The sequence below is a fragment of the Planctomycetota bacterium genome, assembly GCA_016207825.1.
GTDB lineage: Bacteria > Planctomycetota > MHYJ01 > JACQXL01 > JACQZI01 > JACQZI01.
Window position 1 is genome coordinate 257,494 of sequence record JACQZI010000008.1, and the last position, 57,671, is coordinate 315,164.

Sequence of the window (57,671 nt, forward strand, 5' to 3'; positions counted from 1 at the left end):
GAGGGTGAGGAAATAAAACAGCCCTCCGGCAAGTCGTTCGGCAAATATATCATAGAAAAGAAGCTGGGGCAGGGCGGGATGGGCGCGGTGTATTTAGCCCATGACCCGGCGCTCAACCGTAAAGTAGCACTCAAAGTAATGCTTCTGAAAGGAGAGCTGGCAACTGAACGTTTTAACAGGGAAGCCAAAGCCTCTGCCAAGCTTAAACATCCGAATATTATCTCCATTTACGAAGTAGGCGCAGTTGGCAAATACCACTATTTTACCATGGAATATATAGAAGGCAATTCGCTGGACAAGCTGATAGCCGATAAGAAATTAACACCCAAACGAACCGCAGAAATCATAAGAGATATGGCAAACGCCTTGCATTACGCCCATAGCCAGGATATCATCCACCGCGATATCAAGCCTGCTAATATCCTGATAGATAAACAAGGCAAGGTTTACTTAACCGATTTCGGCCTGGCAAAGGAATTAAGCGGGACCGAGCATTCCCTGACCATGACAGGGACGATTATGGGGACAGCCGATTATATGTCGCCTGAGCAGGCACAAGGCGATAAAAACAAGATAGACGCCAGAAGCGATATATTCTCTTTAGGAGCGACTCTTTACCACGCACTCACCGGGCATACGCCGTTTAAAGGGAAGGAACTCTACCAGATACTGGAAAGTGTGGTGCGTAAAGACCCGATTCCGCCCAGCCGTTATATAAAGAATCTATCCAAAGATATAGAAACCATTTGCCTGAAAGCACTGGAAAAAGAGCAAAAGACGCGTTACCTGACAGCCAAGGAATTAGCCGATGATTTAATCCGCTATATTAACGGGGAAGCTATATCAGCCAGGCCGATTGGGTTTATGGGCAGGATACTCCGCAAGGCTAAGCAAAATAAGATTGCCAGCTTGTCAGCCGGCGGGGTGATTGTGGTTTTAGCCGCATATTTCCTGATAAGCTATTTCGTTTCACAGGCTGATTTCAAAGGGAAAGTAGAAGAAAACACAAGACTGGCTTATCAGGAATTTGAAAGCGGCAATTACGAGAAAGCCATTGCCTACTGTGATTTGGTTTTGGATTTGGTGCATTACGATGAAAAGATAGATGAATTAAAAGATAAATGCGATAAAGCGATAACTGAAAGGAAACAAGGCGAGAAAAACACGGAAAAACGGCAGAAGGCCTTAGCCTTATTACAGAAATTAATAAGTATAAGAAATCCGCAAGAACAGATTAAAGTGGCGCAGGAAGCTTTAGAGATTGACCCTTCATGCACCGATGCTTATTTGTTTATGGGCGAAGCTTATGAGCTATCTTTCAATGATTATAAAAAAGCAATCGAGTGTTATACCAAGGCTATTAAAGCTGATTCTTCACTGCCGGTTTTTTATTTTAAGAGAGCGTGTTGTTATAGGGAAACAGATGAAACAGGTAAGGCTATTAATGATTATACCAAGGCGCTTGATTTAGAGCCGAATAACACCGAGTTTTTATATGGACGGGCGCTGGCTTATGAAAAAAAGAATGATTGTGATAATATGATTAAGGATTTAAGCAGGGCAATTACTCTTAATCCTAAAGATGAAAGATTTTGCCGCAGGAGAGGCGGGTATTACATGTCGGTTAAAAAGTATGAATTAGCTGTAAAAGATCTTGATAGGGCTATAAAAATACGCCCTGACGCAGAAACTTATAATAATCTTGGGTTTTCATATGATAACATCGCAGTATCATATGATAATATAGGCTTATTCCCTGAAAGAGATGAAGCCTGTGATAACGCAATAAGAAATTATACTAAGGCCATTGAGTTGGACCCGGATTACGGCATGGCTTATTTTAATAGGGGATGCTGTTATTTTTTGAGGCTGAATAAATCGGCTCAGGCGATTGATGATTTTACAAAGGCGTGTAATAATGGTTGTAGCAACGCATACTGGTCGCTTGCTTTGTGTTATGCAAAAATGGAGCAGTTTGATAAAGCAATCGCCGCCGCCCAAAAATATATTGAGCTCTATCCGGAAAGCGATGAAGCAGCCTCTTTAAAAAACCAGATGAAGCAATGGCGGAAATGATTTTATACCTTATGAAACCGCTTCTAATCACTAATTAACTTTCGAGTTTACTTCTTCGTTATCAGGATATCTCCCGAATGAATCAACCTGCTTGGGCTATCATAGGGATTACGCCGCCGAAGGCGAGCCTCCCGCCCATTAAAGCGAGGTTCGCTGCAGGCGACGCCAAAGGCGGGATGAAACTCTTCCCGGGCATTATCATTCGGGATAGATACGACCCGGCTTGTAAACAATTTCCCTTGACAATTGCGTAAGCGAGGAATATAATCGCACATAGTATGTCCACTAAAGCGATTCAGGCAAAAGTTATTATAGAAAAGCCGGAGCAACTCCAAATCCTCTGGCAGGTGCATTCTACTTTTAACCAGTATTTACCTTTTGTTATCAAGCAGATGTACCGGATGAAACGCGGTGAAGCAGGTAAGGAGTATCAGGAAATATTTAATTCTATTTCTTCCAGCCAGAATGCTGTAGGTAAAATGGAAGCGGTAACTGATTTAAACTGGGAAACCAGTAAGGCAGATAGTGAAAACGAGAGAGACCAATGGGCAAAAGTCGCGTCTAAACTGGTAAAAGATAAGAAAATACTATTTGACCGTAAGAAAGAATTACCGAATATTTCCAGTGAATTCCGCCGTAAAATCTTTGAGATGGCATTCCAACTTATTTCCGGACACGATGAATTGATGAAGAATTGGAAATCAGAACATAAGAAATGGATAGAAGATAAGAAAAAATGGGAAGAGAAAAATCAGCAATATCTAAAGGTTAGATCAGTATTTGACCAGTTTGAAAAAGCGGTTGGCGGTAAGGTTACTGGTCGCCGTCAGCGATGGCATAAGTACATAGAATTCCTTAAATCCCATCCTGAATTAGCCGCTTGGCGTGGCAAAGAAGCCAAAGTGTTAGAAATCTCTGATAAGGCAATGAAGAAAATCGCTAAAGCTCCTCTTCGCAAGAAGAATTCTATTTATGCAAAGGAGTTCTTCAAGATAAACCCAGAATTAGAAGCACTGGATAGAATTCATAATTACTATGAAAGAGAATTTGTCCGGCGAACCGCTAAAAGGCGCAATTCAGATGGATTCAAACATCCGCCTACTTTTACACAGCCTTCTGCAATTACTCATCCGGCTTGGTTCCAGTTTAAGAAGGGACCTGGTTATCAGGCTTTGAATATTAAAGATAGCTCTGTGGAATTGAATACTTTTAAAGGCTGGCTGAAATTCACCTTTAAGGCAGACCCAAGATTATACCAATTTGAACCAGTCAAAATAGTTAAGACCACGCGCGGTGGCAAGGAAAAGGAAGCTGATAGCTATGAATGGACTGACTCCAATCTACAATGTAAGCGCCCGGTAGATATTAAGGGGATAAAATTAGTCTTTAGAAATATTGAGTTTGAGAACAAGACTGGTAATCTTATTAGTGCAGACCCGTATCTTATTTTTACCTGCGATATACCTGATTTGTCCTCCAAGCATAAGCTCCGCCAGGATTCCTGCGATAAATATTCATTTGACTGGGTGCGTAAAAGAATAATGAACGACACGGACGGGAAAATACCTGTTACCTGTGCAATCGACCTTGGTATCAGGCATTTAGGCGCAGCAACTGTCCGTAAAGATGGCAAGATTATCCGCACCAGAATAATCTGGGAAGATTCCGTCTACGATACTAATGATTCTACAAATATTTACCAGCGAGGCCCCGGTCTTGGGCATATTGCTTTACACAAACGCCAGATTAGTAAGATTCGCAGTCTGCGCGGCAAACCGATTAAGGGAGAAGAATCTTCTATTGAACTCCAACAGCATATTGATAATATGGGCGAAGACCGATTTAAGAAGGGTGCGCGTAAGATTATCCAGTTTGCCCTGGGATTAGATGGCAGTAAAAATAATGATATTAAGGCAGATTTAATACTCATAGAGAAACTCGGCGGGAAAACATTTGTGCCTATGGCAGAGAGAGAACATGGGATTAATAAAGCCTTGATTAATTGGAATCGCGGCAATTTGGTTACATGGATTAAACGCTTGGCTGTGGATGCCGGGTTAAGAGTGGTGGAAGTTCCGCCTGCGTATACTTCGCAAGTCTGCAGTAAATGCGGAGAATTTGGCAAGCGATATTCGTATGAGAAAAATAAGGAAAAACAGATAATCGTAAAAGATGACCCATGTGGTAAACTATTTAGATGCTCTAAACTTGGTTGTTATGCAGATGTTAATGCTGATTATAACGCCTCGGTTAACCTCCATAAGAAGTTCTTTGGTGAAATGTCTGATTACCAGAACCTCAAAGACAAATTTGAGGAATTTAAGAAGAAAGTAGTTGACTTCTTTGCCGGAAATAAGTAATATATTATTGCCTTCGGGTGACTAACGCGAAGGTGCTATTAGCCTATAGGGTTAATATGCCGAATGGGGTACCACACTTTGTGGTCTTGTGTTAACAACCGCTGGCTGTAAGGGCTTCGGCCTGATGCAGACTTGAGCGAGTCCCGAAGAAATTCGGGATAAGTGCGGCGGCAAAACCCCGTCGAATCTTTCCTTTAGGTAGCGAGCGGGGGCGGAATTCAGAGCCCCGCTTACCCGCTCGCTTGTTATTACTCGTTAAGGCTCAAGGAATTAGAGTGAATAGTGGATTTAGTATTTATAACTAATAACCTGAATGATGCGACCATTCGCATTTCGCTCTTTAACAATTTGGAAATTAACGAGTTAAATAAAAGCCATAGGAACGGCTCTGAATAAAGGAAAGGTTCGGACACCGTATTTAGTGGGCACTTCGACATTTATCGTTTCTCCTTATAGGAACGGCTCTGAATAAAGGAAAGGTTCGGACACAATTCGCGCCTGTAAAATAGACGTTCTCGAAGCTCATATAGGAACGGCTCTGAATAAAGGAAAGGTTCGGACACTACGCTGAAATGTAAAGGAAAGTTGGTTCCGCATTCGCATAGGAACGGCTCTGAATAAAGGAAAGGTTCGGACACGGGATGTGCGAATGTGAACGTTTCCAGAATGTCAAGGGATAGGAACGGCTCTGAATAAAGGAAAGGTTCGGACACATGGGTATATACGACCCCGAAGAGATAGAATCTATCCATAGGAACGGCTCTGAACCCCGCACATAAAAACCATGTGCGGGACAGGTGACGGAAAGGTTTTAAATTATCACACGGTTGCTTTTTACTTAAGTCATACCACCTAAATTTCCGAATAAACTATCAAGAACACACTTCAGCTATGCGTTTCCTTGACATTGTGTTATAGTGTTCGTGAGAGGGTATGACTTGGAGTGGTATATGCCCAGCAATACAGAAAATCTGCCTGTTTATTGTCTCAATGCCTTTGTCTATTGTACACGTAGGTTTTATTATGAATATGTTGAAGGCTTGAGTGTCGTTAATGACGCGGTAGCTGATGGCCAGATAAAACACCGCCGGGTAGACGAAGGCGTTGGCAAAACGACCGCCCCGGACGAAGAGACACTACAGACCCGCAGTTTCCATCTTTCGTCAGAGAAATACGGCATCACCGGTAAGATAGATGTTTTAGAAGAAAAGGATAGCGAATGTTATCCGGTAGAATATAAGAAACGAGCCTGTCCCCGTGACCAGAACGACCAGCCTTTTGTCTGGGATAATGATAAGATTCAACTCTGCGCCCAGGCATTACTGCTGGAAAGCAATAATTATGGGAATATAGCCAAAGGCTATCTTTATTACGTTGGCTCTAAGATACGGGTTGAAGTCGTTTTTGATGATACACTACGGCAGAAGACAATAGAGACCATTCAATCCGCCCGCGCCTTAGCCGATAGCGATAAAATTCCTGAACCGCTTAAAGATGATAACCGATGTATCCACTGTTCGCTTCTGCCTATCTGTTTGCCTGAAGAAACCGGCGCGATAAAATTACCACCAGACCCCGCCAAACCCATCAGACGGATTATCCCAGAAAAGTCAGAGGGCTATGTGGCTTATCTCAACCACCAGGGGGCGCGGGTCACCAAGAAAGGCGAGAATCTGGTTATCCTTGATTCCAAGGGCGAGAAATTGCAGGAACTTCATCTTTATCATCTGGAACAGATAGTCGTCTTCGGGAATATTTCTATCAGCACACAGGCATTATCCTGCTTACTGGAAAATAATATCCCCATCGTTTATCTTTCCATCCACGGCAAGTTTAAGGGCGTAACCACCGGTATTCCGCCTAAGAATATCTCATTAAGAATGGCGCAATATGAGGCGGCGAATAACCAGGCGCTGGCGTTAGCAATCGCCCGTTCCATCACCGCTACCAAGGTTCATAACCAACGGGTGATGCTGATGAGAAATGCCCAGAATAACACGAAGCAAAGCGGAGTCCCGAATAATATCGGGAGTGAAGAAGCCAAATATAAACTCCAACATCTTATTTCGGAATGTGTAAATGCACCTGCTTTGGAATCATTGCTCGGATTTGAAGGCACAGCCGCACGGTATTATTTTGGCTCGTTCAACGAGATGCTAAAGCGAAGCGACAGTCCCGAAAGATCGGGAATCCAATCGGGATTAAATGGCAATGGTTTTACCTTTTCCTTTGAGGGCAGGAATAAACGACCGCCGTCTGACCCGGTTAATGCCTTGTTATCTTTTGCATATGCACTATTGGCGAAAGACTGTTTCTCGGCTTGTTTGACCGTTGGCTTAGACCCGTATTTAGGGTTTTATCACCAGACTAAATATGGCCGTCCGGCATTGGCGCTTGACCTGATGGAAGAATTTCGTCCGATTATTGCCGACTCGGTTGTCCTGACGCTTATTAATAACAAGATGGTATCCAACAATGATTTCCTGATTAACAACGGAGCGAAGCGGAGTCCCGATAGCCATCGGGGAGGTGCCTGTTACCTTACAGAATCCGGCAGACGTTCTTTCTTTGAGGCGTATGAAAGACGGAGAAATGATGTGGTAACGCATCCGGTGTTTGGCTACCAAATGTCCTACGGTCGTGTTCTGGAAACACAGGCTCGTTTACTTGCCAGAGTAATTACCGGCGAAGCACCGGAATATATCGGCTTCAAGGTTAGATAAATCCCCTCTGACAAGAGGGGTAGGGGTGTGTAAAATGAATTATTACATTATCGCCTATGACATCGCCGACCCCAAAAGATTAAACCGCATCCATAAAACACTTAAGGATTACGGCAACCCTTTACAGTTTAGTATCTTTGAGTGTTACTTGACACGTAAGGATTTAATTATACTACAGGATAAATTAGAGAGAATTATCAATAACGCCGAAGACCGGATTATTGTTCTTGCTTTATGCCCGCCCTGCAAAGACCGGATAACGATTATCGGCAAACAGGAAATGCAGGAGCAACCAAATGGGGCAGTAGTAGTATAAACTATGCACAGAATTAACTTACTTCCTCGTCACCAATATATCCAAATACAACCCGGCCTGCTCCTTGATATACTTATAATCAATATGGCATTCGCCGCCGGTTTCGAAGTCATTCAGGTTAAGCGATTTATCAACGTACCCGGCGACCATCTCATTAGTTGTATCGTTTTCTTCCTTGATAATCGCCGTATCATATCCGCTTGCCACGATATTGGCGCCTGCCTGAATGAGGCGCTGGTTTATCGCCGCCTTGAAACTTCCTTTCAATGCTACCTTGGTAATCAATATGGGCATGCCGTTAACCTGCTCATCACCGGAAAGCAACCCCTCGGCGATATTATCCTTGGTGAGCCAGAGTGCCGTTAGGGGAGCGACACCGAGCCCGTCCACTTTAGTGCCGGTAAATGGCAATACTCTGGCAAGCACCCCGCGCGAGTAATTCTCCTTGGCGTGCTCCACGGCTTCCTTGAAACGCTTTGCCGGGATGCCGTCCACCGTCTCGTAAGCCTTTTCAAGATTATTCTTGCCGACCACCTGGCTTTGGTATCTGATTTCATCAGGAATTTTCTTCAAGAGCTTGGCGTTGGTCCGGACGGCATTGATGTGGAATCCGTCGCGCCATTTCTCTCCCAAATCCTTAAAGGGCTCGGTATACACGGGGACGGCCTTGGTCATGTGCAGTAAGAGCTTCTCATCGCTTTTCTTAGGCATAAATACTCCTTTCCGCAGATAAGCAATATCAATCTGACTAAGCAGTTGTTAATTGCTCACTGTTTACTTGTTACTTTTCACTAATGGGGGAGTGGTCTTAACCAATCCCTATCTTTCTATCTGGTAAGCTATCAGATTATGCGAAGATAGTCAAGAATATTCATCACAAAGGGCATATCCGGCTATTGTAGTAGGTGGACATGTAGACAGTGCTGATAGGCCATGGTAATATTGACGGTTAGGCATAGTTATAAATACGGTATGTCATGGTATAATTATCCGTATAATATATAGACATAGCTAATAGGATATAAACATATTGTCTGTATGCTACAATAATAATGACTATGGGTGATATATATGATGATACATGGATTTATAATACAATACTATAGGTCAATATAATATAGTTACAGGGGCATAATAGTATAGTGTGGGGGGGAGGGGGGCCATGCCCCCCTATGGTAGTATATATAGTAGACTAGTTGAAGTGGTTACACTACCTGTTGTATGAACCATATCGGGGTTTATGGAGTTATAGGGTTAGTAGGGTTTGGAGAGTCTATCGAGCCTATGAAGGTTATTGGATGGGTGAGATGACGATATCTTTAGCCTGGTCTCCGTTATTATCCACCATATTCTCACCAAGACTATAGAGCCAGAGCGTGCCTTTATCATCCACCTTATGTATAAAGGGATAACAGGGAATAGTATGGACGGTTAGCGTTGTTCCTGTAGGCAGATTTCGCAATCGCGAATTAAATCTTCCATCTGTTTCTTCATGGCATGGCCCGGCGCTATTTTAATCAGTTTTTTAGCGTCTTCCATTGCTTTTTGGTAATCTTTTAGTGCCACATAAACATTAGCCCGGTTATAATAATTATCCGGGTCTGCCGGGTTTAATTCTAATGCCTTGGAGAAATTTTCCATTGATTTAGCATAGTTGCCTTTTGCGTAATAACAAATGCCATTCAAGGAATAAGAACCCGAGTCCGCCGGGTTTAATGAAATGGCTTTTTCAAAATTCTTAATTCCCTCGTCCCAGTTTCTCAAATTGGTATACGCATAACCGATAAAATAATAATACGTTGGGTATTCCGGGTCGGTTTTTGAGGCGTCTGAGGCGATTTGCAGTTGTTTTTGAGGGTCACCCGCGGCTTGCGTTATCAGCTCTTTTATTTTTTTCCTTTGTTCATTCAGCGCCTGCAGGCGTCTGGCTTCCTCTTCCTTTAGGCGTTTTTCATCTTCCAAACGCTTATTTTCCGCTTCCGCTTTATCGGTTTTTTCCTTTATTGCCTTGGCGCATTTATCCCGCAGGGCAATAACTGAATCATCGTCCGGTGCGAGCGCAAGCAGGCTGGCACATTCGGTCTTGGCTTCCTCGAATTTCCCTTCTTCGTAGTAATCCAGGGCGTTTTGGCGGTGCCGGGCAATACGGAGTGCGGTTTCGTTTGATGATATAACAGAGTTTACCGTAAAAACAGCCAGCGTAATGGCTATCGCCACCGCGGACGCCGATAATGCTTTATGCTTCATTATAACGCGGTATAATTTGGCAAGCGGTCCGACCGGTCGGGCGGAAATGCTTTTCCCGTTTAAATAGTTTTTAATATCGCCGGCCAGTGCGCCGGCAGTTTGGTAACGGTCTTTCCTTTCTTTTTCCAGTGCTTTCAGGCAGATGGTTTCGATATCTTTAGGCAATCCTCGGACAAGGCTGCTCGGTGGTGCAGGAGCTTTGCGTATCACTTTTTCCAGTATCTGGTATAATTCCTTGCCTCGGAACGGAGAATGTCCGGTTATGGCATGGTAAAGGGTGGCGCCTAAAGAGAAGACATCGCTCCTGGCATCTATGTTTTTCTTTTCACCCCGCGCCTGTTCAGGCGACATGTAATCGGGCGTACCCAGTATCGTCCCGCTTAAGGTAAGCGAATGTTCGATTCCATCCACATCCTTTGCCAGCCCGAAATCCGTTAAATACGCCTTGAGTTTATCCTGAGCCTGGTCGAAGGATTTATCTATCAGGATATTAGATGGCTTAATATCGCGGTGGATGATTCCCTGGCTGTGGGCGTAATCCAGCGCCGAGGCAATGCTGGAGATGATTTCGGCAATCCGGCGTACCGGTAGTTTTTTATCCTTACTGTGGATGCAATCCTCAAGTGAAGGGCCTTCGATATATTCCATGGTGAAATAATGGTATTTGTCCACTGTGCCGACTTCATAGACCTGGATGATATTGGGGTGTTTTAGCTTGGCAGAGGCGCGCGCCTCGCGCATGAAGCGTTCGACGGCGTCCTTGCTTTTAAGGACATTATTTTCAAGGCGACCTGCCTGTTTAAGCCCGGGTCGAGCGCCAGGTAGACCACACCCATACCGCCCTGTCCCAATTTTTTTGTCAGCTGATATTTACCGAAAAACTTGGCCGAGACCTGCGGGGCAGTGTATTCTTTTTTTAGCTCCTCCAGCCACGGTTTTACCCAGCGGTGTACTGCCAGCCGGCTGATTTTTTCCGGGTGGCGGCTGCGGAACTGGGTGACCTCCGCGCTCGCCCACCAGGCATTAAAATCCACCATCGATTTAAACTCCCTGATTTTAAGCTTGGTTTTTTCCATGTGTAAATAATACAAATATTGCTTTATTTTATCAAGTAATAATGCAGCACTGTGAGGTTATGGGGCATGTGGCTATGATATTTGAATGGTTATTTCATGGGGGAGAGAAGGATATCATCCTTCTGGTCGCCGTTATTCCCTATCAGGTCTTCGCCTTGCCCCCGATTTAATATACAGGCGGAGGTGGATTATTGGCTTTCTGAGGATGCTTTTCCCAGTTTGCATATCCAAAGGGCGCCTTCTTTTACCACGTAAAACAATTCGTATCTTCCCAGCGCATCCTTTAAGGATTCTTTTAAGGGTTTATCTGCAATGGAAAAGCTTTTTATGGTAGCCGCATCAACAGTTTCCATGGTTTCCACTTCGCAATAAATCATTATATCATACTTGTCAACCAGGTAGTTTATTAAATCAGTCATAGTATGGGCCTTATCAATAATGATATTTTCTTTGGCTGTTTCAAGGACATTAAGTATTTTCTTTTCTGATTTATATTCGTCTTCTATCAATCCCACGATTGCCTGAGTTTTGTATGCCAGTTCGTAAATATTGGTATTGGCATAAGCGCTTTCGGCAACTTCCTCAATAGTTGTGATGTATACCGCATCATTTTTCACTACATATGACCAGCCCATTGTTTTGAGGATGTCTCGTAAAGCTGATTTTATTGGAATTTTTGCGGGACAATAGTATATCGGCAAGCACTGCTCAAGGTTGAATTTCTCATTAACATTGAATTTAACCTTGGGCTTATTCTCCGAAACAGGTAACGATTTTTCGATATATTCAACCAACTGTTTTAAGGTAATTTCTTCAGAAAACTGAAAATCTATCCGGCAGTTTAAGGCGTCAATAACCGGCTGCGGCGGCAAAGAAAATCTATCCCGGATTTGCCTGGCACGGGTTTTTACCTCCGGGTCATCGTTTTGGGTCGCTGAGTAAATAGCCTGGCCGAGATTATCCAGCCTGGATTTGATATCGGCTAATTCTTTTTCTTTTTCGCTGACCTTCTCGCTGATATTATTATAGTTTGTTTTCTCTGCTCTTAAAACATCTGTTTCTTCCTTTAATTTACGCAACCCTGATAATATTTGGGCAGCGATTTCATTTAATTTCTGGCTTGCCTCATCCCGTGTTTCCCAGTCTTCATCCCCCAATTGCTTGATAAGTTCGGTGATTTTAGCGTAATCAAGTTTAGTGTCCGCTGGTTTAGAATCTTCTGCGCGGACTAAAAACGCCAAGAGGCTTGCCATAATCATGCCTATCAGCCATATCTGCTTTTTCATGTGTTTCTCCTTTTATTCGTGCACTTCCGTTGATGAGTATACTATTTAATGGCGGCATGTCAAGGGTAAATCTAGAGTTTATAGGGTTCGCGGAGTCCATGGAGTCTGAAGAATTTGTGGAGTCAATACGGGGACCAATGGTTATTTAAGCGGGGAAATGAGGATGCCATCTTTCGGGTCGCCGTTATTATCTATCTGGTCATCGCCAAGGCTATAGAACTGGAGTATGCCTTTATCATCCACCGAATTTCTGGGCGGTGTGGAGACTATCAGTTAATTAGTGATTAGTGAATTAGCAGGGGAATCAGCCTTTTTCTAATCAACTAATTCACTTCTTATCTTCTTTTGGCGCAAAGAGTTTGGAAAGTTCTTCGGGAAATGACGGGGAAAAATCAGCATAACTGCTCAGCGTAGTCAAAAACTTCTTGTTTCTGCCTAAGATATCATAAATTCCTACCGAATATATGCCGGATGGCTTCTCATCTTTAGGTGCGTAACCGAGAAGCAGAAACCATTTGTTATCAGGGCTCCACTTTAACTTCGGGATTCTCATCGGGTTTTTATCATGTCCATAATCATTGAGAACCGTAACTTTTTGGGTATTCTTGTCGTTGATATCGCTGGTGAAAAGAGACATCGCCGCTTTATCAACAAGCCAAAATGCTATTTTTTGGCCGTCCGAGCTCCAGCAAGGTTCGCCTTCGTAAATATTTTCATCATCTTTGGCATCAGTAAGTTTTTTGAGATTCTGGCCATTTGAGTCAATGAGATAAATCCGCCGGAAGCCTTCTTTATTCCTGAAAGCAAAGGCAATCTTTTTATTGTTCGGGCTCCAGTTAATTGTATTCAAACTCCATAACAGTTCGCCTAATTCATCATTCTCATCCTGGAAAGAGATATCATTAGTCAATCTGACCTGATTTTTTCCGTCCGAGTCCATTATATGAAGCTCAGGCATTTCTTTAATATAGGAAACAAAAGCAATCTTTTTACCGTCTGGGCTCCAGGACGGGCTGACATTCTGACGTCTATTTTTAGTAAGCTGGGTGAGGTTTTCCCCATCCGCATCAACCGTAAAAAGCTCGTATTTTTCAGTTGTTTTGTCCTGAGCGTCTTTATTTGAAAGGAATAAAATCTTCTTGCCGTCCGGGCTCCAGCGAGGATTCAGGTTGTATCCGCCATTATTAGTTAATTGCTTTCGGCCAGTTCCTTCTCTGCTAATAATGAATATTTCACATTCATTGTTTGTATTCATATTAAAAGCAATCCTTTTACCGTCCGGGCTCCATTCGGGGTTCCCGGTCATTAGCATATAACCGCCTCCAGCTGCCGGAATGGTGTCGTGGAATATAAGTAATCGTTTGTTCTCACCGTTGTAATCCGCTACATAAAGCTCCTGTTTGGCGCTTTTTCCTGTCATCGCCGCCCATTCTACATAAACTATTTCATTGCGAAGTAGTTTTCGAAGGATGCCGTTAATGTGTATAGCACGAGTTTTTATTTCGAGGTCAATGCTTTTGGATGCTTCGTTCAGGGATTCGGCAAGATGCTTTATTTCTGCCAAAAGCTTTGCCAGCTCCTTATCATTCTCTTTACTTTTAGCCTCATTCCTAACCTTTTTATACTGCTCAAATAATTTACCGCCGTATTCAATTAAATCATTCTGCGCCTTATCCCGCGTTTCCCAGTTGTCATCGCCTAACTGCTTAATCAACCCGTTTATTTTAGCGTCATCTGGTTTGGTATTCGTTTGTTTGGCGTCTTCGGCGCGAACCAACCAGACCAAAAGGCTTGCCAGTATCATGCTTACGAGACATATTCGCCTTTTCATGTATTTCTCTCTCTTAATAATAGCAGGTTATTTAATTTCATTTTCATTTACGCCTAATTCTTTTAAAGCTCTCTTGGCCCTGTTCCGGCTGCCCCATTCCGAAACACAGCTCTGGATCCTGCTTATTTTTATAACGTGTTCAATAACTCCTTTTTTAACTTTATCCTTTGCCCCAAGTTCGACCAGTGCAATCGAAACCACTCCCTGTTTTGTAGCATCTTTGTCATCAAGATGTTTTACAAGTTCAGTGATGACATCTTTATTTCCGGATTTGCCGCATTCAAGGATTGCATTGATACGAACAGATTCATCTTCATCGGCAATTAGTGAATGTATCTCTGTGATAGATTCCCTATCGCCCAATTTGATAAGTCCAATAATGGCATTAATGCGCACGGTATCATCTTGGCTCTTAATCATTTTACGTATTTCCGGTATTGATGAGGTATCCACTAATTTAGAAAGTGCTTCTATGGCTGTAATGCACACGCTGCAATCAGTATCTTTAAGCATCTCCCTGATTTGGGCCGTCTGTTTTTTGCCGCCTGACTTTCCGAGCATTTCAATCACTGCGCATCTCACTTCGGATTCTTTATCCTTAAGGAGTTCGGGTGCTTTAGGCAGGAGTTCTTCATCACCTAATTCAGCAAGCGCCGCAACCGCTGCCGCGCGAATTCGACCGTCTTCACCATCGAGAAATTTCCTAATCTCATTGACGGACGCCTTGTCGCCTAATTTAGAAAGTGTATATATAGCTTGCACCCGAACCAGATGCTTTGAATCGCCAAGAAGCTTGCGTATTTCCGGCAAAAAATCTTTATCATCCATGTTGCCGAGCGATTGGGCCGCTCCTAATCTTATAAACTGCTCTTCATCAGTTAATAGTTTCCTGATTTCAGGCAATGCTTTCTTGTAGCCGAATACTCCCAAGGCGTAAATAACGTCATAGCGCACTTGCCCGTTTTCGTCATTAAGCAATTTCATTATGGACGGAGCGGTTGAAGTAATCGGCCCCCAGAAACGGTCCTTGCTTATTCTTATAAGCTCTGATTTTTGCTCCGCGCTTAATCCATTGCCGCCATCCGCAAGGATTTCACTTATCAAAACTGAGATATCCTCCGCGGCTATTTTATATTGGACGCTTTCGTTTGCGGCCACGTTTTCCATCAATTCAAATTTACTGACACAGGAGTCTACAGAACCTAAGTTAGAATACATATCCGGGAAAACCGTGAGGAATGAATCAGAGAATTTAATCCGTTTTTTAACCTTAAGCGTTTTTAGTATTTTTACGGCGCGGGAGCGTATTTCAGGCGCGTCGCTTTTCGATGCTTCGTCAAGAGACGGCTCTATTTCCGGGTGTTTATCGATTGGCCAGTCTTCCAGGGTTTTCTGAGCTTTCTCACGCGTTTCCCAGTCGTCATCTCCTAATTGTGTAATCAACCCGTTTATTTTAGCGTCATCTGGTTTGGTATTCGTTTGTTTGGCGTCTTCGGCCCGAACCAACCAGACCAAAAGGCTCGCCAGAATCACGCCTATCAGCCATATCTGCTTTTTCATGTGTTTCTCCTTTTATTCGTGCGCTTCTGTTGATGAGTATACTATTTAATGGCGGCATGTCAAGGGTAAAATCTAGAGTTTATAGGGTTCGCGGAGTCCATGGAGTCCGAAGAGTTTGTGGAGTCCATAGAGTCCCGGGGAAATAGGGGAGAGGGGTTGTTTTTCCGTAGAATAATTTTTTCTTGATTTAATTTCCTTTTATGTTCTAATATCGATAGGGGTTACTGGTTAAGTTTGATATAACACGTATTTGATTATGGAGAATAACATGGGACGTATCGTGTTAGTAATAATGGCAGTGACGGTGATTTTCGGCGCGGTTGATTTTGGCCGTCCGGCGGAGACCCAAACGGTTTCTGTGCCGGAACCAGCCGACGGCAATAATTATAATAAACTAATGCTTCAACTGGGCGATAATGATTGGGATGTGCGTGAGGCTGCCCATATCGCTTTGCAATCCGGAGCCGAGAAGCTATTCCAGGAATATCGTAGAGCAAAGAAAACACTCCGGAAGGAAAAGAATCCCTCGGTTGAGCGTAAACTGACGGAACTGAAAGAAGAAATCCAAAAGTTAATAGAGGTGATTTGGGAAGGGCGACGGGATTCTGACCCGGAAGTGGTTCTGCGCACAAAGATGATATGCCGCTATCTTTACTCGCTTACATGTCCAAAGATTTTATTTATAGATATTAATAAAGGGACGCAGATATACCTTATGGATGCAGATGGGCAGAACCGGCAGGAAATAACCAAAGATAATACGCAAAAGGATTGTCCTGCCTCTAACCATGACGGCAGCAAAATTGCTTTCAGCGGCGGCGTAGAAGAAAAAATGGATATTTATGTAGCTGATTTAGTGGAAAGTGTGAACGGATGCGAGGTGAAGAACCAGTTGAAATTAACCAATAAAGGCCATAATATTAAACCGGCATGGAGCCCGGACGGGACGAAAATCGCTTTTGTTTCTGACCGCGATGGCGAATTCGAGATTTATGTGATGGATGCGGACGGTAAAAACCAAACCCGGTTAACAAATGACATGGGTTATAACAATTCGCCTTCCTGGAGTCCGGACGGCAGTAAAATCTCTTTTGCTTCAATGGGCGGCGATAATCCGGGAATATACACTATGGATGCCGATGGCCGGAATCAGAACAGGCTCTTTGACGGACTAAAAGAAACTTCGAACATAGCATGGAGCCCTGATGGAAGTAAATTAGCGGTTGTTTCCAATATAGAGCTTCATGTGTTAGATGCCGACGGAAAGAATCAGAAGCGCCTGACTGATGAGCAGGTGATGGATATGCGTCCTTCCTGGAGTCCGGACGGAGCGGTGATTACTTTCGCCATACTGACGAACCAGCATATTGGCGTAGCCGTCGTGGATGCAGAGGGGAAAAAAGTCACGCTTTTGACCCCAGTTGATGAGGATAATTTTAATACCGCGCCGTCCTGGAAACCGACTGAGCTGGAAGAATTTATCGCTCCTCTTTCCGAAAAGAAGTAAAAATCCTGCGTATATAGTTAAAGAATTTATAGGGCAATAGTCAGGGTTTCTAAGGTGGATGGTTTTCCGGTGATTTTTCGCATACCGTGCTATCATATCACCAGTTAAATAATCTAGGCGCTTTAATATGAATAAAACAATTAATTATTTGGCTTCGCTAAATCTTTTGATATATATTGAAAGTTAGTTCATACCGAATTGCCTTCTTATCGCCGGAATGCCATACGTTACCTTGCCAAAATGGAGAGACAAGAAAGCACGCATTATTGATATAGAAACTACGGGATGGCTTACCGGGCATCCGTAAAACAGCATTGTTGACACTGCAGGGTGTTTCCGGTAAAACCTTTGAGTTTGATGAACAGGCAAGTGAAGCAGATAGGGAAAAGGCTATTCAAAATATAGAAAAGTGGTGGAGTGAAAATAAAAAAGAGACTCAATAGTTTCCCGCAGGGTCAGGGCTTTGCTGGCACTACGTATAGGATTCATAGAGTCCATATGGTTTTAATTAGTGGGGGAGTGAAAAATGGGGGAAAGCATGGCTTTCCCCCATTGCTATTGATAGTATTTTATTTTTTATTCTTATGCTCACAATTGTCACCGCATTTTGGGTCTTCTTTGCCGTCTTTATGATCGCAATCACCGGTGCATTTGCTGTTTTTCGCATCTTTCATTTTCTTATCGCAATCGCCGGCGCATTTGCCTTCCTTTAAGCATTTATCATGGTCAGGGCACTGGTCACAGCCATCATGCATGTGTTTGTGGCCTTCTTGGGACTTTTTTTCTATTTCTTTTACCGGGCAGCTATCGCAATCACCTCCGCAACCGCCTTGTGTCCCGTCGGGATAGTTGGTTTTCAAGGTTCCGAGAATCTTTTTGTATGCATCTTCCCCGCGGATATTATCCAAATCCGTATCCTTTTCCATGTGTTTCCAGTCGAAATAACCGCTTTCGACGGATTTATTAAGGTATTCACAGGCTTCTTTTTTACTGCCTTTCAAGGAATACGCACAGCACATATTGTAATATGCAAATGTTGCCTTTGGTTCTGCTTTAAGAAGATTATTGTAAAGCTCGATGGTTTTATCGTAGTCGCCTTTTTTCATGTAGGTGCAGGCTACGGCATCGGTTATGCTCGGTTCATTAGGGAAACGTTCAAGAAGCTTGTTATAAATTCCCAGAGCCTTGTCATTATCGCCTTTCATGGTGTAGATATTGGCGATATTACCGAGTAAGTTCGGGTTATCCGGAAAATCTTTGAGCATTTCATTGTAGATAGCAAGCGAGTTGTCATAATCACCCTTGAGGGTATAAGTATAAGCGAAACTTGCTTTAACATTGGAATTGTTGGAGAGTGTTTCATCCATTTGCTTTAAGATACCAAGCGCTTTATCGTAGTCCTCTGCTTGTAAAGCCATTCCCCACTGTTGGGATAATGTTTGCATTTTTTCTTCTATCTGTCCGGCTTTTGACTTGCAATTATCACAGGGGCCTTTCCCTTCGGCTATCGGGCATTTTTCCCCGTCGCTTTCGCAGGGAATCCCCATTTCCTGTATGGGGCATTTCTCGTTGGAGGCGGCGGTTTCGGTGTTTTTAGCAGGTAGCGTACCGGTATTTTTCGCCGTGGTAGTGCTTTGGGTGGTTGTTTGCTGGCAGGCGGCAACTGCTATAAGCATCCACATGGCCAGCACAATATGTAATATCCTTTTCATTTTCTGTTCCTTTCTATCTATTTTTTACTTTTCTTTGTTTTCTTGGCTTTCTTTCCGCAACAACATCCGCACATCAATTATCACCTCCTTTAAATTCTATTGTTGTTTTAAACATTTATTGCATTTTTTGTCAGTTGCCCCCATGTCTATTAGCAACTGTTTCAATATTTCTTGCTCCACTTCGCCGATAGCACAAACGATATTCGGCCCGATACGAACCAGTGCATAGTTGAATCCTTTTGATTTAGCCGTATAAATTTCATAGCATTTTTCTAGGCGCGCTTCGGCTTCAGGGAAAGCATTCAAGTCGTCTTTTGGTAACACCAGGATTGATACCGGGATAGAGTTATAATCTATGACAATATGCATTGCCTGCCGTTGTTTCAATGTGCACATACGTCCGCCTCTGAGGCTGCAATCCTTTTTGCATGTTGTGTAAGTGTTACAGTCAGGCGTTTCTCCCTTATATTGTGCATTAAAGTATTTATTCAATGTTTCAGGTGAATCTGTTTTTAAATCAAGCCGGAAATTCGGACGGAGGACTGATTGATGGATTTGCTCGGCAGCTTCTAATAAATCAAGTGAAGATGATGCAGGCGGAAATAACAATAGCATCCCGAGAGTAATCATAATAAGCGCGGCGGATGCAATCGGGACGAAGTAATTTAAGAGGCGTTTTTTCAGCCCGGAGTCCCCGAGTGAATCTATTGCTTTCGCCCAAATTTCAGCATCATTTCCAGACGTTTGGGCAAGTATTTTAACCAGGTTCTTTTCAAGCCTGGCTTCTTTATCAAACCAAGCGCGGCATGACGGGCATTTTGAAAGGTGTTCTTTTACGGCCGAATCCGTCGCGGCATCCGGTTCTTTATCCAAATACCGGTTCAGGTGTTCTTTAATATTTGAGCAGTTAATCATAATACACCTTGTTCTTTGGCATAATTAAGGAGTTTGCTTCTTAGTTTTATGCGGGAACGCGCCAGATTACCCATAACGCTGCCGATTGGTATTTCGAGTGTTTGGGCGATTTGGGCATAATCCAGCCCCGCCAATGAACGCAGTAAAAATACCGAGCGTTCGTTATCGTTTAAAACAGAGAGTGATGTTTTTACTTCATCGGAGATTTTTTCCAGAATCCGGTCGCTGCCTTCCAGCAGTTTAAGATAATCCGGGTTATCCGTTTGTTGTGGGGCAGTCAAACAGGTCTCATCATCCAGCTTGACCATCCTGTTGGATTCTTTGTTGTATTTTCTGTTCATATTAAACACGGTAAAAGTGGCTATTTGGAAAATCCAGCTTTTAAAATCAGTTCCTTCCTTAAAGTGAGCGAGTTTCTCATATGCTTCTGTTAGGACGTTTTGCAGGGCATCTTCCATATCATCTCTTTTCCACAAGAGATGTTTTACATATCCTGATAAAGGCTGTTTCAGAGGAGCCAGCAACTCTAGAAAATGCGCCTGTTTACTATCCATATATATTAATGTTACAACCCGTTTGAAATATTACAAAATTAAATAATATTAAATGTTTTTACTTGGATGGTTTATCAATAATGTGTTTTAGTATGGAGTAAGTATTTTTTGTTTATTCCCGATATTTTTTGAACCAAAGCGTGTTTTTTACGTTTATATAATATAGGAGGAGAATCGTATGAGAAAAAACACTTCATTTATTGTAATCATATTCTGGATGATTTTTGGTTTGAGTATATGGATGTATGCAGGGGAAGGACAGGCTGCTGAAGGGGATGCGGAAATGCAGAAACTTATGGGGCAACTGGGCGATAATGATTTTGATACCAGGGATTTTGCGATGCGTCGTTTGATAGAAATAGGGGAGCCTGTCTGGCCTTTGTTGGAAAAGGCCTGCGATTCCGAAGACGCGGAAGTAAGACTGCGTGCCAGGCTTATTGCAAAAGAAACAGGGATGATTTTACCGGCTCTAAAAAAGATCGTTGAGCCGTTACTTGAGAAATTAAAATCCAGAAACGACGACGAGCGTTGTAAAGCGTTGGATGAGGTATTGAAAATAATACCGGCTTATTCACTAAAGAAAATACTTTCTGCAGCACCGGGGAAACTGGAGATGTCTTTTATCGCTCCGCCGCTCATTACCTCGACTGTCGGAGCGAAACTTGAGTTTAAAGTTAAGGTGACTAATATTGATACTAAGCCTTTTTGGATTGCCAAAAGCGCCGTAAATAAATATTACCCGTCCTATGATACTCATCTGGATATAAAAAAGACGAATTGCGGTCCGCATATTAGTGAGACTGGTGGCGGGGGAGGGCGTGGCCGTGTTTGGGGAGACGGGAGGATGAGGCTAATGGGAAAAGTTGTTTTGCCTAATCCGTTAAAGGATTTTATCCTGTTGGCTCCGGGGGAATCTATAGAGGGCGCGGTTAACAGCGCATCCCCGGATGAATTATTCATGAAAGTAACCGCCATTGGTTTCTATAAAAGCGGTAAATCAGCAGTCGTAGAATCACTTAAAAAATGGGAGAATGACAGTCCAAACAACAAAGGGTATATTGAAACATATGATTTGCTTAATCCCTTTAACGGGACGGTCAGCGCTACTTATTACGTCCAGGCGCTGGAGTTCCCGAAAACGGACAAGGGAAATACACAGCCAGTAAACGGGCTGAAAATAATAACCGATTTTGAAAAGGCGCAGTTTAATGCAGGCGAGGTGATAAAGTTTGCGGTAAGCTTTACCAATACGGCTAACGAGATAATAAAACTGACCAAACACGAAAAATATGGATATCCATTATGGGCGGTTATTGAGAATAAAGGAAATGTTTTGGTAGGCGCGGTTGGAAACGGTGGATTTTCCGAAACCTGGTTTACGATGATGGACAACGAGTTTGAGGCGGTTGAACTGATGCCCGGGGAAACAATCTGTGAGCCTGTCGCCATTGATAATTTTAAGAAGGGGGCAGGCGATTATAAAATAACAGTCGGTTACAGGGCGGATATGGGGGAAATTAAGTTATTAAAGGAAACCGGCACCGGTGAATCCGGAGAGTTTTATGGCACAGAGGAAAAAGTTTCTATCTGGAAAGGCGAGGCTATCGGAAATACAACAGTTTTTGAAATAATTGAAGGGTCGGGCGGCAAATAGTAGGGCGTATTATAAGTTTTTTTTCGAAAGCACGCATACCTTTAGATAAATCGAAAGCTTTAGAAGGTGTGTTTTTTGTCTTTGAAAGACGTTTATTTTTAAATCCAAGTGAAGCCCTGGTTGTAAGAGGAATGGTGGAGAGTAAATCTAAAAAGGCATTAATCATGTATACATAAAGTATAAATGTAAATGTTTAAGTGTTTTTAAGCCTAATTATTTTGCAAAAACAAATGGTAGATGTTAGATTGGGGCCTCTTAAAAGTGTGTAATATTTATCGTAATTGATTTGATAGGCCGCCCCGATTTGTCGGGACGAGCTTCGCCTTTGGCGGGGAGTGAATGATGGAAACAGGCATAGTAAGTTACGGGACGTGTATTCCAAAACACAGGATTGATGTTCAAGAGATTTATCGGGTCTGGCGTAATGTGACGCCTGAAATATTCGATAAGTTCAGCTTGAAGGAACGCGCGGTTTTGATGCCAGATGAGGATTCGATTTCTTTGGCAGTGAACGCGGCGCAGATGGCGCTGGATCGTTCAGGCTTGGATAGGAAATCAATCGGCGGGTTGTTTTTCGGTTCGTGCACAAATCCTTATGCAACAAAACCCGCTGCAACGGTTGTTCAGGATGCGTTGGGCTTGAAAGGCGATATAGTTTCTTATGATATCCAGTTTGGTGGAAAATCAGGAACGTCCGCGATAATTACAGCTTATGCAATGGTTTCAGCCGGATTAATGGATTACGCAATTGCCATTGGTTCGGATACATTGAATCGACATTTCCCACCGGGTACGCAGATGGAGTATGCCGCGTCAGCCGGTGCTTTTGCCTGTGTGGTTGGTAAAGAGAATATCATCGCGAAGATGGAAGGATTTGTTTCATACAGCTCCGATCTTTCTGATTATTTCAGGCCGGAAGGCGAAAGGTATATACAATTAGGCGGCGGGTGGATTGGATATGTTTCAGCATGGGGTTTGCTTGAACATATAGTGCCGGCAGGAGAAAGATTATTTGCCAAACTCAATTTGAACCCCAATAAAGATTTTAATTACGTGGCGATTCATCAGGCGAACGGGATCCAGCCGATGATGGCGGCCGGAAAACTTGGGTTGGATATGTTTTCTGTTATGCAGAATGTCTTGACCCCGTCCATAGGCGATTGTGGTTCAGCCGGAGTCCTTATTCCTTTAGCTCATATCCTGGATAATGCTAATCCCAAGGAGCGTGTTTTAGTGGCTTCGTATGGCTACGGCGCGGGAAGCGATTGTTTGTCATTAATGACTACGGATGCTATTGAGTCAAAACGACCTAAAAAAGGGTTGGTTATGGAGCAGATAGATGATAAACTTATGATAGATTATGCGGTTGCCTCTAAATACGAATATAAGTATATACGGTCACCGTTTATGATGACCAATTATCTATAAATGTTAAAGATGATTACATAAAAGATAGCTTAATTTAATAGGTTTTGGCGTAATTAGATGTAAAAAAACGATAGCAGTATGTAAAAAGAATTTACGTAAAATGATGTAAAGAGCCTTTAACGCATAGTGATTTCATATTATTATTAAGATTATTTTCAATATATTTGAGTTGATGAATATTTTTAAAGATAAATAGAAAATTAAAGCATAATTGGCATGGATATTGCTAATAATATATATTGAATGTCTATTCAGATTGATATAATAGGTGGTATGAAAGAAATGATTGCAAGGCGAAATAGCGTGTTTTTGCCTAAGTCCACATTTTTGGGCGTGAGTAGCTTTTTGCGTATAGCAATTGGTTTAAGCGTATTAGGAGTAGGCAACATAATATATATTATCGGACATATGTTTTATGCGAATAGCTGTTTTATCAAGAATATGTCTTGCTTTTATTGATTAAATTTGATAGTATAATATTATTCTATGAGAAACTTTACGCGTATAATTTATCTGGTGTTTTTTATCATACTTAGCAGTATGTTGCTTTCCTGTAGTATAAATGATTCCATGCAGGTAAGCAGTCATAACGTTGATCAAAAGCATGTTAATAATCCCCTTTTGGCTAATGATTCTGATGTGTCTGTTGCTCAACAAGATGTGGAGAATAAGATATATAGCGATGATGATCTTATACCAATTCCATCCGGTTTTGTAAAAGCAACGTCTCAATTATTTAGTTTTTCTCCATTGAAGATATTCGCACAAACCTATAGCCGCCGAACAGCTCCTAAAACAACCATAGCCGGATTGAGTCCTATGACTTTTGCATGGTTTGCCGGTATAACGGCGGCGACGGTTGTATTAGTTTTTAGACAGCAGACCGAACAAAGACCTTCTCCTGTTCTTGCATCTGACGTAGCGCAAAATAATACGGCACCTACCGCTTCATTTACCTTATTGGTTACATCTGAAACGTCGACCACCATTTCTATACAGGCCAATGCTTCTGCATCTTCAGATGTTCAGGATAACGTGGCGAGTTTGCAGGTAAGATGGGATTGGAACAGCGATGGAGTTTGGGATACTAATTATTCGACTACAAAAACAGCAACCGTTCAGTTTAATAAGCCTATGGTACAGGTAAGGACGGTTACCCTTCAGGTTTTAGATACAGGCGGATTGACGTCAAGCACAACCTTAAACCTATCGACGCCTACGCCTGATTTTACTATCAGCGCATTAACTCCAATTACCCAAAGCAATCTTGTGTATCTTCTGCTTGATGCCAGCATTTCTGCGGATGCCCAGGACAGCTCAAGTGCTTTGCAGGTAGCCTGGGATTTTGAAGGAGATGGTACGTGGGATACTGCTTACAGTACGTCTAAAACCGCCATAAACGGATATGCTAATCCGATGAGCACTACCAATAATATAATTCTTCAGGTAAGAGATTCAGTTGGTTTGACTGCATCGATAACTCGAACCGTTAATTCGCCAAACCCCGTGTTTAATTATACGGTAGGGTCTGTTGTTCCGGGCGGACTGTCGATTACTCTAGACGCGTCTGCATCTACTGATACTGAAGATACGACTGCTAATTTAAGGGTAAGATGGGATTATACAAATGATGGCTTTTACGATACGCTTTATTCATATAATAAAACAGTAGTTACAGATTATGTCACTACTGGGGTGAATTATGTTGCTAAGCTTGAAGTTACAGATACGTTAGGATTTTGGACATCGGTTACCAGCACTCTTGTATTCGCCCCCCCTACTGCAGCTTTTACGGTTACCCCAACGAGTGGAATTATTAACACCACTGTTTTTACCGCTGATGCTTCTGCTTCTACTGATCCACAGGATTCGTTAAGCGCTTTACGCGTCAGATGGGATTGGGAAAACGACGGCGTTTATGATACTGCACTTAGTACGAATAAAGTTGCCACTAGAACTTATACTACCGGAGGATATAAGACTATTAAGCTGGAAGTGACCGATACAAATGGATTAACCGATACAGAAACAACCCAGATTTTTGTCAACGAGACCCCTACTGCATCTTTTACGGTAAATCCTACTTCCGGAGGAAAAATGACGGTCTATAGTGTGGATGCTTCTGCTTCAACAGATCCTCAAGATGGAACAGGAAGTGGGAGTTTATTGCAGGTCAGATGGGATTGGGAAAACGATGGAACATGGGATTCCCCCATAGCTGGGTATGTAATTACCAAGACCGCAACTCATCAATATAGTACATTAGGAACAAAAACAATCAGGCTGGAAATTATTGATACAAGCGGTATAACTGCTACAACTACCAGAACGGTAGATATAACGGGTGGCGTTTTAGAAACTTCATCCTGCCCTGTATTCAGGTGCGATGCTCAAAGGACCGGACAAAGTCTTTATACAGCTTCTCCTTATACACCGACAATCAGATGGAGCTATGCGACGGGTGTTCCCCTTGTTTCTTCAACAACCATAGGGAAAGACTGGGTTCTTTATTTTGGTTCGGGAAACAACTTGGTTGCGGTAAAGGCGACGGACGGGAGTTCGGTGTTTACTTTTACCGCAAGCGCAAATGTACGCTCCTCTCCGGCAATAGATGTGGATGGTGTTATTTATTTCGTTGACCAGAATGACAGGTTGTATGCAGTGAATACGAGTGGAACGGAAATATGGAGTCGTGCATTAAGTGGTGCGCCTCGTACAGGAACCGTTTTTGATTCTTCTCCAGTAATCGGGCCGGATGGAACGATTTATGTCGGAGCTTCTGCCAGCGAAAGATTATATGCGATAACACCGGATGGAAATGTTAAATGGTATTTGCCAACTAACGGTATCGTAGATTCCTCCCCCACCATTGGGATAGATGGAACCGTATATGTCGGTTGTGATGACCACCGCTTATACGCGGTTACCCCAACCGATGTGAGCGGCGTTATAACCGCCACTTGGACTTATGACACCATAGATTATGTCCGTTCTTCTGCTGCAATCGGAGATGACGGAACAATATATTTCGGGTCTGGGGATACTAAATTATATGCGATCAACCCAAATGGAACGTTAAGATGGACATATACAGTAGGCGGAGCAATTATTTCTTCGCCTGCATTTTCAATAGATGGCTATGTTTATATTGGAGGGGCTGATGGAATATTAAGGGCCTTAACAGCCTCAACTGGATTACAAATTTGGGATTCTACACAATACGGAAATTTAGGGAATATTGTTTCTTCTTCAATAGTTGGAGCTGATGGTTCGGTGTATATTACCACTGATAATGGGAGTCTTTATGCCTTCCTGAACGATGGAACATTAAGATGGACATGGAATGCTATTTTAGGTAACTCTATTCGCACCTCACCGGTTATTGATTCAGATGGGACAATATACATAGGAGCCAATAATGGAAGGCTTTATGCTTTAGAGTATCCGAGTATCGGGGGATTGATGGCATCTCCCAGCCCAATGTTTCATAAAGACATATGGCATACGGGACGAGAGCAATATCCGGGTCCTCTTAATAATACTAAAAGGTGGGAGTTTACATTAGGTGATATTTCAGAATCATCGCCTGCCCTAGATATGGATGGAAATATATATCTTGGTTGCCGTGACGGCAAATTATACGTGCTGGATAGTATAGGTGCGTTTAAATGGTCTTACCAGACAGGGGGTGCAATAAATTCGTCTCCGGCTATAGGGCGTGATGGAACTATTTATGTCGGAAGTGACGATAATTACCTTTATGCGCTTAATCCTGGCGGAACCTTGAAGTGGAAATATATAACAGGCAGCCTTATTTATTCGTCCCCATCTATAGCCCGTGACGGAACGATTTATGTAGGTTCAAATGACGGTAAGCTTTATGCCATAAATGCGGATGGGACTTTTAGATGGGCGTATACTACTCCTAATGGACAACCGGTTCGTTCTTCCCCTGCCATTTCTGCAGATATGAGCACTGTTTATTTCGGATGTGATGACGGAAGACTTTATGCTGTGAACACTTCAAACGGTTCTTTGAAATGGTTTTTTAATACCGGATCTACGGGCGTTCGTGCGTCGCCAACACTTGGCATGAATGGATTTATTTATTTCGGAGATGATGCGGGTGTGTTTCATTGTGTTCGAGATGATGGGGCGGGATCCCCTAATCAGCTATGGTCTTTTACTACGGGAGTTAATGACAATCTCTTTGGGTTATCAATAACTTCTTCAGAGTTGATTTATTCTACAGCTGCGATAGATGAGGGGCCAGGAGTTACTACGCCTACCATTTATTTCGGATGTTACAACGGTAGGATATATGGACTTTATTTAAATGCTTATCCAGCTTTTGGTATAAATGCTGGTGATGGTAGGTGGGGTTATGTGACAGGTGATTTTGTCCATTCTTCTCCTGTGGTTGATATAGATGGTATGGTTTATGTCGGTTCAGAAGATTCTCGTTTATACGGTTTTAACAGTAACGGCAGTTTAAGATTTACATTCCAGACATCGGGTAATATCAGGTCTTCTCCAGTTGTTGCCGAAAACGGCAGCGTTATCACAGTGTCAGAAGACAATAAAGTATATGCGATAGGCCTGATTATAGGTGGATTAGCCAATACCCCGAGTCCAAGATTCCATTATAATCAGGCTCAAACCGGGCTTAATTCGTATGGAGGACCATCAACCAATACTCCGGCTGCGAATACTTTCACTGGGGATCAGATTTGGTCATCACCTGCTATCGGCAGCAATGGCGTGATATATTTTGGCTGTAATAATGGTAATTTGTATGCCATGGCAAGCAACGGGACTATAAGGTGGACATATCCAACTGCTGAGGGGGATGATATTCAATCTTCTCCTGCTATAGGGGCTGATGGAACCATTTATTTTGGTGATATGGGTGGATATGTATATGCATTGGTTGATAATGGAGGAAGTCCTACTCTTCTTTGGACTTATCAAGTTCCCACTACTGAAGCAATTTATTCCTCCCCTAATATTGATTCCCAGAGCAATATTTATTTTGGTTGTATAGACGGAAATCTGTATTCGCTTAATGCGCGTGGAACATTTCGCTGGCGTTTCCAAACAGGCGGTGAAATTTGGTCATCACCTGCGTTGACGGCTACTGGAGCCACTACTTCTATTATTTACATTGGTTCTAATGACGGAGTTTTATATGCGATAAATTCAAACGGATCAGAAAGTTGGTCATACCAGACAGCTCCAGCAGGAGCTATTCGTTCTTCGCCTGCCATCGGGACAAACAACAGGGTTTATTTCTGTTCGGTTAACGGAAATTTATATTGCCTTGATGCTGTTACCGGTAATCCTATACTTGGATGGCCGGTTGGTGTTGGTGCAATTGAGTATTCATCGCCGGCTTTGGATAGTGCTAATAATGTTTATGTCGGAACTGCTGCTGGGCTGTTATATTCTGTTGCTGCTAACGGAGGGATAAGGTGGGGATACAATACTCAAAGCGGCGGTATACAATCATCGCCTATTATTTCCAATGCTTCGGGATTACTTTATTTTGGGACATATTCAGGTGGCGCTAACGGAGCCCGTATCTGGTGTTTAAGAACATCTGGTGTAGGAGGTCCTTTTGCTCCATGGAATGGGGCTGAAGCTGCGCTTCAATGGGCTTATCCACACTATGTTCCAATAGGTGTTCCGTTTGGTTTAATGGGTTTTACAGTTGGAGATTTGAATGCGACTTATGGGATAGAAAGTTCTGTGCATTCCTCTCCTGCTTTAGGACAATATGCGAGCGGAGGCAAGGTGATAGTTGGTTCTTTCAACGGGCGATTATTTAGGGTCGGCATTGACCCTGCTGATATTACGGTCACGAAGGAATCCAACAAGCAGAGAGTAAGTATTGGGGACGTGGTTACATACAAGGTAACGGTGAAAAACAGCGGTATAGACCCGTCGCTTCAGACGTTGATATACGACCGTATTCCTTACGGATTTAAATACATAAAAGGTTCTACGTTGCTGTATCGTACCAATTGGTGGTGGGAAGCGGAGTAACTTTCGGCAAATACGAAAACAAGGCAGTAGCCAATTATTTTGATACCCAGTGGAAAACATCCAACGTGGCAAAGGAAACGGTTTTAGTCGTACCCGACCCGTTATTTGACTTGGGTACGATAATCGGCAAAGTGTTCGATGATTCAAACGGAAACGGGATGCAGGATGACGGCGAAAATGGAATAGGCCATGCCAGGATAATAATGGAAGACGGTACTATCGTGGTGACTGATAAAGACGGCAAATACCACGTGCCCGGAGTAATACCCGGCACCCACCTTTTGAGGCTTGTTTCGGTACCGGGAAATAGCGAGAATTCCAATAAGAGTTCTAGGAAAATAGATGTAAGCGAAAACCCGAAGGTGGTAAGAGTAACCGAAGGGTTGTTATGTAAGGTTAACTTTGGGGTGATAAAGGGCGGAAACGTATCAGGATCAGAGGGCAAGGGATCTGATGTTACCGAAGGAGAGCCTGATTTGACGATACTGGCATTGGGAGAAGGAGTTGCCGGATATAATAATTCTACCGGTAATCTTGACCCGGTAGCTCATGATGATGCCTATGATGACGGTTTTTATTCCAGGGGTAGGATGGCTTATTATTTAAAATATACCACGGATAACCGAAGGTACCGCGTGACTTCGTCATTTGATTCCAAGCGCAATAGATACCGTGAGTTATACCGGTATATAGACCCCGATAAGTATTACCCGAATTACGGGGATGATTCCACAATAAGCTGGGATGCGACCAATACCCAAGGTTTATTATATTTAAAAGGAGAGCATCTGCCTTCTAATTCAAGCTTCCTCTTAGGTAATTACCAAACTGACTTAAATGGGACGGAGCTTTTGAATTATAACCGTACATTATACGGGGTGGAATTCAAACTGAATAATAATGTTTCCGGACAAGGAGAATACTTCCTCTTACCTAATACCGGGGTAAAACTGTTCGGGGCGCAGGCGTACCAGATAGCTGCGCATAACGAGCTTAAGGCGACCGGTGGATCATTCTATTACCTAAAGCATAATAATATCGTGGCAGGGTCGGAACGGGTGTCCGTTGAAGTACGCGATAAGGTAAGTAACATGATGCTTTCAAGGGTTACCAAGGTTATGGGAATTGATTATGAAATAGATTACGGTAACGGCCGGATAATGTTTAACTATCCGATACAGTCCGTGGAATCATCTGATACGATAATATCGACAGGCATACTGGATGGCAGTCCGGTATATGTAGTGGTTGATTACGAATACGAGCCGGATAGGCTGCATTTAAATGAAGGGACATACGGCGGAAGAATTGAGCACTCCCCCACCAAGGATATAAAGATAGGTGTAAGCGCCGTATCAGAGGAAGAGGATGATACGGATTATATGCTTCAGGGAGCCGATATAAAATGGAGCCTGCCGAAAGATACGACAATCACTGGTGAATATGCTGAATCAGAGTCCCGTGGAATACCCAATCATATTTCACTTAACGGTGGATTAAGCTTTGATACGGTAACGAACGGTCCTACGACAGAAGGCAGCGGTTATCAGGTAAGGGTAAGCTCAAAGCCTTTGGAAAAAGTGGATACGGGTGGCTATTACCAGAGATTAAGACCGGGATTTATAAGTTCAGGCACATTTATCCATCAGGGTACGGAGAAATACGGCTTTAATGCATTAACCAGACTGACTGATGAGTTGAGTGTCCTTATTAAATACGATGCACAGGAATTATTGAGGCAGTATAACCTTGTTTCAGGGGCATTAGTCGGAGGACAGAAGACTAGGGTAACGAGCTTGCAGGGAATATATCAGAAAAACCGGTTAAGCCTGACCGGTGAATACCGTTACCAGAGCGTGGAAGACACCCTGGCTAATACCACAAGCGAAAGCAACCGTGATACGGCGTTAGGTGCCTTAAGGGCCGGATATAAACTGACAGATAAGTTTAACTTATATATGGAGCAGCAGGCGACATTAAAGGGAGATACAAACCACCAGACGACTTTGGGTGCAAGCGCCGAAGTGATGAAGGGAATGCATACCAATTTGCAGGGAACAAGCGGGACGACCGGTAACTCGGTATTATTGGGAATTACATCAAATGTATCGGAAAAGACGAATGTATTTACTAATTTCAGTTACGGGGTAACCAGCGGTGCTAATCCGGTCCGGACAACGACTACGACAGGAGGTTTATCCAGCCAGTTGACACCCGAGACCAGGGTATATGTGCAGGAGCAATACCAGACTTCTCCATCATCCGTGGCAACTGCCGAGGCTGTTGGACAGGAAAGCAGTCTTGATGATAAATGGCGGCTGGGTTGCAGTTTTGAGCGTGGCATGGTGAATAACTTTGACGGGACAGATACGGTAAGGAAGAGCGGAAGCATTAACTTAGGATATAATGATAAAGAAAGCCTTGTATTCGGGACCAAGCTGGAAGGTCGGCTGGATGAAGGCGTATCAGACCGGACGCAATATACGACATCAAACGACATAAAATATAAATTAACGCATGATTTCTCTATATTAGGGCGTTTAAAGTGGTCACGGACAGAAAACGATACGACCGATGAGATAGAAGGATTATTTAAGGAGTCTGGGGTTGGACTGGCATTCCGTCCTGTAAGCTGGGACAAGCTTAATCTGATAGGGAAATATACGTATTTGATAGACCAGCATCCGCAGACCAAGCTTGCCGGGACAGCGGCGAATATAGACCCCTTGGATATAACCAAAGAACGGGCATCGGTATACGCATTGGAAGGCGCGTATGATCTGCCTTGGTGCCAGGTAGTGGGCAAATACGCCTTTAAGAATGGACAGGAAAAGGTAGGCGGACGCGCTTATACGGATAGCGATACGATATTATGGATAAGCCGGATTAATTATCATGTGATAAACAAATGGGATGCGGGAGTGGAATACCGGGTGTTGGAGCAAAAGTTAGCCGATGACAAGAAAACAGGAATGCTGGTGGAAGCGATGTATAAGATAAACGAATACGCGCAATTGGGAATCGGGTATAATTTTACTGACTTTACCGATGATTTGATAAATGATAATGATTATAAAGTCACCGGACCGTTTATCAGGTTTGTCGGGACTTTTTCTAGGTAATTATTATGATGATAGTTTTTATTTTACTGTTTGTGCCTGTTGCGGGTAAAGCTTATTGTGAAGATGAAGAAAGAACAGGGACCGAAGCATTCATGGAAAAATATGCCTTGGCGGAAACCTTAGAATTGGGGATTCAGCCTATCTTCAAATGGAGTGGTAGCCATAATACCACGGATTTAGAATGGTTTAATTTTACGGCGACCCATATGATGAACCGTGACAGTGGATTAAGGCTGGCCTTTGGATATTTGGCATATGATGTTTTGGATAGCGGCCAGAATATAGGCCGTTTGCGCTCAATGACTTTCAGGCCGACCCTGTTTCAGAATTTAGCGTCAGGCGCTGAAATCACCCCGTATTTCGGTTTTGGTTTGAATTACTATCGCACGACCGATGAGATTGCCGCCCAATATGGACAGAAGATTTTTGTCCGGACTGATGTTACTTGGGGTGCTCATTTGGCCGCTGGTTTAAGGTATCTTTCTGAAAGAAGCCTTTCTTTCTCATTTGATATCTATCGCGATTGGATGATGGATGATTTTAAGGTTTGGCAGATTCAAGGACGAAGCGAATTGCCCGGCGTAAAGATAGATATGGACATGTGGGCGCTGGGCCTAAACGTTTCCTTAAGGTTCTAAGCGGCTGCCGCCCCTACCAACTTTAATCGATTGGGCGTCCTGGCCCCCGTCCTACCAGTTATAATCAATCGGACGTCCCGTGACGAATGTCACGGGACACTAAAGCATCGGGATACTTCAAATAACCCACTCGCATCTACCCGGAACGAAGTGACGTCCCTTGCGGCTGCAAGGGATTGTTCCATAATATCCGTGCATCCCTTCCGCTAGGAAAGGGATTTTTCCTTAATATGCCTTTTAGGCGATCCAGCCTAAAAGATACACATTCACCGTCGTCGTAATCCCATTTCTCTCGGCACTCACGAATACCTTCCTGGTCGGGGTCTTGACGGCCAGTTCCACCTTGCCCGCATTGCATGAAGGGTAACCATCCGCCTGCGTTCCGGCATGCAGTGTCGCCCGGCAGGCGTAGTAATTGCCCGGCCCGCCCACAGAGGCAATCGCGGCAAAGGTCATCGCTTCACCCGCCTGATGCTCCAGTTCTATAAAGACCGCCTTTGCCCCGTCCGGCACAAGCGCGGATAAATCGACCTGCAAGCCGAAATCATCACTCCCCGCGTTCTGGTAGACCGGAAGGTTCTGTCCGAAATTGACGATTTGCGCCCCGCCCGGAGTAAATGAAAGCTTCGCCGGGGTGACCGCGCCATCCTTGATTTTATCCGTCTCCACACTGTTCACTGCTAACTTATCACTGGTTACTTCTCCATTAATAATCTTCTCCCGATTAATGCTGTTGGAGGCGATTTGGGTATATCCGATATCGTAGTCCTTGACCTTCGCGCCGGTCACGGCTTGGTTTTTTATCTTAGCGGTCTCTATTGCGTTGTCTGCAATCTTGGTTACGGTTACGGCGTTTGGGGCAATCTTATCCTCCTCCACACAATTGGTGCCTAATTCGGCGGCGACCAAGGGTGGCACAAGAGGACGCGCCACGGCGGGCGGAGTGAAAGATAATTTTGCCGGAGTGACCGAGCCATTGGCAATTTTCTCCGTGGTTATGGCGCTCCCGGCAATCTTTTCTGTCGTTATCGCTTTGTCTTGTATTCTGGAACCGGTAACTTGTAACTCCCCTATCTTTGAGGTGGTTATTGCACCGGCGGCGATTTTTTCAGACTTGACCGCGCCGTCCCTGAGTTTGGAGCCGGTCACGGCATTATCAGCCAGTTTAGAACCGGTCACCGCACCAGTAGCTAATTTCTCTGTCTTGACACTTCCGTCTTGTAACTTAGAACTGGTAACCTGTAACTCCCCAATCTTTGGTGTGGTCACTGCTTCGCTGGCGATGTTTTCTGTTTTGACTTCACCTGGATTTAATGCCATACAAATATACTCGTATAAGTTGATACGATTATACGTTAATAAGTGTGTTCTTCCCTTATCAACTTATCATCTTAATATCTTACTAATAAATCACGCAATGACCGCTTTCATTGCCTTGGTCCAGAGTCCGGAGTTGGCCGGGATGCTTGTGTTCACCCAGCGGAAGAAGCCGTAGAAACTATCCCCGGCATTCTTGTCGCCGCAATCAATGGTAAAGCGCGCCTTTCTGGAGACCACGGTTTTTTTGACGTCATCTACGCCTTCAGGCGGCATCTCGCCCTTGGGAACGAGTGTCCACCGGCATTCAATTCCGTCTGCCAATTTATGCATACTGACTCGGGTGGCGTCTTTTTCGGTCTGGGAGCGCACCTCAATCACGCCGCCGCCGAGCGCCTTCAGGAAGATATAAGGCACCAGTTCAATCTTGCCGCGCGGGGTGGGCTCAAGATCATACTCCTTGCCGACCAGCATCCGCAGGTCATTCTTGGAAATGTGGGAATTACTCACGACATATTCCTTGTGGAATTTACGCCAGGCCGCGGCATAGCGCTTACGGCAGTCGCGGTGGGCGGTGACATCGCCGCCGGTCCGGGCGCTGGTATTCTGAATCTTATGATATAACGGCTCATAATTTTACTAATAGTTGGGGAATTCTTTAGGGCTTTTTGTGCTATACCTACAGGCCAGGATGTCCTCATCCCGGCTTAGGATGTCTTCATCCCGTGCCAAGATGTCCTCATCCTGCATCAGGATGTCTTAGTCCTAAGTCAGGATGTCCTAATCCTAAGTTAAGATGTCTTCGTCCCATGTCAGGATGTCTTCATCCCGTATTGGGATGTCCTCATTTCTGGTTGAGATGTCTTACCTCCTTTCTTAAATAGACTACGGTGGTACGCCTACACACGTTGCATCCTCAAACTCTAAATAAGAGCTATCCGTAATTTTTACTCCGGCACGAGTACCGCCGCTAATATCATTTGCCAGTTTATATACAATGTAATAAGTCTTTTGAGTGGTCGTCACCTGCCACTTTTTCATATTGAGCCAACAGGTGCCGTTGGAGAAATTGCCCTTGCTGATAAGCGTATCGCCGCTGTCCCAAAATCCGTTCCCGTTTGCATCGCACCAGACCTGGACCTCTATTTTGCAATCAGGACAAGCGCTATTGGTGTATCCTTTCAATCCCTTATCAATCCGGAACCGCTTCCAGCGGGCAGTTCCGCCTGTAGTTTTGGCATCAAACTTGATGTGTGCAATGGATTGCCCCATCTGGATGGCCTGTCCCTGACACACATCGGTCCAGTTGGTCGTTGTTACCGTAAGCCCGCCAATCGCATAATTTAACCCCCAATCCAAAAGCTTTGGAGTTTGGGATGTCACCGAGGTTGAAAAATTAGCACGCAATTTAAGCGCATAACACATTGGTTGCGGGAGAACAGCAGATAAATCAGTTCCTGAAGCCACATTGGAAACGAGTAGAGAATTATCCAGCGCCTTTAAAACATCTATGGCCATGGAAGTATCGGTCGGCGAATATACCGTATAGGTTAATACGCCCCACGATGTAACGCCTTCCGGATTAATTACCGGAGAAATATAATTTCCTGATGACTGGTATGGGACTGAAAAGCCATCAACCGCGGTTGCATAAACCGGATTAGTCGAACCGGTTGCAGTTCCTAAAACGGCAATCCTTCCGACCCCTCCAGCGCCGAGGCCACCGCCGCCTGTTCCGCCCAATGCGGTAACCAGATTAGCGCCTAAAGTTAAACTATTACCAATCAAACAAACCGAGCCGCCGGAACCGCCTCCTCCTGTGCTGTCAACAGTGCTTATTCCATTAGTTCCGTTGCAAACAATTAAACCGGTAACGGAGATTTGAGATGCCTTGATGACGATAATACCGCCGCCGTAACCGCCTTTAGCATTTAGTGCTAGTGTTAGATATCCACCTGCGCCTCCACCGCTACCAGAAAATAATAGCCTAAGATCAGTAAAGCCAACAGAACCACCACCGCCACCGCCACCGGCTCCGCAATAATATGCGGAACCACCGCAAGGACCACCGTTTCCGCCCGAGGCATATTGTCCTGATGCGCCGGTAGTCCCCATAGCGCCGTTTTGTCCTGCTGGATTAGTACCATTTCCAGCTCCAAACTTTCCGCCGCCTCCGGCAGTTCCATAACCGCCGCCGCCGCCATATCCTGGATAGCCGCCGTAAGTGGTGCCGGATATCCAACCACAACCGCCGCCAGCACCGCCGCTACCAATAGTGCCTGTGCCAGGTACTCCAGCATAAGCAGTTCCGCCACCACCACCGCCTTGCATAGTAGCAGGCTGGCTATAGCCGGCTCCTCCTTTTCCATTGTAGGTTTCTCCGCCGTATGAAACGCCGGTGCCAGGTTGTGTTCCGCCCAAAAACCCTAATCCATTAGCAGAAATAGTTCCGGCAACTGTAACAGTTCCTGATGCCTTAAAGAAAATCACACCGCCCTTTGTCCCATCCCAGGCGGTTGCCGTCATGACATAACCGGCATTGATGGTAACATCCGTATAATTCGGCACGCGCTGGACCATTATCTTCTGGGTTGAGGCATCTCCATAAGTATTGGAAATAGGCTGGCTAAAGGTAAGGGTATTACCATTAATAGCGGAAATAAATTTGGTTTCGTATTTTCCGACATTGGCGTAATCACCGGAAGTGCCTTTGAGATTGATGACAAGGACTTCGTCATTGATTGCTAATCCGGTCGGTGCGGCTGTCAAAACGATAGAATTATCCAAACTGTCAATAACGCCGTTAGTGGCATCGGCAACGAAATTAACGGCATCTCCAGCCGTGCGCCCGCCCTGCTGGGTTTGGGTATTGATATTGAAATCAGCCGAGTTGATATTAAGCGCGCCATCCGCGCCGGTACCGATAGCGCCGGAGGCAAGGGTGACATCCGCCGAGCCGGTGGCGCTTACGGTGCCGTTGAACGAGCCGGAATTGAAGTCCGTCTGCGACCAGCTATCGGAGAATGCGGGAGAATTCACCGCAGAGACGCAAAGAATACAAAGAATGCCGATTGTTAATTTCCAATGTTTTTTCATGAATTTTCCTTTCAATTAAAAAGCATCTATTATTTCCGGTGGCGCATTACGCACCAGCATATACGGAGTAATACTAAGGCGCAATCCCTTAATACTGCCATCAGGATTCTTATCCCAGGAACCGATGCAACCTTTTTCATTATTCAGAAGAGTTACCGAAAGAGCGAGGGTGTTTTTTTCGCAGTATTTATCACGGAATTTTGCTTCCACCCTGATAGCCCCATCAACACATATTTCAGGCCGGACGCTAAAGACCAAATTATCATCTTTTGTCTGAAGAAAACCAGTTTCCTTTTTATTAATGCAAGCTATTGAATCATCAAAAATAACCGCATCATCTTCTACCAAAGAAATCCCCAAACAAACATGTTCGTCTGTTTGGTCCGTCGTTTCCCAAGGATTTTGTTTTTCCGGCGTTTTCACGCTTGGCGCTCCAGACGAGACGCATCCGGGAAAGACGATTAACAAGACAAACGCTGCAACAACAAACACTGTTGTCCTTAAACAAACCGATATCATTTTTTTCATAAAGTTATCTCCTGTTTTTTAATCCGGTTTACTGAAAAATATATGGTCCTGAATCAGCATCTTAATCTTAAAATTCATATTACCGGTAATCTTATAAAGCGGGTTGATATCACTTTTATCCAGGATAAACCCCAAAGCAAATACAGAATATAACCGCAGGTCATCATTCTTTTCGTTATTATAGAATTTCACCAGGTGGTCAATGGAGTTTTTTTCGCCGATATAACCTATGCCGTGGAGAGCTCTCGTTTTTATTTCAACAGGTGTAAGTTTATTTTGAATTTGTTTGTATAATATATCCAGAACTTCCTGCCGTTTCCCAAGCATGGCTAAAGCTACCGTTAAGTTATTGTATCCGGTTACAGCCAAATCAATACGTTCCTGAGCTTTCTTGAAAGCTTCCTCCAGCGCAGGAACGGCTTTGGGGTCGCCCAGCATTCCCAAAGCCAAAACCGCATAATTCCAACTTATGGGGTCAGAAAAAGCCTCCTTTTTAACAATTTCAATCAAGGCATTAACTGAAGTCGAATCCTTCATCAATCCCAATGCCAGTATGGCCGCGCCGCGCGACAGGGGTTTGGTTTTTTTAATGGCTATTTTCTGAAGCTCCGGCAAAGCGGTTTTATTTCCCAGTATACCGATTGAAAGAAACGCTATTCCTTCTATATTGAAATCGATTTTTTTAGTGAGGGCGATCAATTCGTTATAAACACTATTATCGCCAAGCTGAGCCAAAGAAATCGCGGCAAATGCCTGGACTTCCGTTGATTTATCCCGCAATAAAGTAAGAAGTTCTGGCTTACCCTTAGGCGAGGCAAGCAATCCAAGCGCTATGGCGATTCCTGACCTTACTGGAATTTCGCGCGCATTCATTGCTTTTTTGAGGCAGGGTAAAATTGATTCATCTTTAACGCGACCCAGGGCTATCGCGGCGTATGAACGGACGGTTTCGTCGTATGCCTCATTCGTAAGTATTTTACCGATAAAATCAACCAGCGATTTATCCTGTAAATTACCCAGGGAAAGAACCGCCGAACATTGGACTTCCTTATGGAGTTTTTTATTAAGATTCAGGGCATCCTTAAGCGTATTGATAGAAGCTTCGGTTTTTATAAACCCAAGCGCCAGGGCGGCATAAGCCTGGCTAATCATCTGTGAACGCTGGTTGGTCTCGTTCAATAAAATTGCTTTTAAATTATCAACAACAGACTCTTCGCCCATGATACCCAATGATAAGGCCGCAATATTCTTCACATCAAGCGTGTCGTCATTAAGCATTGCATCTTTTAAAGCCGCCACCGCGTTCTTATGCTTAAACTTTCCCAAAGCCAAAGCGGCATTCGCCCGGATGAACGGGCTGACATCTTCTTTTAAACACTTTATTAAAGTATCCAGAGCCTGTTTGCTGACAGAATTAGCATTCATTTCTACCGAGATGGTGCCATCGGTTGGCTTGCTTGAAGGGACATCCTCCCATTGAATTTGTTTTTTAAAAGAAAGATAATAAAGACGATTCCTTGACCACCAGTTTTCCCACATGGGAACAGAAGCTATTGGATTAAAAACCAACGGCTCAAGACCCGTCCCGGCTGGCGGCCTTGGAGGAGGAGACGGCGGCTTGGGCGCATTTTTATTATCAGGAGGTTTAACACCTGGATTTTGTTTAGGGTCGGGGGTTGAATTCGGAGTCTCAACAGGCGGTTGAGTTACACTGGGCTCTGGATCCGGGGTTACTGCCGGAGCTGGAGCAGGCGTCGGTTGAACAGGTTCCGATTGCGGAGCCGGTTGGACGGTTTCAGGCTGCGGAAGCGGTTTAGTTTCCGAAGGTTTAAGTTCTGGAGCTGGGGTCTCAGATGGTTTAGTTTCAGGCTGGGGAGCCGGTTGTACAGGAGTTGTTTGTTGCGGTGTTGGCGAAGGGGCAGGGTCGGGTTTCTTGTTACCATATCGCTCGCTCAACTCTTTTAACTGCTGCCAGTAACGAGGAGGATTATCTTGCCCACAAGGACACCATGCCATAGCGGGAATTATCATTAAGACCAGAAGGCATGCTCCCAATAAAATTTCTACCCCTAAAAGCAGTCTACTTTTCCCCATTTTTTAATTTTTCCTTTCACTAACTTTTTATAAATCATCCATGGATATTTTCAGAACTATGCAGAAGATCCCAAAAACTAATAGAGGTGTGCGGGAGGCATAATTTTTTATTGCCGGTAACAACAGAAAAAACTTTAGATATGCCAAGAAGATCAAAAACATCCCGAACATTTGGCTGGGGGTTGATCAATACGATTTTACCGTTATTTTCCGCAATAACGCCATAAGCTTTAATAAAGACTCCAGCGCAGGCACTGCCTAAATAATCAACACCGGATAAATCTATCGCAATTTTATACTGTTTTTTACCCAGAAGGTTATTAAAAGTTGCGTCCAGCTTGGCCATTGCGTATATATCAAGCGAGCCTGAAAGCGTGACTGTTACCGCGCCGTTTTTATCTGTTTGTGTTTTAATTTCTAAATTTTCCATTATTTATTCCTATTTAAAAAACTGGCCATTAATTATACTTTCCGCTAATCAAGAGCGAAGAAAACATTATTACCAAGCAAATAAAATAATTGATAAAGAACATATTTTCATTCCATGCTTTTTCCAGAACTAATAAAACCGCCAGTATCCCAAAAAGGATGGAAACAACCCATAGTTGCGGCATGTTTAAGCCCAAGGGGACGATAAGATACGACAGCAAAACAAGGCCGGCAATAACCAGTTTGCCGTATTTTTCCCCGAATAAAACAGGCAGGGTAATCACGCCATCCTGCTTATCCGCTTTGATGTCCTTAATGGTAATAATATTAGCCGCCAGGAAAAACACAAGCGGAATCAATATCATAAACTCCTTTGGAAATTTCTCTACGGTTTTTGCGCCCCCTAAAAGAGAATACCCCAACAGCATCGCCACTAATGAGTTTATCCCTATTACCATCATATTAAGCGGGAAAACACGCTTTAGGCGGAAAGGCGGAATGGAATAAACAATATATAAAGCCATGAAGAAAAGCAGAATCATCAAGGAGACATGAGAAACGTTGATTGAAAAATAAACCATCAGGAAGAAACAAACTATCCCGATAATTTTGTATTCGGCTAACGGGATAGCCCCCTGAACCAGCGGCCGGTCTTGATTAGAGATGCGGTCGCTTTCAACATCAACAATGTCATTGACGACTATCAGGGATTGAATCCCAAAGAATAGAGCCAAAGACACACTCACACAAGCAAGATAGTCCAGGGGGTTGCCGAAAACTCCCGGTAAATTTTTACCCTCAACAAGATATCCTAATATGATGCCGCCAACGACTAATCCACAGTAATGGACACATCTGGTTAACCTTATATTATGTAAGAAAGCGGCGCATTTCTTGCGGTCGTATAATAAAAACCAGGTAAATAACGCAACAACAATAACGAGCAGGAAAATCAAGCCCGGTTTTTCATCCAGCACAAGCAGTAAACTTGGGGTAAAAAACATTTTCTCAAAAGGCGTCGGCATATTTGCTGGCGGAAGATGCGGGAAAACTGAATTCCAGAGATGGGTTATAATGGCAAAGAAACCACCGGCGTAAAAAACAAAAGTCAGATAGAATATAATCGCGCCGGAAATAGATTTAATCCAGTTTTGGGTCTTGATATATACATATATAATGGCTAATATCGTTACCGTGACAAATTCCACCCTGATTCCGGGTGAAGCATTTTGTGAAAAATCCACCCATGGATTGGCGCAATAAATGAAGAAACGCCAGACTTCATTAATTGTGTGAAAATATATGATATTCGCACCTTTACCGCCGGAGATAAAGAAATCAAAGATAGGAACACAGCAAGTAATAGTCCAGAATACTATTACGGTTTTGGTTACTTTTTCTATCCGTTCTTTTGTCAGAAGCCGAAGTATGATTGCCAAAATGAGCGCCTGGCTAATATAGAACAAGGAATAATGCCCAAAGAACCTAATAATAGACGAGTACGGCTGGTCAACAAACCCGATAGTTTTATCGCATTCCAAAACGCCTTCAAGGAAATTACGGATAGCTATAATGCAAGCAAAAGTGACCATCCACCAGCCAAAACCGATGTTAGTTGATTCAATCGAATCAATAAATCTTTTTAACTTATCAAAAACAGTTTTAAAAAACGGTTTCATAATATTAATTTATATAGCCACTTGTTTCCATCCAACCATATAACCACATTCAAATATATAATGCTCCTCGGTCATTTTGTTTTGGCCGTTTGTTTTACAATAAACCCATGTTTGAGGCAGTTTATCAAGCGGCAATTTATATTTGGATGGTTTAAATATTTTTGCCATAGGTTTACCGCGTATAACCAGTAAATCAGCCGCTGTTAACGGAGGATATTTCAAGGCGTTTTTATTCATAAATAACGTTTCCATTTATTCCGTTTCGTCCATATATGATGTATATATGCAAATATCGTGCCAACATTCGTAAAAATTTGCAAAAACCGTAAAACCATTTAACCGGTTATAAATAAGGAGGTTAGGCTTAATGAATCAATCTGCTAAGAATCAATTTTGAAGAAAGGTGTATTAAAAAGAATACCAGTATTACTAAGACGTTACCGCTTCGAAACAAAATCGGAAGAATAAGATATGTTTAGCTGTTTTATCTTATTGTGAAGATTGGCGCGACCATATTTAAGAAGACGGGCAGCTTGGCTAATATTGCCATTACATTTTGTTAGGATGTCTATAATAATATTTTTTTCAGCTATTTTTTTTAATTCTTTAAAGGTTAAAGAGTGAGATGAATGGATAGTTTGTTTATAGTTTTGGATAGGTTCTGAAAGCATTGTTTCTGTAATAGTTTTGGCATCCGGGTATAAGATACATATGCGTTTTATCTCGTTTTCCAATTCACGGACATTGCCGGGCCAAGGATAGGCGACCAGAAGCGCTAAAGTGCTGGGCGATACTTCGGGAATTTCCTTACGGGGAATAGAGCATTTTCGTAAAAAATGCTGGGTTAAAAGAGGAATGTCTTCTTTTCGGTCGCGAAGAGGAGGGAGATTAATAACGATAGTGTTAATACGGTAAAACAAATCTTCTCGGAAAAGTTTATTCTTTACCATTTGTTCAACATCCTGATTAGATGCAAAAACAAAGCGAGTGTCAACCGGAATTGGTTTCTGGGCCCCAACTCGCCAGAGAAGTTTTTCCTCTGAAACGCGCAGGAGTTTTTGTTGCATTACCGGAGACATATTAGCAATTTCATCAATAAAGAGTGTTCCGTTTGAAGTAAGTTCAATATAACCTTTTTTATCTTCCTTGGCATCTGTAAAAGCGCCTTTAGTATGCCCAAAAAGATGGTTTTCCAAGAGTGTTTCGGTCGGTACACCTGCATTAATCGCTAACCATTGTTTATCTTTACGGTGGCTATTCTGATGAATCGCATTAGCAATCACTTCTTTCCCTGTGCCGGTTTCACCCTGAATTAAAACCGGCAAATCAGTCGGCGCAACTTTTTCCAGCAACTGCCACACATCACGCATCAAAGGTGACTTCCCGATTACAATTTCTTTAGTAAAAGATAATTCACAACGGTAACCAAGCGTCTGAACAAGAACAGACGGGACGGAATAAGATGTTTTCGTTAGTGCGGATAATTGACGAAAGAACCGTTCAAATTCACGGGTCTTTTCATAAAACCAGGTTATATCTAAATTAGATACTATTGGCTTAATGCGTTTTTCCATTTTCTCTGCTTTTTGTGGCATATTATTTAAAAAATAACATTTACTTAAAAGCAAAAGAGATTCGCATACAAGATCGTTTAGTTTTAATCGGCGGGCATCTTTGGCAATGCCTTCTAAAACCGCAACAGCGGAATCCAATTGCGATTTCAATATTTCAATCATAGCCAAGTGTATTTTTGCCTCAAGCGCTTTTTCCGGGAATGAATCTTGTTCGCTAATCCTGATGCACTCCTTAAAAGACTGCGCGGCATCATCATACTTTTTTATTGCTATTTGATATTCGCCGACAAGATGGTGATAATGTAACCCGATAAAACCTGTTGATAGAAATGTCTCGTCCCGAGGCAACTTCTTCTCAATTATTTCCTGCACACCACCCAGTTTGTTTTCAGCAAGATAGCAAAAAGCTAATTCAATGAGGGTTTTAATGTAACTATTTTTATCCATCACGATAGCAGCATCACCGTATTTTTGATAATATTCTTCGACCTTCTGGAAATGATACAAAGCTTGATTAATACCCCCAATAGCAGAGAGGTTTAACCCCAAACCATAATGAACAATAGAAAGATAAGCTGCCGGAAGTGTATGCTTTAATGCAATTGACTGCGCTTTATAACAAGCTTCTAAAGATTCAGAATATTCAGAGAGCTGGCTATACGCTGTTCCCAAATAATAATATAGGTAATACTTTTCAATTGGAGAACATTTCAGGGAAGAAATTCTTTTTGCTGCAATTTCACCGTAATATTTAACTTTAGCCCAATTTTTGTTATCCAAAACAATCTTAATTTGTTCCAGATAACCCGATAACGGCTTACGGGTTTTCATGATAATATTTATACAGAAAAAAGGAGTGGTTGTCAAGCGAATATTAACCCCACGCAGTTTCGTGTTATTTTCGGTGAATAGGATACTTGAATCCAGAAAGCTATCCGGTTGTGTTGGTAGAGAAATAAAAACGCTCCCGACTTTATCGCCGGGGCGGTTGTGATTAGGTTCTGTTCTTATTTAATCTCGAATTCTTCCGTAGCGGTTCCGAAGTTTCCCGCATCGTCAAATCCCATGATGGTTACGGAATGCATTCCCTTATCCAGCTTAGCGAGCGAAAACTCGAATCCCTCTTCTTTAGTGTCAAGCAATCCGTCTTTAGGCATAAGCTGATTCCACTCTTTGCCGTCAAGCGCATACTGGATTTTCCTGATAGGCGAAAGCTGGTCCATTATCTTGCCTGAACAGGTTTCTTTGGCAATCTTAACCGTAACTTGTGGAGCGGTATTATCAATTCTGAACGTATTGGATATTTTCTCATCACTAAGCGCGGCTTCCGGCGAGTTTGATTTTTCATCGGTAACGATAACCTTTACGCGGTATTCTCCGTCTGCGAGGCTGCCGGTATCCCACATAAACGCATTGGTAAAAATAAGCGTTTCGGTATGCATAGGAATCCAGTATTTTAAGCCCTCTTTCTTGTAAAAAACCTTATAGCCCAGATGTTCGCCTTCCGTATCCAATGCCTGCCAGGTCACTGTTTTCATGGTATTACGAACGATAGGCATCTGGGGCTGTCCCGGTTGGGGCGGTTGAGGCGGTTGCGGTTGCGCCTGATCGGCGGCAAATGCCAAAGCCGACAGCTTTGGTTTCTGGTTATTGATTAAATATGCCAGGCATGTTTGTTTTAGTTCCGCCTTATTATCCGTTTCCCAGGTCAGTTTAAACTGGAAATAACGCCCTTCTTTATTTTCCGGCATAAACGGTTCTTCGGGTGAAATAACCTTTTCCTTAGACCAGTCCGACCAGGTTTCGTCCGGTTTATTGGTGTTGCCGCTACGGGATTGGAAAGCAAGTTTACCGGTTCCTTTCCAGGTAAAGTTGCCCCATTTAGAAACGAACTTGGCGTCAAATGCTTCTGATGTATAACTTCCATCTTTGGCGCCCTTATGGCTCACTTGGTAGATTCTTCCTTGACCTCCTGTCCCGATTAAGTTAAGGTTGCCGTCTTTATCTAATAGTAATGTCAAAACCTGCTTTGTTTCAAAGTCAAAAGGTATGGAGTATTCACCTTGCTCGTTTATCTTGAAGACCTTACCGGTATTATCTGTTCCCGCAAATATCTCGTTGCGGTCATTTGCTTTTATTTCAGTTAAATAGCAATTATCGAATGTGATAATTTCCTTCAGCACTCCTCCCCCGTTTAGTTTATAAATGTAGCTTTGTACCGGTGCTTTTGGCTCGGAAGAAGCCGGTGGCGCGCATGGCTGGATATCATTATCCCCTTCTTTTTCAGCCGGTTCGGAATCTTCGTCCGTATCTTTTTCCTGCGGTTTAGTTGATTCTTCTTGCGGGGCTGGTTGCGGTGTTTGGGGCGGTTGCTGGGGAGTTTTTTCCTTTATCTTTTGGGGTTGATTAGCCGCATTAGCCATTGCTTCCAGAAATTCCTGGGGAGGCACCTGGATTCCGCTGTTGACTGCGATATAAAGGGTTTGATTGCTGAAATACAGGTGTTTTATTTCGTTCGGTCCGAAATCGCTGATTACCTCTGGTTTACCTTTAAGAGATATCCTATAAAGTATTCCAGGGTTGCTTGTCCCGAAATAGAACGCGTCTTTTCCATCAAAGACCATTGACAGTATATTGGCTTTTTTCTTGGTATCGTAAAATATTGTTGGCGTTCCTTTGGAGTCGATTTCGTATATGATGCCTTCCTGTCCGGTTGCCGCATAGAGCTTGCCATTGGGTCCGAATAATAATGACCATACATATGTTGAAGGAAGCGTGCTGAAAAGCTCGCCTTTTTCATCCTTGCCGATTTTGAATATCTTGCCGTTGGGGATAGTTGCCACGAACAGTTCTCCTGAGTCGGAAAACGCCAGCGAAGTAACCAGCAGTTCTTTGGTATCATAAACAATGTCAAGTTTTTCTCCGTCCATCTTGTAGGTTTTTCCTGAACCGCTTCCGAAATAGTAAATGTCTTTTTTGCCTTTCACCCCTGTCCAGATGCTTGGTTCATACGTACCTGTTGGCGAAACAGGAACTTCCATTTTAACGACGGTTTCCCCGAGAACCACCGTCCCGTCGGCTGTTATTACCAGGTTTTCCATTTCACCTTGGCGTGCGGCGGGTTTATCTTTTATTTCCCAGTATGCCGTTCCGACTGCGTAGGTATTCAGATTACATATACAACAGAGCCCCACGCCGAGTATCAGTATCATAACCTTGTTTAAAAGTTTTCTCTTGCTCATATTCACTCCTCTCATTTTTTAGTTTTTATCTTTACTATTTTTAAACTGATAGAGCCGCCTCCGTCAATGACAAATTCCGATGGTTGTATGAATTTAAGGCTTTTAGGGGCCAAAAAAATGGGATTATTATGAGAAGGAGTGGGATCGGCTGCATTAATGCCGTTAGTTCCGATAACTGGTTCGCGTGTTTGATTAATTAACTGGCTGATAATAGAATTCGGCAGCCGCGGCAGAGTTTTTCCGTTTACCCTGAAATCTATTTCCTTTATTGGTATTGATGCGACAATAGTATCGCTGTCATAATAGGATTTCATAAAATGTATCATTTCATGGACGTTTGTCGGAGGCGGAAGTTCAGGCATAAGGTCGTTCCCTCCGGAAATAATTATATTAATGGTTTGCGGCTCCATATCCTTAGGGATTGTAATAGGCATTTGCCTGAGAACTGCCGGTTTAAGATAAGGCCTGATTAGCATATTGATGGTTACAGTTTCGCCGGGGATTGTTTCTTCCTGGTCAATCCAAACTTTCTGGATTATACCGCTTTTATTCTCGCTCAGGACTTTAACTTCAAAAGAGACGCTTTCAACCTCTATTTCCTTATAAGGATTTTGCCAGATCGGCAGGAATACGTTGTTTACGCTCCCGCAACCGGCCCCGGATGGACTGTCAATTGTCAGGCGGCGGATAGATATAGGATCGGCCCCTTTTAGTTTAATCATGGTGATAACCTCGATCATGCCGGATTCAGGGATTGGTTCGGCCTCAGTCGCCGCAGACATAAGTGTGGGTAATACCCCTCCCATAACTTGACGGTGTTTTACGATTTCGTAATTGAATTCATGCCGGTTATGGGTTTTGGCGTTTTCGACCGTTATTTTTACCGGGACCATACCGACTGTTTTAGTCCCATCGACAAAGCCAGAGATACCGGTTTTTTCGTCTTTGGTCATCACTCCGAGAGATTTCGCCGGAGAGCCTAATTTAAATGCGCTTTCGATTGTCGGGATTATTCCGTAAATGTAAGCGTTTGAAATGGGATAAGCAAGCTCCCCTTTCAACTCGTTTTGATGCCCGAAAGCGATAAATTTGTCTCCATCACGGTAGGTAACCGTTCCGATGCCGGACCATTCTGCATCGCCGCGGACCACGTTAACCCCGATGGCGCTGCCCGGTTCCATATCCATGGGGACCATTTCTTTAACGGCGGCTGATGCGGAACCTGTTTGTACCGGGACAATATTATACGGCGCTAGGTATTTTTCCACCAGTTTAATCTTATTGGCGGTCATTCCTGAGATAAACAGCGGTGTTTGTAAAGGCCGCATGTAGCCGGCTTTTGACGGCGTATTCCCTTCGCCTTGGGCCGTTTTTTCTTCTTTATAGACGGGTTCTGTATTGCCTGCTTTTTCCGGCGGGCGGTTCATGTCTTCAATCATTAATTCAATCGGGGTCACCCCGGCAATCGGTTCTTTGCCGTATGCCCAGCCGCCCCACCCATATGCCAGCGCTCCGATTAATCTGCCTTCCGGTTCTTTTTCCGCGTCTTCGACAATATAAATCGGGCTTCCGCTCATTCCCTGGATAATACCGGCTTTATCGGTTATCGGGTGTTTGCATTTTATCAGTATCATATGCAGTTTCGGACCGATGGAGTCTTCCATAACACCGAGCACCTCGATATCGAATTTTTCTATCTTCGTCCCTTCAAACACGGTTTTTCCGTAGCCTTTCATACCGATTTTTATTTCTGACAGCTTCATGATTTTAATATCTGTAGATTCATTTCCCAAGCTGATTCCTATAAGTGCGGCTATGGAAATGGCTATGAAAACAAATAATCTCTTTTTCATACGGAGAACTCCTTTTTAAGGCGTGTTTTGATGTGCATAAATTTATAAATTTTCGTTTAGTATAGGTTTATTTTTTTAAATGTCAAGAAAATACTATCTTGACAAACCAAATAGTTTTTTGGTAATATACGCTACATGACATACCCTAAAACAGATGATTTGGCGAAGCTTATTTTTCAGGATGAGCTTACCGAATTATATAACCGGCGGTATATGTACCAGTACCTCAAAGACCAGGTTGACTGGAAAGCCGTCGGTAAAAACAGCACTTTCACCTCCTTGCTCATGATAGATGTCGATTTCTTTAAGGAGATTAATGATAATTACGGCCATTTGGAAGGCGACAATGCTCTGAAGTTCCTTGCCGGTGCAATTAAAAAATCCGTTCGCAAAGATGATATTGCCATCAGGTATGCAGGCGATGAATTTACGGTAATCATGCCGGCGACAGATAAGAATTCCGGATGCGATATCGCCGAAGCGATAAGAAAAAAAGTCGCAGGAACGGTTTTCCGGATCAAGGGCGGCGCTAAAGATTTAAAACTCAGCATCAGTTTGGGAATTGCCTGTTTTCCTGATGATGGACGCACCCCAGAGGAGCTTATCGATGCCGCGGACAAGGCTTTATATATTTCTAAAAAAGGCGGTAAAAATAAGGTTTCGATTGCCGGAACTAAAGAGGAAAAAGCTGTCGTTTCAGAGAAAGAACTGCTTAAAAACTTCCCCCCGCCTGTTTTTATCAACAGGGAAAAAACAATCTCGGAGATAAAAGACGTATTTTCGTCCGTCAAGGAAGGAACTAATTCTTTCGTCCTTATCGCCGGCGAAGCCGGTATAGGAAAATCTCGTTTCTTGAAAGAGATTACCGTTTTGACCGGGAACGAAGCTTCTGCCTTTTATTTTACCTGCCTTGAATCTGAAAAACGGATTCCTTACAAACCCTTAACTTATGTGCTGTCAAAACTGATTAACCGCTATACGGAAATAACCAATAAATTTTGGTCTGCCGCTTCGTATTTGCAGCAGTTGGAATTAAAAAGGCTTATTCCTGTGCTGCCTGAGGTGTCTGCTTTGCCTGAAAGCAAGGAAACTACCGATGAAGCCAGACGTAAAACGCTTTTCGAAGGTCTGTCTGTGTTTTTGACGGAGTTTTCGGAAAAACATTCTGTGGTGGTTGGGCTTGATGAAATGCAGAATGTCGATGAAGGAACTCTTGAAATAATAAATTACCTTAACAGTTCCGACCGCGGACGGGTAATGATTTGCGGAGCCATCCGTTCTTCAATCCTTGATGTCTTGGAAAAAAAGCATCCGGAAATAGATAGTTTCCTTACCGATCTTTCCGGAACGGAGTGGTTCAAGTATGTGTTGATCGAAGCATTGGACCAGCCGAATACTTCAGCGTATATATCCGCTTTGCTTGCCAATCGATCATCTGATACAGCTTTTGACCATAAGGTTTTTGAAGTAACCAAAGGTAATCCTCTCTTTATCGAAGAAATGGTCAAAAACCTGATTCTCAAAAAGCATATCGTTCCCAAGGCTAATACGTGGGTGGTTAATATAATCCCGGAAAACGCCTGGCATTACACGCTGGAAAGCGTTATCCAGGATAATTTCATGTTGCTGGATAAAACCACCATGGAAATGCTGAGCCAGGCGTCGGTCGGCGGATTACAAATCGACCTGAAACTCCTCAAAAACCTGGCCGGGAAGAACGAAGGTGAAATCCTGGATTTGATTGACAAAGCGAAAAGCGCCCGTTTAGTCGGGGAAACAAAATCCTTCCAGTCTGATTTGTTCAATTTCTTAAGCCAGCGCATTCAGGAAGTGACTTACGAGAATATAGATGATTCTACCAAACGTAATTTACACCAGCAAATCGGCGAGGCAACTGAAAAGCTCCATAAGGATGATATAGATGCGGTTGCTTCCACGCTTTCTTATCACTATAAGCAATCCGGTAATAAAGACCGGGCAGAGTTGTATGCTGGCAAGACCGATCAGATGGCTTCGCAATCGTTCCGACATGATGAAGCTAAGGGATATTACGAACATGGTAAGATGATAATACGTTCCAAGATTAAGGAAGCTACGGATCCATTAGGAGAAGATTTAATGAAGCTGATGAAGGATATCTTGAGAGGCGTATGCGCTACTGCTAAGAATATGCGTTTGTACCCGGAAGGAAGCCAGTTAATTGTCCAGTCATCTGTAGGCTTAATCAAGACATTCGAAACAGTTTTGGCGCGAGCGGATAAAATAACTTTAAGTGAAATAAAAAACCAGTTAAATGTCAATACCATACCCCTTGACCCAAAAACATACGGGACAGGGGTAACCGATTTCCTTAATCTGATGAGGGAGCATTATATAAAAAGCTGCACCATCCGCCACGGCGTAAACGCCAAGGAAATGGAACTTTTCCTGCGCGATTTAGATAATTCCCCTAATAAAAACTATGCCGAGCCTGGTTACTGGAATACTTTCCTGGACGCTAAAGCCATCACCAATATCGGCATAGCCCAGCGTGCGTTCGTCGTGACATCACCGGTTGGAAAAAGCAAATCAGATAAATCCACCCAGAAAAGCGGTATGGAAATCAATGCAGAGAACACTCCTGTTATACGTGACTATTTGCGCCATCTTATTGCGGCCATAGATAATGTCCGCCTTTATCCCGAGGGAAGCCAGTTGACTACCCAGGCGGTCCAATTGCTTCAGGATGTTTTAGGTAAACTCTTCGTGTCTGCTGACGCGGTTGATTTGAGCGAGGTGGAAAATAACCTGCTGTTTAACGGAACTTTGCTTAATTCACGCACCTTCGGCGTTCCGACCCAGCTGCTCGCCAAGTTAATTCGTGAAAACAACATTAGAAGTATCGGCATAAACCGTTCTTATACCGCCATGGAGCTTGAAAAAGTCCTGCGTTTGATTAATAACCCTCCTTTGGGTGAACAGACTAAAACCGAGGATTGGCATATGGCACTGACAAGCCAGGGTGTTTTCGGCATTGTTATAGGCCAATCGGTATATAGTGTTGCCGAGCATAAGAAGAGCGCCTGGCGTGAAAAACTTACCGGTAAAGGGGAAGGCGTAGGGGAGGGTTCAGGTGAAGAAAAAGAAGCCAAAGAGGTTCCGTTAGATGACCAGATTATCCAACTGCTTAAAAATGCGCCTGAACAGCTTATCAGCGCGGAATTTCTTGAAGTCGCCAATAAATTAGCCCAATCCCAAACCTTGAAACAACTGATTGATTTGGTTGACCGGTTCATAGAGAATTTTAAAAGCAATAAACCTGAAGTCCGCGCGCGGGCGTTGTCGTTCTTTGCCAATTCGTTTGAAAGGATGTCCGACCCGGTGAAAGAATATATCTCCAGCCATGCTACCCCGTTTTTGGTCGAGTGCATTAAGTCAGAGCAATCCCCGGCCGGCCACGCACCCTTATTGCAGGCGTTTTATCAAACGGTTGATTTTTATTTGTCTGTCAAAAACTATGAAGATGCCGGCTCATTGGTTTCCGCCCTGAAAAGGGAATCAGGAAATATTAAGAACCTCGACGATAAAATGAAAGAAGAACGGCGCAAGAAAATAGCGGAAATTATAAAGGCGGAAAACTTTGCGGGTGTAATAAATGACCTGGAAAGCCCTGATCCGAACATTAAAACCTCTGCGCTCGTTTTTCTTTCCGCATTTGAAGAATTGGTAACCCCGCTCCTGATGGAACGGCTTAAAGCAAGCGAAAACATTCCTGAGCGTGAAATCCTGGCAACCTTAATGAGGCAATCAGGTGAAAGCGCCGTTGCGGATTTTGTTACCGTAATGGCATCGGCAACCGAGCCGGAAGATATCAAAAAATTATTAAGCGTTATAAATATAATATCTCCGCCGGGTATCGTCGAAATAATTATTCCTTTCGTTAAACATAAGGATGATGCAATCAGGAAGGAAGCCTTGGGTGTTATAAAAAAAATGCCTAAAGAAGTTTCGCTGCCCATATTAGCCGGGCTTTTAAAAGAAGCAGAAACCTTGGCCATGCTTTCAGCTGGTATAATTGAGGAGCTTGGTTATCAGGAAGCCTCAGATAATCTTGTTGAGATATTTGAACGGGTCGGCGATAATAATAAGATCGAATTATTGCACGTCATTGGCCGCTTGGGTTCATCCACGACAGTTCCTTTCCTGACCAATATTCTTTTTAAGAAAAAGAGTTTCTTGGGTATGGGTAGTGGTTATAGTGATACCATACGCGGCGCGGCTGCCTGGGCGTTGGGACATATCAAAAGTCTCGATGCGAAAGCTGCTCTGGAAAAAGCCCTGAAAGATAAAAGCCCGGAAGTCAGTTCCGCCGCAAAATTAGGGATGCGAAAATGAGCCTTAGGGCGCAATATAAATTATTTTTTATATTAATCTTCATTGTCCCTTTCTTATTTGCCGCTGATAATAATGATTTTGTAACGGTTAAAGACACCTCTTACGGTAATTACTGGGACCGTCTTGATGCCATTGAGCGCCTGGGGAAAAAGGAAACCAAAGAGGCAATTGACGCGCTAATTATCCTTCTGGATGATAAGGAAGCTCCTATTCGCGAGGCGGCTGTTACCGCACTTTCTAAAATGAGGAACAAGGAAATGGCGAAGTATTTTGCCGATAAAACCTTGAACGTTTCCAGAATACCATTAAATACAAAGGCGAATGCCTGCCTGGTGCTTGGGTTGATAAATGACGCCGATATGTTCCCTTGTCTTGTTAAAGCCCTTGATGATACTAATGCCGCGGTGGTTGTCAAGGCGCTTGAGGCTCTTGAATCGCTTAAGGTCTCCGGTGCTTATGAGGAATCCGTCATCCGAAAGATGGAGCATTCCGACCACTTAGTCCGTATTGCCGCGATTCGCCTGCTTATAAAAACAAAAAGTAAGGATATTACGGATTTGCTCGTAAAGAAATTAAGCGACCGCTCGGACGAAGTTCGTGGCGTATTGCTTCAAGCTATTGCTGCCGTGAGCGATCCGGGAAAATCACTCCCCCATCTCCTAAAAGGTTTGACCGATGCTTCGCCTGAGGTGAAGATAGCCGCGCTGGAATCCCTGACAAACGAATCCCCGGACGAAGCGTTAAAATGTGCAATAGCGCTTTTGGATAATAAAAACTGGCAGGTTCGTTCTTCAGCCGTCGGCGTCCTTCGCAAAATAAGGCGTCCGGAATGCCTTAACCCGCTGGTTACCAGGCTTTCCAAGGAAGGCGGGCGCTTGCGTTATGATATCGTAAATGCCCTGCAGAGTCTTACCGGGCGGTCATTCGGCTACGACGCCAAAAAGTGGGAAAGCTGGCTGGCTGCAAACAAGAATGTTCAAATCGAGCCGGAAGGATTGGAAAATCCGTCAAAACCGGATGAATCGGAGACCATCTCTGTCCCGCGCTTCTTTGAGATACCGGTTCTCGGGGAATCCGTTATCTTTATTATAGATTTTTCCGGCAGCATGAAAGCGGAAATGGGTAAAACCGGCAAGCGCCGTATTGATATTGCCCAGGAACAATTGGCGCTGGTTTTAAAGAACTTTAAGCCGAATGTTCATTTTAATATTATCCTGATGTCAACGGAAGCTTTGCGGCTTAATAAAAGGCAGTCTTTTCAGAATATTGTCCCGGCTACGGACCAAAACAAGCAAAAGGCTCTGGATTTTGTTTCGGATTCCTGGAAAATACTGGAAGATATTAAGCGCGGCCGCGGTGATATGTATAATACCATTATTGAGGCGTTTAAGGAAAAAGATATTGATACCGTATTCCTTCTTTCCGACGGCAAGCCGACTTACGGTGAATTTATCGAGCCGGACAATATCCTGAAAAACCTGTCCGAACTGAACCGTTATCGCAAGGTTGTGATACATACTATTCAGACCGGCAGCAAAGGCGCTGGCGCTAAATTGATGAAGAATATCGCGGAATTAACCAACGGCGTGTATGTAGATAAATAACCTGGTTAAACCAGCGCCTTAAGATGAGCTTCGATGCATAAAGGAATGCCGTCAAGGCTGTATCCGCCTTCAAGAGCCGAAACAATCCGTCCCTTGCATAACTTATCCGCCATTGTTCTTGTCATCTCGGTTAGCTTGAAGTAATCTTCCACCTCTAATCCCAGTCCTCCTAAAGGGTCGTCTTTGTAGGTATCGAATCCGGCGGAAATGAGGATGAACTCTGCTTTGAATGACTCCGCGGTTTTTAGGGCTTTCTCAAAACTGCTGAAGAAATCTTTGCGGCTGGCGGAGTAATCAAGCGGGAAATTTACGGTGAATCCTTTGCCGCCATTACTTCCACTTTCATCCTCATGGCCGGTGCCCGGATAATACGGATACCTGTGGAGAGAAATATAAAGGACACTGCTATCATCATAAAAAGCTTCCTGCGTGCCATTGCCGTGATGCAGATCCCAATCTATGATAGCCACTTTTTTAATCTTATGCTTTTTCTGGAGGTATCGCGCGCCAATAGCCACATTATTAAAGAGGCAGAAGCCCATCCCGTGGTTCGGCCGGGCATGGTGTCCGGGAGGTCGCACCAGGCAAAAGGCATTGCCTGATTCCATTACTTTATCAATGGCTGAAAGCACCCCCCCGGCTGCATAGAGCGCCGCTTCATAAGACCCTTGCGAAAGCACCGTATCCGCATCGAGATATCCGCCGCCTTTTACGGCTACTTCCTCAACTGATTTTATGTAGTTTGGTGAATGAATATAAGCGATTTCCTCAAAAGTTGCCGCTCGCGGTTTTAGCCAGGTGAGCTTCTTGTTGATAGAGGATTGTTTTAGGTGCTGAACGGTATTTATGAGTCTTTTGGAATTCTCCGGATGCATACCGGTATTGTGCTCGAGGTAGATATCGTCATAGACTAAAAACGTTGCCATAACTTTAAATTTAATTATAATAAATGCAACTTGCAATCTCAAGAATATAAAGGAATAATTATGAAACAGCCGGTTTATCTGGATTATAATGCGACTACTCCGCATCACCCGGAAGTGATTAAAGCAATGAAGCCGTATCTGGAAAAGCATTTTGGTAATCCTTCCAGCTCGTATGTTTACGGCATTCAAACGAAAAATGCCGTGGAAAATTCCCGTCTTCAGGTTGCTGCCCTATTAGGATGCTCGGCGCCGGAGATTACCTTTACCAGCGGAGGAACGGAATCTAATAATTATGCCATCAAAGGCATTGCCTTTTCAAAGCGGCATAAAGGGAATCATATCATTACTTCACAGATAGAGCATCCCGCGGTTATCGAGGTGTGCCGGTACCTGGGAAAGCAGGGATTTAAGGTGACTTACCTTCCTGTGGATGAATTCGGGATGGTTAGAGTTAATGATGTGGCCGACGCTATTACCAGGGAGACTATTCTTATCACCATCATGCATTCAAATAACGAAGTCGGGACCATCCAGCCGATTAAGGAAATAGCAAAGCTTGCCGGAAAGCGCGGGATTGTCATGCACACGGATGCCGCGCAGTCCATGGGTAAAATTCCCGTAAATGTCAACGATTTAGGAGTTGATTTATTGTCGGTTGCCGGCCATAAACTATATGCCCCTAAAGGTGTCGGCGCTATTTATATAAAGGATGGCATCCAATTAGATAAGGTCATTCACGGCGCCGGACAGGAAAAAGGGAAACGCCCGGGAACGGAAAACGTCCTGGAAATAGTCGGATTAGGAAAGGCATGCGAAATCGCTAAACGGGATTTAACGAAAAGCACGGAACATCTTAAAACCATGAGGGATAAATTATATGACGCTTTAAAGAGATATATTGATGATATCAGGCTTAATGGCCATCATGAAAAACGGTTACCCAATACACTCAATATCAGTTTCCGAGATGTTCTTGCCGGAGATTTGATTAACGAGATAAAGGACAAATTGGCGGTTTCTGCTGGTGCCGCCTGCCATTCCGACCATTTTGAAATATCCACGGTTCTTAAAGCCATGAATATCCCCATTGAATGGGCAAAAGGCACTATCCGTTTTTCAACCGGCAAGATGACTAAAGAAACAGAAATAAATAAAGCGGCTAAAACTGTAGCTGAAGCCGTAACGCTTTTGAGGAAGCAAGGTTAATGTATTGTCCTGTTTGCACGTATCCGAATCCGCCCACAACGCCGAAATGCGGCAAATGTAAAAGCTCTCTTCGAACTCCTGAAGAGGCGGAAGAACAGCAGAAACTATGGGATGCATTGCCTGAACCTGCTCGCCTGGAATTTGAGGAAAAATGCTTTCTTGAACGTCGAAAATACCGGAAACGTCGGTTTTTCCAACTCAAAAACAGGCTTAAACAGATGGTTATCGGCGGTATACTTATCGGAGGGCTTGGGTTTCTCCACGGTAAATATATCACCCCGGATATTATTACCGGCTGTCTGATTGGTTTTATGCTTAACCGCAAACGCGGAGGCAGATTTTGGGGAATGGCATTATCCGGCGGCGCTTATTTCGCTTCCTACATCTATAAGGGAACTCACGGGTTGACTTATGACAAAGCCGGACCTTTTGATGACCCTGAACTTTCTCTTTTGGTATTTGTCGGTTTGGTTGTATCTGTATGCGCTGGCTATACCTGGGGATTTTATCTGGATAGAAAATACTCCGACCGGTTATCGTAATAAAAGCTTGTATTTTAGGTGGTTTTTGGTAAATTAGGTTAATTATGCCGCAAATAAAATCAGTTGTATCAATTAGCTTTTTAGTTATTACGTTTTTTAGCTCTTCAGTTATATATGCCGGTTCTTTCCCTGATTTTTCCACCGAAGGCGGATCCGC

38 protein-coding genes and 1 CRISPR repeat array (2 of these 39 only partly in view) are annotated in these 57,671 nt (G+C 43.6%); of the genes, 16 read left to right on the top strand and 22 right to left on the bottom strand.

What is annotated here, in order from left to right; translation table 11 throughout:
- The 5 genes from HY811_04435 to cas2 form a co-directional block, all read left to right on the top strand.
- Positions 1 to 2,076: the 3' portion of a protein kinase gene (locus tag HY811_04435; GenBank protein MBI4834052.1), read on the top strand. Its footprint begins 168 nt before the window's first position; the window shows 2,076 of its 2,244 coding nt (coding positions 169-2,244); its start codon lies off the left edge, out of view; it ends in the stop codon at positions 2,074 to 2,076.
- 77 nt (positions 2,077 to 2,153) lie between these two features.
- The gene (locus HY811_04440) at positions 2,154 to 2,330 is read left to right on the top strand and encodes a hypothetical protein (protein MBI4834053.1); all 177 of its coding nucleotides are present in this window, start codon (positions 2,154 to 2,156) and stop codon (positions 2,328 to 2,330) included.
- 24 nt (positions 2,331 to 2,354) lie between these two features.
- Positions 2,355 to 4,436 (top strand): transposase, encoded by a 2,082-nt coding sequence (locus tag HY811_04445; GenBank protein MBI4834054.1) that lies wholly within the window; start codon positions 2,355 to 2,357, stop codon positions 4,434 to 4,436.
- A gap of 376 nt (positions 4,437 to 4,812) precedes the next feature.
- A CRISPR array of direct repeats spans positions 4,813 to 5,223; the repeat unit is 37 nt; unit sequence ATAGGAACGGCTCTGAATAAAGGAAAGGTTCGGACAC.
- A 163-nt stretch (positions 5,224 to 5,386) separates the two neighbouring features.
- Complete coding sequence (gene cas1, locus HY811_04450) at positions 5,387 to 7,159, top strand: CRISPR-associated endonuclease Cas1 (GenBank protein ID MBI4834055.1); 1,773 nt, start codon at positions 5,387 to 5,389, stop codon at positions 7,157 to 7,159.
- Between the two features lie 34 nt (positions 7,160 to 7,193).
- On the top strand, positions 7,194 to 7,475 hold the full coding sequence (gene cas2 / locus HY811_04455; protein ID MBI4834056.1) for a CRISPR-associated endonuclease Cas2: 282 nt from the start codon (positions 7,194 to 7,196) through the stop codon (positions 7,473 to 7,475).
- Positions 7,476 to 7,493: 18 nt separating this feature from the next.
- Here cas2 and HY811_04460 read toward each other — a convergent pair whose 3' ends face one another.
- From HY811_04460 to HY811_04490, 7 genes are all read right to left on the bottom strand, one after another.
- Positions 7,494 to 8,186: a hypothetical protein gene (locus tag HY811_04460; GenBank protein ID MBI4834057.1), complete on the bottom strand. Its 693-nt coding sequence runs from the start codon at positions 8,184 to 8,186 to the stop codon at positions 7,494 to 7,496.
- 580 nt (positions 8,187 to 8,766) lie between these two features.
- On the bottom strand, positions 8,767 to 8,937 hold the full coding sequence (locus tag HY811_04465; protein MBI4834058.1) for a hypothetical protein: 171 nt from the start codon (positions 8,935 to 8,937) through the stop codon (positions 8,767 to 8,769).
- The gene (locus HY811_04470) at positions 8,907 to 10,463 is read right to left on the bottom strand and encodes a protein kinase (GenBank protein MBI4834059.1); all 1,557 of its coding nucleotides are present in this window, start codon (positions 10,461 to 10,463) and stop codon (positions 8,907 to 8,909) included. Before HY811_04470 ends, HY811_04465 begins: the two co-directional genes overlap by 31 nt.
- Positions 10,433 to 10,798 (bottom strand): hypothetical protein, encoded by a 366-nt coding sequence (locus tag HY811_04475; GenBank protein MBI4834060.1) that lies wholly within the window; start codon positions 10,796 to 10,798, stop codon positions 10,433 to 10,435. Before HY811_04475 ends, HY811_04470 begins: the two co-directional genes overlap by 31 nt.
- A 188-nt stretch (positions 10,799 to 10,986) precedes the next feature.
- Positions 10,987 to 12,084, bottom strand: coding sequence for a hypothetical protein (locus tag HY811_04480; protein ID MBI4834061.1), 1,098 nt, complete (start codon positions 12,082 to 12,084; stop codon positions 10,987 to 10,989).
- Between the two features lie 328 nt (positions 12,085 to 12,412).
- Positions 12,413 to 13,915 (bottom strand): PD40 domain-containing protein, encoded by a 1,503-nt coding sequence (locus HY811_04485; protein MBI4834062.1) that lies wholly within the window; start codon positions 13,913 to 13,915, stop codon positions 12,413 to 12,415.
- 27 nt (positions 13,916 to 13,942) lie between these two features.
- Complete coding sequence (locus HY811_04490; protein MBI4834063.1) at positions 13,943 to 15,475, bottom strand: HEAT repeat domain-containing protein; 1,533 nt, start codon at positions 15,473 to 15,475, stop codon at positions 13,943 to 13,945.
- 268 nt (positions 15,476 to 15,743) lie between these two features.
- On the opposite strand from HY811_04490, the gene HY811_04495 reads away from it, so the two are divergent.
- The gene (locus HY811_04495) at positions 15,744 to 16,982 is read left to right on the top strand and encodes a PD40 domain-containing protein (GenBank protein ID MBI4834064.1); all 1,239 of its coding nucleotides are present in this window, start codon (positions 15,744 to 15,746) and stop codon (positions 16,980 to 16,982) included.
- Between the two features lie 569 nt (positions 16,983 to 17,551).
- On the opposite strand, the gene HY811_04500 is transcribed toward HY811_04495, so the two are convergent.
- The 3 genes from HY811_04500 to HY811_04510 all read right to left on the bottom strand — a co-directional run bounded on the left by HY811_04500 (position 17,552) and on the right by HY811_04510 (position 20,163).
- Entirely contained in the window at positions 17,552 to 18,694 is a 1,143-nt protein-coding gene (locus HY811_04500) for a tetratricopeptide repeat protein (protein ID MBI4834065.1), read from the bottom strand.
- Between the two features lie 96 nt (positions 18,695 to 18,790).
- Positions 18,791 to 19,609 (bottom strand): zf-HC2 domain-containing protein, encoded by an 819-nt coding sequence (locus HY811_04505; protein MBI4834066.1) that lies wholly within the window; start codon positions 19,607 to 19,609, stop codon positions 18,791 to 18,793.
- Positions 19,606 to 20,163 (bottom strand): sigma-70 family RNA polymerase sigma factor, encoded by a 558-nt coding sequence (locus HY811_04510; GenBank protein MBI4834067.1) that lies wholly within the window; start codon positions 20,161 to 20,163, stop codon positions 19,606 to 19,608. Before HY811_04510 ends, HY811_04505 begins: the two co-directional genes overlap by 4 nt.
- A 178-nt stretch (positions 20,164 to 20,341) precedes the next feature.
- Here HY811_04510 and HY811_04515 point away from each other — a divergent pair, with 178 nt between their 5' ends.
- The 5 genes from HY811_04515 to HY811_04535 all read left to right on the top strand — a co-directional run bounded on the left by HY811_04515 (position 20,342) and on the right by HY811_04535 (position 33,050).
- Positions 20,342 to 21,817, top strand: a complete 1,476-nt coding sequence (locus HY811_04515; GenBank protein ID MBI4834068.1) for a hypothetical protein — start codon at positions 20,342 to 20,344, stop codon at positions 21,815 to 21,817.
- 339 nt (positions 21,818 to 22,156) lie between these two features.
- Positions 22,157 to 23,245 (top strand): hydroxymethylglutaryl-CoA synthase, encoded by a 1,089-nt coding sequence (locus HY811_04520; protein ID MBI4834069.1) that lies wholly within the window; start codon positions 22,157 to 22,159, stop codon positions 23,243 to 23,245.
- A gap of 486 nt (positions 23,246 to 23,731) precedes the next feature.
- Positions 23,732 to 29,290: a PQQ-binding-like beta-propeller repeat protein gene (locus HY811_04525; GenBank protein ID MBI4834070.1), complete on the top strand. Its 5,559-nt coding sequence runs from the start codon at positions 23,732 to 23,734 to the stop codon at positions 29,288 to 29,290.
- Positions 29,275 to 32,412, top strand: coding sequence for a hypothetical protein (locus HY811_04530; GenBank protein MBI4834071.1), 3,138 nt, complete (start codon positions 29,275 to 29,277; stop codon positions 32,410 to 32,412). Before HY811_04525 ends, HY811_04530 begins: the two co-directional genes overlap by 16 nt.
- 5 nt (positions 32,413 to 32,417) lie before the next feature.
- Positions 32,418 to 33,050: a hypothetical protein gene (locus tag HY811_04535; GenBank protein ID MBI4834072.1), complete on the top strand. Its 633-nt coding sequence runs from the start codon at positions 32,418 to 32,420 to the stop codon at positions 33,048 to 33,050.
- Between the two features lie 237 nt (positions 33,051 to 33,287).
- Here HY811_04535 and HY811_04540 read toward each other — a convergent pair whose 3' ends face one another.
- The 11 genes from HY811_04540 to HY811_04590 form a co-directional block, all read right to left on the bottom strand.
- Positions 33,288 to 34,370 (bottom strand): hypothetical protein, encoded by a 1,083-nt coding sequence (locus tag HY811_04540; protein MBI4834073.1) that lies wholly within the window; start codon positions 34,368 to 34,370, stop codon positions 33,288 to 33,290.
- A 90-nt stretch (positions 34,371 to 34,460) separates the two neighbouring features.
- Positions 34,461 to 34,877, bottom strand: a complete 417-nt coding sequence (locus tag HY811_04545) for a hypothetical protein (protein MBI4834074.1) — start codon at positions 34,875 to 34,877, stop codon at positions 34,461 to 34,463.
- Between the two features lie 375 nt (positions 34,878 to 35,252).
- Complete coding sequence (locus HY811_04550) at positions 35,253 to 37,463, bottom strand: hypothetical protein (protein ID MBI4834075.1); 2,211 nt, start codon at positions 37,461 to 37,463, stop codon at positions 35,253 to 35,255.
- A 15-nt stretch (positions 37,464 to 37,478) separates the two neighbouring features.
- Positions 37,479 to 37,991 carry a hypothetical protein gene (locus HY811_04555; protein ID MBI4834076.1) on the bottom strand — a complete coding sequence of 171 codons (513 nt, stop codon included), beginning with the start codon at positions 37,989 to 37,991 and terminating at the stop codon, positions 37,479 to 37,481.
- Between the two features lie 18 nt (positions 37,992 to 38,009).
- Complete coding sequence (locus tag HY811_04560) at positions 38,010 to 40,007, bottom strand: HEAT repeat domain-containing protein (GenBank protein ID MBI4834077.1); 1,998 nt, start codon at positions 40,005 to 40,007, stop codon at positions 38,010 to 38,012.
- A 112-nt stretch (positions 40,008 to 40,119) separates the two neighbouring features.
- Complete coding sequence (locus tag HY811_04565; GenBank protein MBI4834078.1) at positions 40,120 to 40,515, bottom strand: STAS domain-containing protein; 396 nt, start codon at positions 40,513 to 40,515, stop codon at positions 40,120 to 40,122.
- A gap of 28 nt (positions 40,516 to 40,543) precedes the next feature.
- Positions 40,544 to 42,193: a UbiA family prenyltransferase gene (locus HY811_04570; GenBank protein ID MBI4834079.1), complete on the bottom strand. Its 1,650-nt coding sequence runs from the start codon at positions 42,191 to 42,193 to the stop codon at positions 40,544 to 40,546.
- 9 nt (positions 42,194 to 42,202) lie between these two features.
- Entirely contained in the window at positions 42,203 to 42,430 is a 228-nt protein-coding gene (locus HY811_04575; protein ID MBI4834080.1) for a hypothetical protein, read from the bottom strand.
- A gap of 200 nt (positions 42,431 to 42,630) precedes the next feature.
- On the bottom strand, positions 42,631 to 44,598 hold the full coding sequence (locus HY811_04580) for a sigma 54-interacting transcriptional regulator (protein MBI4834081.1): 1,968 nt from the start codon (positions 44,596 to 44,598) through the stop codon (positions 42,631 to 42,633).
- Between the two features lie 176 nt (positions 44,599 to 44,774).
- Complete coding sequence (locus HY811_04585) at positions 44,775 to 47,009, bottom strand: WD40 repeat domain-containing protein (protein ID MBI4834082.1); 2,235 nt, start codon at positions 47,007 to 47,009, stop codon at positions 44,775 to 44,777.
- 11 nt (positions 47,010 to 47,020) lie between these two features.
- Positions 47,021 to 48,862 (bottom strand): hypothetical protein, encoded by a 1,842-nt coding sequence (locus tag HY811_04590; protein MBI4834083.1) that lies wholly within the window; start codon positions 48,860 to 48,862, stop codon positions 47,021 to 47,023.
- Positions 48,863 to 48,997: 135 nt separating this feature from the next.
- On the opposite strand from HY811_04590, the gene HY811_04595 reads away from it, so the two are divergent.
- A complete protein-coding gene (locus HY811_04595; protein ID MBI4834084.1) occupies positions 48,998 to 53,236 on the top strand; it encodes a diguanylate cyclase in 4,239 nt (1,412 codons plus the stop codon).
- Entirely contained in the window at positions 53,233 to 54,840 is a 1,608-nt protein-coding gene (locus tag HY811_04600; protein ID MBI4834085.1) for a HEAT repeat domain-containing protein, read from the top strand. The genes HY811_04595 and HY811_04600 overlap by 4 nt, the downstream gene beginning before the upstream one ends.
- A 5-nt stretch (positions 54,841 to 54,845) precedes the next feature.
- Here the strand turns inward: HY811_04600 and HY811_04605 are convergent, their stop codons facing one another.
- On the bottom strand, positions 54,846 to 55,766 hold the full coding sequence (locus HY811_04605; protein ID MBI4834086.1) for a histone deacetylase: 921 nt from the start codon (positions 55,764 to 55,766) through the stop codon (positions 54,846 to 54,848).
- 60 nt (positions 55,767 to 55,826) lie between these two features.
- Between HY811_04605 and HY811_04610 the strand changes: the two genes are divergently transcribed.
- The 3 genes in view from HY811_04610 to HY811_04620 are tightly spaced (at most 44 nt apart) and all read left to right on the top strand, a layout consistent with a single transcriptional unit that may run on beyond the window.
- Entirely contained in the window at positions 55,827 to 56,972 is a 1,146-nt protein-coding gene (locus HY811_04610) for a cysteine desulfurase (protein MBI4834087.1), read from the top strand.
- Complete coding sequence (locus HY811_04615) at positions 56,972 to 57,514, top strand: hypothetical protein (GenBank protein MBI4834088.1); 543 nt, start codon at positions 56,972 to 56,974, stop codon at positions 57,512 to 57,514. Before HY811_04610 ends, HY811_04615 begins: the two co-directional genes overlap by 1 nt.
- A gap of 44 nt (positions 57,515 to 57,558) precedes the next feature.
- Positions 57,559 to 57,671 carry the 5' portion of a DUF2341 domain-containing protein gene (locus HY811_04620; GenBank protein ID MBI4834089.1) on the top strand. The gene runs 2,599 nt beyond the window's last position, so the window shows 113 of its 2,712 coding nt (coding positions 1-113); it begins with the start codon at positions 57,559 to 57,561; its stop codon lies beyond the right edge, outside the window.

What these genes read in the sequence shown, in the direction of transcription:
- HY811_04505 (MBI4834066.1), bottom strand. Translation starts at nt 19,609, where the DNA reads ATGATTAACTGCTCAAATATTAAAGAACACCTGAACCGGTATTTGGAT.
- HY811_04540 (MBI4834073.1), bottom strand. Translation starts at nt 34,370, where the DNA reads ATGGCATTAAATCCAGGTGAAGTCAAAACAGAAAACATCGCCAGCGAA.
- HY811_04560 (MBI4834077.1), bottom strand. Translation starts at nt 40,007, where the DNA reads ATGGCATGGTGTCCTTGTGGGCAAGATAATCCTCCTCGTTACTGGCAG.
- HY811_04520 (MBI4834069.1), top strand. Translation starts at nt 22,157, where the DNA reads ATGATGGAAACAGGCATAGTAAGTTACGGGACGTGTATTCCAAAACAC.
- HY811_04580 (MBI4834081.1), bottom strand. Translation starts at nt 44,598, where the DNA reads ATGAAAACCCGTAAGCCGTTATCGGGTTATCTGGAACAAATTAAGATT.
- HY811_04550 (MBI4834075.1), bottom strand. Translation starts at nt 37,463, where the DNA reads ATGAAAAAACATTGGAAATTAACAATCGGCATTCTTTGTATTCTTTGC.
- HY811_04605 (MBI4834086.1), bottom strand. Translation starts at nt 55,766, where the DNA reads ATGGCAACGTTTTTAGTCTATGACGATATCTACCTCGAGCACAATACC.
- HY811_04570 (MBI4834079.1), bottom strand. Translation starts at nt 42,193, where the DNA reads ATGAAACCGTTTTTTAAAACTGTTTTTGATAAGTTAAAAAGATTTATT.
- HY811_04485 (MBI4834062.1), bottom strand. Translation starts at nt 13,915, where the DNA reads ATGAAAAGGCGAATATGTCTCGTAAGCATGATACTGGCAAGCCTTTTG.
- cas1 (MBI4834055.1), top strand. Translation starts at nt 5,387, where the DNA reads ATGCCCAGCAATACAGAAAATCTGCCTGTTTATTGTCTCAATGCCTTT.
- HY811_04575 (MBI4834080.1), bottom strand. Translation starts at nt 42,430, where the DNA reads ATGAATAAAAACGCCTTGAAATATCCTCCGTTAACAGCGGCTGATTTA.
- HY811_04555 (MBI4834076.1), bottom strand. Translation starts at nt 37,991, where the DNA reads ATGAAAAAAATGATATCGGTTTGTTTAAGGACAACAGTGTTTGTTGTT.
- HY811_04515 (MBI4834068.1), top strand. Translation starts at nt 20,342, where the DNA reads ATGAGAAAAAACACTTCATTTATTGTAATCATATTCTGGATGATTTTT.
- HY811_04535 (MBI4834072.1), top strand. Translation starts at nt 32,418, where the DNA reads ATGATGATAGTTTTTATTTTACTGTTTGTGCCTGTTGCGGGTAAAGCT.
- HY811_04565 (MBI4834078.1), bottom strand. Translation starts at nt 40,515, where the DNA reads ATGGAAAATTTAGAAATTAAAACACAAACAGATAAAAACGGCGCGGTA.
- HY811_04460 (MBI4834057.1), bottom strand. Translation starts at nt 8,186, where the DNA reads ATGCCTAAGAAAAGCGATGAGAAGCTCTTACTGCACATGACCAAGGCC.
- HY811_04500 (MBI4834065.1), bottom strand. Translation starts at nt 18,694, where the DNA reads ATGAAAAGGATATTACATATTGTGCTGGCCATGTGGATGCTTATAGCA.
- HY811_04585 (MBI4834082.1), bottom strand. Translation starts at nt 47,009, where the DNA reads ATGAGCAAGAGAAAACTTTTAAACAAGGTTATGATACTGATACTCGGC.
- HY811_04495 (MBI4834064.1), top strand. Translation starts at nt 15,744, where the DNA reads ATGGGACGTATCGTGTTAGTAATAATGGCAGTGACGGTGATTTTCGGC.
- HY811_04475 (MBI4834060.1), bottom strand. Translation starts at nt 10,798, where the DNA reads ATGGAAAAAACCAAGCTTAAAATCAGGGAGTTTAAATCGATGGTGGAT.
- HY811_04600 (MBI4834085.1), top strand. Translation starts at nt 53,233, where the DNA reads ATGAGCCTTAGGGCGCAATATAAATTATTTTTTATATTAATCTTCATT.
- HY811_04615 (MBI4834088.1), top strand. Translation starts at nt 56,972, where the DNA reads ATGTATTGTCCTGTTTGCACGTATCCGAATCCGCCCACAACGCCGAAA.
- HY811_04470 (MBI4834059.1), bottom strand. Translation starts at nt 10,463, where the DNA reads ATGCGCGAGGCGCGCGCCTCTGCCAAGCTAAAACACCCCAATATCATC.
- HY811_04490 (MBI4834063.1), bottom strand. Translation starts at nt 15,475, where the DNA reads ATGAAAAAGCAGATATGGCTGATAGGCGTGATTCTGGCGAGCCTTTTG.
- HY811_04480 (MBI4834061.1), bottom strand. Translation starts at nt 12,084, where the DNA reads ATGAAAAAGCAGATATGGCTGATAGGCATGATTATGGCAAGCCTCTTG.
- HY811_04610 (MBI4834087.1), top strand. Translation starts at nt 55,827, where the DNA reads ATGAAACAGCCGGTTTATCTGGATTATAATGCGACTACTCCGCATCAC.
- HY811_04445 (MBI4834054.1), top strand. Translation starts at nt 2,355, where the DNA reads ATGTCCACTAAAGCGATTCAGGCAAAAGTTATTATAGAAAAGCCGGAG.
- HY811_04510 (MBI4834067.1), bottom strand. Translation starts at nt 20,163, where the DNA reads ATGGATAGTAAACAGGCGCATTTTCTAGAGTTGCTGGCTCCTCTGAAA.
- HY811_04590 (MBI4834083.1), bottom strand. Translation starts at nt 48,862, where the DNA reads ATGAAAAAGAGATTATTTGTTTTCATAGCCATTTCCATAGCCGCACTT.
- HY811_04440 (MBI4834053.1), top strand. Translation starts at nt 2,154, where the DNA reads ATGAATCAACCTGCTTGGGCTATCATAGGGATTACGCCGCCGAAGGCG.
- HY811_04525 (MBI4834070.1), top strand. Translation starts at nt 23,732, where the DNA reads ATGAGAAACTTTACGCGTATAATTTATCTGGTGTTTTTTATCATACTT.
- cas2 (MBI4834056.1), top strand. Translation starts at nt 7,194, where the DNA reads ATGAATTATTACATTATCGCCTATGACATCGCCGACCCCAAAAGATTA.
- HY811_04595 (MBI4834084.1), top strand. Translation starts at nt 48,998, where the DNA reads ATGACATACCCTAAAACAGATGATTTGGCGAAGCTTATTTTTCAGGAT.